The sequence below is a fragment of the Nocardia sp. NPDC004860 genome (assembly GCF_040609015.1).
In the GTDB taxonomy this organism is placed as follows: Bacteria; Actinomycetota; Actinomycetes; order Mycobacteriales; family Mycobacteriaceae; genus Nocardia.
In genome coordinates this window covers 787,784-843,484 of the sequence record NZ_JBEXJI010000001.1, presented here as the reverse complement: position 1 = coordinate 843,484, position 55,701 = coordinate 787,784, and the positions used below count along the sequence as shown (strand labels likewise).

Here is a 55,701-nt window from a genome sequence, read left to right as displayed (position 1 = left end):
GCAGCGGCCCTGTGGCTGGAGTATTGCTGCCGCGCTCCCATTGAGCCGCCCGATGAGGCAGCTACTTCATAGCTAACGGATTGGCACTGATCATCCCCAAGGTGGGGACCGCACTCCCGAGATCAAGCTACGCTGGCGGACATGGTTTCACCCTCCCGTAGCAGTGCTTCCCGTCGCCGCCGGGAGGATGCGGGAAAGTTCTTCACCGGCTTTCTGCTTCTCCTCGGACTGGTTGCCAGCGTTTTCCTGGTCTTCAGTGACAACCTCCATCTGATCCGGGTGGGCCTGGTCGCGGCCCTCTGGGCGGCCGCCATCGGCGCGCTCGCGGCCACCCGTTATCGCAGGGAGGCGGCCGTCGACAAGGCGAAAGTGGGTGACCTCCAGAAGGTCTACCAACTCCAGCTGGAGCGCGAGGTTGCTGCCCGCCGCGAATACGAGCTCGGCGTGGAGACCCGGGTCCGCCACGAGGTCGGCGCCGACGCCGCGGAGATGGCCGCGCTGCGTGCCGAACTCACGGTCCTGCGCGAGAGCCTGCAGCGACTGTTCGACGGCGATCTGCCCTCCGAGCGTCCGGCCCTGCGTGCGGATGCCGTTCGGGTCCAAGAACTTCCGAGCAGCGAGGCCGGTTCGGCCCCCGAGGCGGCGAACGATAACTGGCCGGACGCGGATCCCTGGGACCCGTGGTCGTCCCCCGACCAGGCCGAGGACGACGACGACCCGCGCGCCCGCATGGCCCCGAAGTTCGATCCCGCGCACCCCGAACCGCCGGCCTTCGCCACCCCCTTCGACGACCCGGTCACCGCCGAGACGTCGATCATCACCGACGCCATGCGCCAGGACTACGAGGCCGAACGCGCAGCCGCCGAACCGGATTCGTCCACCCCGCCCCCGAACCCGGAGGCCGCCAACGAATCCGCCGCCGCCCCCGCCGCCCCCGCGGCCAACGGCAATGCCGGCACCAATGGCAATGCCGGCACCAGCGCCAGTGCCGGCGCCAACGGCGGTGCGCCCGCCAATGGCGGTACCGCCACCAATGGCAGCGCCACTGCCAATGGCACCGCCACCAACGGCCCCGCCCCGCGCCTGACCCCCGACCCCACCCCCTCGGCCCCGGTGGGCCGCGCCACCACCCGCCGTCGTCGCCGCTCCGAGGACGACGCCGGCGCCGAAGGCACCCACCGCCTCTCGGTCGCCGAGATCATGGCCAATCTCAAGTCCGAGAACAGCAACTGACCGGAAGTCCACCGGGGGTCGGGGGCAGCGCCCCCGAGAGTCGCGAGAGTTGCCTATCCCACAGTGGGTAGCTCTGGCGAATCGGCGGCGATATCCTCGCTCGAGTAACGTCCGGTACCCGCAAGGCGGGACTGGAACGACTTTCGAGAGGACAAAGTGACCTCGGACAAGGATGTCTGCGGGACCGATCCTGCGCCTGCACGCTTGACGGTGGGAATCGTCTCGGCGGGACGCGTTGGATCCGCGCTGGGTGTGGCACTCGAGCGTGCCGGGCATGTCGTATTCGGGGTTTCCGCGATTTCGGATGCCTCGGTGCGTCGTGCCACCACGCGCCTGCCGGATTCCCGCATCCTGCCCGCCGAGGAGGTCGCCGCCCGCAGTGAGCTGCTGATTCTCGCGGTGCCGGACAGTGAACTGCCGGGTCTGGTCGCGGGTTTGGCGGCCGCGACCGCGGTGCGCGCGGGCACCATCGTGGTGCACACGTCCGGTGCGAACGGGGTCGGCGTGCTCGCGCCGCTGACCGCGCTGGGCACGCTGCCGCTGGCGATTCATCCGGCCATGACCTTCACGGGACACGACGAGGATGTGGCGCGCCTGGCCAATGCCTGCTTCGGTGTGACCGCCGCCGACGACATCGGCTATGCCATCGGGCAGTCGCTGGTGATCGAAATGGGCGGCGAGCCGGTGCGGGTCGCGGAGGAGAACCGCACCCTCTATCACGCGGCTCTCGCGCACGGCAGCAACCATCTGGTGACCTTGATCGTGGATGCGGTCGAGGCGTTGCGCGCGGCGCTGTCCGGTCCGGGTCTGCTGGGCCAGCAGACGGTCGACGATCAGCCGAACGGCCTGGCCGAGCGCATGCTCGCGCCGCTGGCCTCGGCCGCCCTCGACAATGCCCTGCGCCGCGGCCCGGCCGCGTTGACGGGTCCGGTGGCGCGCGGCGATGTGGCCGCGGTGGCCGCGCATCTGGACGCTCTCGAAGCCTTGAATCCCCGGCTGGCCGCGGGCTATCGCGCCCTGTCGTTGCGTTCGGCCGAGCGCGCCAAGACCAATCCCGCCCTGATCGATCTGCTGGAGAAAGGACACTGACGCCCATGGACCCCAAGCTGATTGGCACGTACAAGCGCGGCGAGCTGACCGTGCTGCACGATCCGGCCGTCATGACCAAGGTCGTGAAGGCGCTGCGGTCGGTGGGCCGCCGGGTCGCGCTGGTGCCGACCATGGGCGCGCTGCACGAGGGCCATCTGGAGCTGGTGCGGCTGGCGAAGCTGACCAACACCACGGTCATCGTGTCGATCTTCGTGAACCCGCTGCAGTTCGGCGCGAACGAGGATCTCGACAAGTACCCGCGCACCCTGGACTCGGACGTGGAGCTGCTGCGCGGCGAGGGCGTGGAGTTGGTGTTCGCGCCGAGCGCGAAGGACATGTACCCGTTCGGCACCCGCACCACGGTGCAGGCCGGTCCCTACGGCGACATCCTCGAGGGCGCGACCCGCCCGGGCCACTTCTCCGGTGTGCTGACCGTCGTGTCGAAGCTCTTCAATATCTGCATGCCGCACGAGGCGTTCTTCGGCGAGAAGGACTACCAGCAGCTGGCGCTGATCCGGCAGATGGTCGTCGACCTGAACATGGACGTGAAGATCGTGCCGGCGGCGACCGTCCGCGAGGCGGACGGGCTGGCCAAGTCCTCCCGCAACCGCTACCTGAGCGCGGCGGAGCGCGACCTGGCCACCACCCTGTCGGCGGCGCTGCTGGCCGGCCGGCACGCGGCGGGCCGGGGTCCGGAGGCCGTGCTGGAGACCGCGCAGTCGGTGCTGGATCTCGCGCCGGACATCCAGGTCGACTATCTGGCCCTGCGGGGTGCGGACTTCTCCGAGCAGTGGCCGACCGGCAATGCCCGGCTGCTGGTCGCGGCCCGGGTCGGCACCACCCGCCTGATCGACAACATGCCCGTCTCCATCGGCAAGCCGCTCGATGGCCACCCCACTGCCCCCGATCAGCCTGCCCAGGCAGCTCTCTAGGAAGGCGACGACGATGTTGCGCACCATGATGACGTCGAAGATCCACCGCGCCACGGTGACTCACGCCGATCTGCACTACGTGGGTTCGGTGACCGTGGACCAGGACCTGCTCGATGCCGCCGACCTGCTCGAGGGCGAGAAGGTCAGCATTGTCGACATCACCAACGGGGCCCGCCTCGAGACCTATGTGATCGCCGGCGAGCGCGGGTCCGGCGTGATCGGAATCAATGGTGCCGCAGCGCATCTCGTGCATCCCGGCGACCTGGTCATCCTGATCGCCTACGGCATGATGGACGAGGCCGAGCTGAAGAACTACGCCCCGCACGTGGTCTTCGTCGACGAGCGCAATCGCCCGGTCGAGCTGGGCACCGATCCGGCGCACGCCCCGGAGGGGTCCGACCTGATCTCGCCGCGTTCGCTCTCGCTGGCCTGAGCGGCGGGCCATGCTGCTGACCATCGATGTCCGCAACACCAGCATCGAGCTGGGCCTGTTCTCCGGCAGCGGAGACCACGCGAAGCTGGTGCGGCACTGGCGGATGCACACCAATCCGCTGCTGACCGCGGACGAGTTCGCGCTGCAGGTGCGCGGCCTGATCGGCGCGGACGCCGAACAGGTGGTGGGCGTCGCGGCGCTGTCCACGGTGCCGCCGGTGCTGCGCGAGCTGCGTGAAATGCTGTCCCGCTATTGGGCTCATGTCCCGCACGTGCTGGTGGAACCCGGTGTGCGCACGGGTATTCCGCTGCTGGTGGACAATCCCAAGGAGGTCGGTGCGGACCGCATCGTGAATTGTCTTGCGGCATATCACCGTTTCCATTCGCCGGCCATCGTGGTGGATTTCGGGACGGCCATCTGTGTGGATCTGGTGTCGGCCAAGGGGGAATTCCTCGGCGGCAGTATCGCGCCCGGGGTGGAGATTTCCACCGAGGCGCTGATCGCCCGCAGTGCGCTGCGCCGCGCGGAGCTGACCCGCCCGCGGTCGGTGGTGGGCAAGAACAGCATGGAGTGCCTGCAGTCGGGCGCCATTTTCGGTTTCGCGGGCCTGGTGGACGGCCTGATCGATCGCATTCGCGATATCGACGCCTTCTCCGGCGACGATGTGGCGGTGGTGGCGACGGGCGCGACCGCGCCGCTGATCGTGCCGGAGTCGGAGACCATCGAGCATCATGAGCCGCATCTGACACTGGACGGCCTGCGCTTGGTCTACGAGCGCAATCAGCAGCGCCGGTCCCGGTCCGAGCCGGGCGCCGCCCGGCCCTGAACAGACCGGCTGGAATAAAAGTGACGCAGTCGTCGCCGGGAGCCCTGGTGATTCCCGGCGGACCGCTGTTAGACTCGCCGACGTGTATTTCCGCATGAGCACCCAGGAGTGTTGTCGAGGCTGATTCGCCTCGACGGTCGTCGAGGCTTCGTATAGCCCCCGACCACAAACACACTTCTTGGAGTTTCGCTCATGCGTTCCTCTGTTTTTTCCCTCCCTGTCGATATCCGCGCCGCCGCCTCGCCGCTCCTGCCCGAGGTCACCGAGCGGGCCACCGCCTCCGCCCTGCCGACCCGGCTGCGTCCGGCCGACCTGCTGCGCCTGACCGACGAGGGCGCCCAGGACGTGCTGGAGGGCCGCTACGACCACCTGCTGCCCGACGGCGGCCTGTGGCCCACCGAAAACCGCTGGGCCACAAGGCTTGTCGCCGATGACGAGGTGGACATCTGGCTGATCAGCTGGGTCGAGGGCAAATACACCGAACTGCACGACCACGCCGGCTCGCTGGGAGCGCTGACCGTGCTCTCCGGCGCGCTGTCGGAATACCGCTGGAACGGCCGGGACCTGCGCCGCCGCACCCTCACCGCGGGTGATCAGGCCTCTTTCCCGCTCGGCTGGGTGCACGACGTGGTGCGTGCCCCCGAGGCGGAGGCCGGCATCACCGGCCCGCTGAATCCGACTTTGAGCGTGCACGCCTATTCCCCGCCGCTGACGGCCATGTCCTATTACGAGGTCACCGGCCACGGCACCCTGCGGCGCACCCGTTCCGTCCTCACCGACCAGCCCGAAGGCGAACTCGAATGACCCACATGACGATCGACGGCATGCTCGCCCAGGCCCGCGGGCAGCTGCGTCGCCTGCTTCCGATCGAAATCCCGCAGGCCATCGCCCGCGGCGCGATTCTGGTGGATATTCGCCCGCAGGCGCAGCGGATGCGCGAGGGCACCCTGCCGGGCGCCCTGGTGATCGAGCGAAATGTCCTGGAATGGCGTTTGGATCCGTCGAGTTCCGCGCGTCTGGCCATGGCCGAGCACCACGACATGGAATGGATCATCGTCTGCTCGGAGGGATACACCTCGAGCCTGGCCGCCGCCTCCCTGCAACAGCTGGGCCTGCGCCGCGCCACCGATCTCGAGGGCGGATATCAGGCCTTGAAAGCGGCGGGCCTGCTGACCGCCGCGGTCACTGCCCCGCACTTCGAACGCGAGGTCGCGACCCTCGCCTGGCTGTAGCCGAACCGGCGGGGAGGCGGCGGAAAAAAGAAATTCCGCCGCAGGATAGTCTTGAGACCCGTGAGCACCTCCACTCCTTCTTCTCCCTCGAGCAACCCCGTTCCTGCTGGGCAAAAGCGTGCCGCGGCGGCCCCCGTGGAGCACGACGTTCCCGAGCAGATGCGGATTCGCCGCGAGAAGCGCGAGCGGTTGCTCCAGGAGGGCCGTGAGGCCTATCCGGTGGTGGTGAACCGTACCCACACCCTCGGTGAAATTCGCGAGGCGTACCCGGATCTGGTGGCCGATACCCAGACCGGTCAGACGGTCGGGATTGCGGGGCGCGTCATTTTCGTCCGAAATACCGGCAAACTGTGTTTCGCCACCCTGCAGGAGGGCGACGGCACCAAGCTGCAGGCGATGATCAGCCTCAATGGCGTCGGCGCGGAGTCGCTGGCGGCCTGGAAGTCCGATGTCGACCTGGGTGACTTCGTGTACGTGCACGGCGAGGTGATCGCCTCGCGCACGGGCGAATTGAGTGTGATGGCCGATACGTGGGAGATGGCGGCGAAGTCGCTGCGCCCGCTGCCGGTGGCCCACAAGGAGATGGGCGAGGAGTCGCGCGTCCGCCAGCGCTACGTCGACCTGATCCTGCGCCCGGAGGCCCGCGAGATGGCCCGCACCCGCGTCGCGGCTGTGCGCGCCCTGCGAAATGCGTTGGAGCGCAGAGGTTTCCTCGAGGTCGAGACCCCGATGCTGCAGACCATTCACGGCGGCGCCGCGGCCCGTCCGTTCGCCACGCACTCGAACGCGCTCGATATGGAGCTGTTCCTGCGCATCGCTCCGGAGCTGTTCCTGAAGCGTTGCGTGGTCGGCGGCATCGAGAAGGTCTTCGAGATCAACCGGAACTTCCGCAACGAGGGCGCGGACTCGACCCATTCGCCCGAGTTCGCAATGCTGGAAACCTACGAGGCGTACGGCACCTACGATGATTCCGCCACGATGATGCGGGAATTGATCCAGGAAGTCGCGCAGGAGGTCTACGGCACGCAGGTCGTGACGCTCGCCGACGGCACCGAATACGATCTGTCCGGCGAGTGGGCGACCGTGGAGATGTACCCGTCGCTGTCGGAGTCGATCGGTACCGAGGTCACCCCGGAAACGTCGGTCGAGGAATTGCTGGCACTCGCGGACCGGGTCGGTCTGGAAATTCCGGAGGGCAAGGGCTACGGGCACGGCAAACTGGTCGAGGAACTGTGGGAGCACGTCTACGGTGACAAGCTGTACGCGCCGACTTTCGTACGGGACTTCCCGGTCGAGACATCGCCGCTGACGCGCCAGCATCGGAGCAAGCCCGGGGTTACCGAGAAGTGGGACCTGTACGTGCGCGGCTTCGAACTGGCCACCGGCTATTCCGAACTCGTGGATCCGGTGATCCAGCGGGACCGTTTCATGGATCAGGCGCGTTTGGCCGCGGCCGGTGACGAGGAGGCCATGCGCCTGGACGAGGACTTCCTCACCGCGATGGAGCACGGTATGCCTCCCACAACCGGAACGGGTATGGGTATCGATCGTTTGCTGATGGCCCTGACTGGCCTGGGAATCCGGGAAACGATACTCTTTCCAATTGTGCGTCCGGTAGCCCGATAGTTCTCCGGATTGCATTTCCGGGCCCTGTTCTGGGACTATCGGAATTAGCGGTATTCTGGCGTCGGGTAATCGGCCTGACTATGCGGGTCGCACGATTTCGAGAGGACGTTCATCTCATGGCAAAGAAGGTCACCGTTAGCTTGATCGACGATGTCGACGGTGAGTCCATCGCGGACGAGACCATCGAGTTCGCAATCGATGGCGTCTCGTACGAGATCGACTTGTCGACGGAGAATGCGGCCAAGCTGCGGGAGGGTCTGGACAGTTGGGTTTCGGCTGCTCGGCGTGTGAGTGGCCGGCGTCGTACCAAGGTGGCCGGTGCTCCGGCCGCGGGCCCGAAGAACCGGGTGTCGATCGATCGCGAACAAAGCGCGGCCATTCGCGAATGGGCACGCCGGAATGGTCACAAGGTGTCCGCTCGTGGTCGTATCTCCGCTGACATCACCGAGGCTTACAACAAGGCCGCTGCTAAGAACTAGTTGTCCGACTAGTCGCCGATTCGACTGCCGTCCGGGTGTTTCGTGCGTGCCCGGGCGGCAGTGGTTTTCTTCATACGCTTTGCGTATAACAGGGGGATCGACTGCGATCTTGCTAGTGCCGGGGAGGCCAGGCACCATTGAAACGTGCGGACGATGTCACTGGCTGGAAGTAGAGAAGAGGTATCGGCGCAGTGACCGCTTTCCACGGTTCCTTCCTCCGGGTCAAGGATCAAGAGGGACGTCAGCATGAGCTGATGCTGTCCCCTGACCAGCCGCGAATCACCATCGGGCGATCGCCTCAGGCCGACCTGTCCCTGTTCTGGGACGTCGAGGTGTCGCGGCTGCATGCCACCGCCGAGTACCTGGGCGCGCACTGGACCATCGTCGACGACGGCCTTTCCCGCAACGGCACTTTCGTCAACGGGGATCGCCTGGTCGGCCGCCATCGTCTGCAACCTGGGGACGTCATCCGGATGGGCACCTCGCGGGTCACCTTCCACGACTTCAGCGGCGCCGCAGGCGATGTCACGCAGACCTCCACCGGCGGGCTGCCGACGCTGCGCTCGCTCACCGAAACCCAGCGGTCGGTATTGGTCGCGCTCTGCCGGCCGCTCCGGAGCAATGACGGGTTCGCCTCACCCGCCTCCAACCAGCAGATCGCGGCGGAACTCTTCCTCAGCGTCGACGCCATCAAGACCCACCTCCGCGCGCTGTTCGCGAAGTTCGGTGTCGAGGACCTCCCGCAGAACCAGAAGCGGGTCCGCCTCGCCAACCTGGCCATGCAGTCCGGCGTCATCTCCGAACGCGACCTCTGATTCGCCGATCCTGGTACTGCCCGTGCCTGTTGGACCCCTGCGCATGCGTGCGAGCTTCTGAGCCATGGGTTTCCGTGCCCGCCGGCGATTGACTGGACGTAGTCGATCGCCCGGGAAGAACACGGGTGGCAGATCCAATCAGGAGAGAACCATGTTCGCATTTCGCACCGCTGCGCTGGTGGCGGCGACGCTGACCACCGGACTGATCGCCGGGGTGTTCTACGCCTACGCGACCTCGGTGATGACGGCCCTGGGCCAGTCCGACGACCGCACCTTCATCGATGTCATGCAGAAGATCAACGTGGTCATCATCAATCCGTGGTTCATGCTCGGATTCATGGGCACGGTCGGCTTCACCGTGCTGGCCGCGGCCCTGCACCTGGGCAAGGACAACCGCACCACGCTGATCTGGATCGGGGTCGCGCTGGCCCTCAATGTGATCGCCTTCTGCGTCACCTCGGGCCTGAACGTGCCGCTCAACAATCAGCTGGCCAATGCCGGCGACGTCGGGCAGATCCCGGATCTGGCGGCGGTGCGCTCGCAGTTCGAAAGCTCGTGGGTGACTTGGAATATCGTCCGCGCGGTGCTCCACACGCTGGCGTTCCTGGTGTTGACGGGCGCGCTGTTCGTGGCCGGCGTCCAGCATGCCGAGGCGAGCGCGGCCGCCGCGGTCACCACCGTCGCGCCCACCGCGCAGCCGGGCTTCCCGCCGGCGCCGGGCGCGTACTCGGCTCCGGCCGCGTGGTCCGCTCCGGCTCAGCAGCCTTTCCCGGCCCAGTCCGGATTCGTCTCCGGTCAGCAGTAGTTCGGTCCGATTCCGGCGGTGGCCGGGACCCTGGATGCGGCCTCACAAGCCGCCTGCGGGGCCCGGCCGCCGCCGTTTTCCTATACTGAAACAGGTTTCAGAACTTACCCGCCAGTAACCCATCCCTCGTGCTTGTTTCCTGATTAGGTATGCCGAACGCGTTCTAATTTGGGAGGGAACATGAGAAGGATGCCCAGACGAGGAACGCCGGGATCACTGCTGATCATGGCGGTTCTGGCGGTCTTGTGGATCGGTGCGAGCGGTACCGCCCGAGCGGAATACCCGGTCACTTTCAACTTCTTCGCGGGCATCCCCAACGAGCTCACCAATCCCGGTGGCTCGCTGCCCGGCGCCAATGACTGGTCCTGCAAACCCAGTGCGGCGCACCCGGATCCGGTGGTCCTCGTGCACGGCACCGCGGGCGGTGCGCAGACCAACTGGGGCGCCTACGCGCCACTGCTCGCCAACCAGGGCTACTGCGTCTTCGCCCTGACCTATGGCGCCCTCGACGTGCCGTGGCCGCTGTCCGCGCTGGGCGGTATGAAGCCGATCCCCGAGAGCGCCGCACAGCTGGGCGCCTTTGTGAGCCGCGTGCTGTCCGCGACCGGTGCGGCGCAGGTCGACTTCGTCGCCCACTCGCAGGGCAACACGGTCGGCGAGTACTACATCAAGCGGCTCGGCGGCTCGGGCAAGGTCAACCGTTTCGTGGCCATCGCGCCTCCGTGGCTGGGCATCTTCGGCGACCAGATGAACGTCGTGCGCGCCTTCGGACGGCAGCTCGGCGCGAGCGCCGACCAGGTGGACAACTTGGCCGCCATGGGCGTCGTGTGTCAGGCGTGCCCGGAGATGCTCGGCAACTCCTCGTTCATGAATGCGCTGAACGCCGACGGCGTCTACGACCCGTCGGTCACCTACACCAACCTGGCCTCCAACTTCGACGAGGCGGTATGGCCCGCCATCGCGCTGGTCCCGGCTCCGAACGTCACCAATGATCTGATGCAGGACGGTTGCCCGGTCGACTTCTCCGATCACATGGCCATCGCCGGCAGTCGCCGCGCGGCCATGATGGCCCTCAACGCGCTCGATCCGGAGCATGCCCAGCCGGTGCCGTGCGAGTTCGTCCCGCCCGTCACCGGCGACTGAGGAACCCCGAACGTGACTGTTCGCTGTGGGCGTAGCCGATTCGGAAACGGTCCGCGCAACTGCCCCGTTATGACTGAATGAGTCGTACTGTCGCCGGTTCGCAATAGGGTGGACGGACGACGTGCGTGACCCCCGGCAACTAGAGTGGAGTCGGGGGATGCAACCCCAGGGCTTCATGGCAGGCTGGCGACCAGAAGGGCAGCACAGGGTCTGAAGCGCCGGATGCCAGTGATGGCGGAGCAGGAGAGTGAGGGAGCGATGTTCGAGAGGTTCACCGACCGCGCGCGGCGGGTCGTTGTCCTGGCCCAAGAAGAGGCCCGGATGCTCAACCACAACTACATCGGCACCGAGCACATCCTGCTGGGCCTGATCCACGAGGGCGAGGGCGTCGCGGCGAAGTCGCTGGAATCCCTTGGCATCTCGCTGGAGGGTGTGCGTTCGCAGGTCGAGGAGATCATCGGTCAGGGCCAGCAGGCCCCGTCCGGCCACATTCCGTTCACCCCGCGCGCCAAGAAGGTGCTGGAGCTGTCGCTGCGCGAGGCGCTGCAGCTCGGGCACAACTACATCGGCACCGAGCACATTCTGCTCGGCCTGATCCGCGAGGGTGAGGGCGTCGCGGCGCAGGTGCTGGTCAAGCTGGGCGCGGACCTGAACCGGGTGCGCCAGCAGGTCATCCAGCTGCTGTCGGGTTACCAGGGCAAGGAGCCCGTCGAGGGTTCCGGTTCGCGCGGCGAGCAGGGGACCCCGTCCACCTCGCTGGTGCTGGACCAGTTCGGCCGCAACCTGACCCAGGCCGCCCTCGAGGGCAAGCTCGACCCGGTCATCGGCCGCTCGAAGGAAATCGAGCGCGTGATGCAGGTGCTGAGCCGCCGTACCAAGAACAACCCGGTCCTGATCGGTGAGCCCGGCGTCGGTAAAACCGCCGTCGTGGAGGGTCTCGCCCAGGCCATCGTCAACGGCGAGGTGCCGGAGACGCTCAAGGACAAGCAGCTGTACACCCTCGACCTGGGTTCCCTGGTCGCGGGCAGCCGCTACCGCGGTGATTTCGAGGAGCGCCTGAAGAAGGTGCTCAAGGAGATCAACACCCGCGGCGACATCATCCTGTTCATCGACGAGCTGCACACCCTGGTGGGTGCGGGCGCGGCCGAGGGCGCGATCGACGCGGCCTCGATCCTGAAGCCCAAGCTGGCTCGCGGTGAGCTGCAGACCATCGGCGCCACCACGCTCGACGAGTACCGCAAGTACATCGAGAAGGACGCCGCCCTGGAGCGCCGGTTCCAGCCGGTCCAGGTGGGCGAGCCGACGGTCGAGCACACCATCAACATCCTCAAGGGTCTGCGCGACCGCTACGAGGCGCACCACCGGGTTTCGATCACCGATGGCGCTCTCGTCGCCGCCGCTACCCTCGCGGACCGCTACATCAACGACCGCTTCCTGCCGGACAAGGCGATCGACCTCATCGACGAGGCCGGTGCGCGCATGCGCATCCGCCGGATGACCGCGCCGCCGGACCTGCGCGAGTTCGACGACAAGATCGCCGAGGCGCGCCGGGAGAAGGAGTCCGCGATCGACGCGCAGGACTTCGAGAAGGCCGCGCGTCTGCGCGACAAGGAGAAGCAGCTCGTCGCCAAGCGGGCCGAGCGCGAAAAGCAGTGGCGCTCCGGCGATCTGGACGTCGTGGCCGAGGTCGACGACGAGCAGATCGCAGAGGTGCTGGCCAACTGGACCGGTATCCCGGTGTTCAAGCTCACCGAGGAGGAGACCACCCGTCTGCTCCGCATGGAGGACGAGCTGCACAAGCGGATCATCGGCCAGGAGGACGCGGTCAAGGCCGTGTCCAAGGCCATCCGCCGCACCCGCGCCGGTCTGAAGGACCCGAAGCGTCCGTCGGGCTCGTTCATCTTCGCCGGTCCGTCCGGTGTCGGTAAGACCGAGCTGTCGAAGGCGCTGGCGAACTTCCTGTTCGGCGAGGACGACGCGCTCATCCAGATCGACATGGGCGAGTTCCACGACCGCTTCACCGCCTCGCGGCTGTTCGGTGCCCCTCCGGGCTACGTGGGCTACGAGGAGGGCGGCCAGCTCACCGAGAAGGTGCGTCGCAAGCCGTTCTCGGTGGTGCTGTTCGACGAGATCGAGAAGGCGCACCAGGAGATCTACAACACCCTGCTGCAGGTCCTCGAGGACGGCCGCCTGACCGATGGTCAGGGTCGCACGGTCGACTTCAAGAACACGGTGCTGATCTTCACCTCGAACCTCGGTACCTCGGACATCTCGAAGGCCGTGGGTCTGGGCTTCGCGCAGTCCAACAACGAGGGCTCGAACTACGAGCGGATGAAGCTCAAGGTCAACGACGAGCTGAAGAAGCACTTCCGGCCCGAGTTCCTCAACCGTATCGACGACGTGATCGTGTTCCACCAGCTCACTCAGGACCAGATCATCCAGATGGTCGACCTGATGATCGGCCGCGTCGCCAACCAGCTGAAGAACAAGGACATGGAGATCGAGCTGACCGAACAGGCCAAGAGCCTGCTGGCCAAGCGCGGTTTCGACCCGGTCCTGGGTGCCCGCCCGCTGCGTCGCACCATTCAGCGCGAGATCGAGGACCAGCTGTCGGAGAAGATCCTCTTCGGCGAACTGGGCGCCGGTCAGGTCGTGGTGGTGGACGTCGAGGGCTGGGACGGCGAAGGCCAGGGCGAGAACGCCAAGTTCACGTTCACGCCGAGGGCCAAGCTGACCAAGAAGTCGGACTCCGGCGTCGAGGACAAGCCGGTCGCCGCCCTCGCGGGTGAGGCTCCGGCCTCCGCCTCGGGCGAGTAAGGTCTCAGCGACAACGAAAGCCCCGTTCTCCTTCGGGAGGGCGGGGCTTTTCGTGTGCCCGGGGAGAGAAATTCGGTGGCGGCGCGATCCTGGTATCGCCCATGCTCGGATAGCTGTCCGGAGGGACCGGGCGCGGAAAGGGCGGCAGCATGCTCTCCGAGACACAGATCGAGGACTTCATCACCGAGGGATTCGTGAAGGTCGAGGGAGCCTTCTCCGCCGAGACGGCCGCCGCGGGCCGCGAGATCCTCTGGCGCGCAACCGGTTGCGACCCGGAGGATCCGTCGACCTGGACCCAGCCGGTCATCCGGCTGTGGGACCACGCCCAGGAGCCCTTCGCGCGGGCGGTCACCGCGCCGCCGCTGCTCGCCGCCTTCGATCAACTGGTCGGTCCCGGCCGCTGGTTCCCCCGGAAAACCCTGGGCAGCTGGCCGATTCGATTCCCCAGCCCGGAGCCGCCGGGCGACGACGGCTGGCACGTCGATGTGAGTTTTCCCGGCGATGCCGCCCGCGACGACTACCTGAGCTGGCGCGTGAACATCCACTCCAAGGGCCGCGCCCTGCTGATGTTGTTCCTGTTCTCCGATGTCGGCGTCGATGACGCCCCGACGCGTATCCGGGTCGGCTCGCACCTGCGGCTGGCGCCGGTACTGGAGCCGCTCGGCGAGGCGGGCACCACCATGTTCGACCTCCACGAGTTCTACACCGCCACGGCCGATCTCCCCGAGGCCGTCGCGACCGGCCGGGCCGGCGACGTCTACCTCTGCCATCCCTTCCTGGTGCACGCCGCCCAGCCCAATCGCGTCGGCCGCCCGAAGTTCATGGCCCAGCCGCCGCTGCTGCTGCGCGAGCCGTGCGTACTGGACCGCCCGGACGGCGCGTATTCGCCGGTGGAACGGGCCATCCGGCGCGGGCTGGCGCTCGGGGCCGCGCACTGACTACGCGCCGAGGCGTAGCCGGGATGTGGTCTGCGGACGGATGTTTCGCGCCGCCGCCGGGCGGAGGGTGGAGTCATGGAACTCGGATTGCATCTGACGAACTTCGCCCTGGACACCCCTTCGGAACGGATCGGATCGCGGCTGGCGGAGGTGGTCCGCACGGCCGAGGACGGTGGGTTCTCGGTCATCGCGGTGGGTGACCATCTCTGGCAGAGCCCGTGGCTGGGGCGTGTGGAACAGAATGTGCTGGAGGCGTATTCGACGCTGTCGTTCATCGCGGCCCACACGTCGCGGGTGCAGCTGACCGCACTGGTGTCGGGGGTGCACTACCGGCATCCGGCCATGCTCGGGAAGCTGGTCACCACCCTGGATGTGCTGTCCGGCGGCCGGGCCTGGCTGGGGATCGGTGCGGGGACCTCCACGGGTGATGTGGAGGGCTACGGCCTGCCGTTCCCGCCGCTGCGCGAGCGCTACGAGATGCTGGACGAGGCGCTGCGGATCTGCCTGGCCATGTGGACCGATGCGCGGGGCGCCTCGGAACCCGTGCTCGGCAAGCACTTTCGGGTGGAGCGTCCGCTGAACGCGCCGCAGGCCGTGCGGAATTCGCCGCAGGGCGCGTATCGGCCGCATCCGCCGATACTCATCGGCGGGGACGGCGAGCGCCGCACGCTGCCGCTGGTGGCGCGCTACGCGGATGTGGCGAGCCTGCGCCCGGGCCCGGACCTGCCCGCCAAGATCGCGCTGCTGGACCGGATGTGCGTGGAGATCGGCCGCGATCCGCGCGAGATCCGCAAGAGCTGTGCCTTCGCCTTCGATCCCGGCCCGGGCGGAGGGGGCGTCGGCCAGGTGCTGGGGCAGCTGAAGTGGCTGGCGGACATGGGGATCGACCTCGTCATCGGCCGGGTGGCGGGTGTCGACGACGTCACGGCGCTGGAAGTGCTCGGCCGCGAGGTGATTCCGGCGGCCGCCGAGTTCGGCGCTACTGCCAGCCCGGCCTGACCAGACCGGATTCGTAGGCCATGACGACCAGCTGGGTGCGGTCACGCGCACCCAGCTTCACCAGGATCCGGCTGACGTGGGTGCGGGCGGTGGCGGGGCTCATGTAGAGCCGGTCGGCGATCTCGGCATTGGTGAGGCCCTCGGCGACCAGGGTCATGACCTCGCGTTCGCGGTCGGTGAGCGCCGAGAATTCGGCCGCGGGTGCGGGTTTGGCGTGCGCGGCGAATTCGGCGACCAGGCGCCGGGTGATGCTGGGGGAGAGCAGCGCGTCACCGCCCGCGACCACGCGCACGGCCTTGACCAGGTCGGCGGGTTCGGTGTGTTTGACGAGGAAGCCGGTGGCGCCGGAACGCATGGCCTCGAAGACGTATTCGTCGAGTTCGAAGGTGGTCAGGACGACGACCCGCACCGCGGCGAGGACCGGATCGGCGGCGATGGCGCGGGTGGCGGCGAGGCCGTCCAGCACCGGCATGCGAATGTCCATGAGTACGACATCGGGCACGAGTTCGCGGGCTAGGTCGAGGGCCTGGGCGCCATTGTCGGCCTCGCCCACCACCTCGATGTCCTCCTGCGCGCCGAGCAGCGCCACGAAGCCCGCTCGCACCAGCGCCTGATCATCGGCGATCACCACCCGGATGGGCACGACGCGTCCTCCAATTCCGTGCTCACGCAATCGGTTCGTTCCGCACGAGGTGGGTGGGCAGCCGGGCCTTCACCCGAAATCCGCCGTCGGCCTTCGGTTCTGCGGACAGTTGCCCGCCCAGGGCGTGGGCGCGTTCGGTCATGCCGGTGATGCCGTGGCCGCCTGTCGGCGACTGCGGCGCGGGCTGGCGGGTGGGCCGGGTGTTGTCGATGGTGAGCTGCAGCCGCTCGGCGGCGTAGTGCACGGTGACGAGCACGCTCGCGCCGGGCGCGTGCCGCACCACATTGGTGAGCGACTCCTGCACGATCCGCGCTGCGGCCACGTCGACCACGGCGGGCAGCCGGCGCGGCCCACCGGTCACCATGGTGTGCACTTCCAGCCCGGCGGCGCGGGCCGGTCCGGTGAGCTTGTCGAGGTCGGTGATGCCGATGGTGGGTGCGGTCGGCGCGGTCACGGTGGCGGTGCCGCCGCGAATCGAGCGCAGCAGCGCGTTCACCTCACCGAGCGCGTCCTTGCTGGCCGATTTGATGGCGGCCAGCGCGGTGGCGGCCTGTTCGGGCTTGCGGTCGAGCAGTTCCAGCGCGACCGAGGACTGCACATTGATCAGGGAGAGGCTGTGCGCGAGCACGTCGTGCAGTTCGCGCGCGATGGCCAGGCGCTCCTCGGTGACCCGCTGTTCCCGCTCGGCCGATTCCAGTGCGCGCTGGGCCTGTTCGCGTTCGCGCTCGGCCTGTTCCTCGCGGCGGGCCGCCTCGCCGCGCTGCCGGCGCGCGATGACGGCGGCGCGCCGCTGCCGGATGCCCTCTGCCGCCGCCGCGAGCACGAAAAGCCAGGCGAGCAAACCGAATTCCTGCCAGGCGCCGGTGTGGTACCCGCGCCAGCCGGGCATCGGCCATACCATGAGCAGGTAGCCCGCGGCCACGAACGGATAGGTGTACCAACGGGATCCGAGGACGGCGGCGGTCAGGAAGGCGACGATGAGCGAGACGAAGATCGGCCCGTAGCCGTAACCGAGCAGTAGGTACGCGACCGCCACGGCCAGCGTCGCGTAGAACACTTCCAGCGGGCGGCGCCGACGTAGTACCAGCAGTGCCGGACCGGCGATGAGCAGCGCATATCCGTACATATCGAGCTGGCGCACCACCGTCTGGTGATGATTGGCCAAGGTCCCGAAGCCGAGTTGTATCGCCCCCACCGCCAGCGCCGGGAGCACGTCGCGTCGCCCGAGCCTTCCCCCGCGTGTGTCCATAGCAGCACCGTAGCGCCGTCTGCGGGCAGCGGCACTGTGTCGCGGCCAAATACGTCCAGATACGTACGCCGGATCGCGCGTTGCGACGGATTTTTTCCCGTGCGTCGCGGCGAATCGTTGTGCCCATGAACGAAGCAGTATCCGATGGCGGCCGCCGCGGGCCCTCCATGGTTACGCAGGCTGCCTCCTCCGGGCCTGACGCACCGACCGCGGTCGTCGTCACCGATCGGCTGACCAAGCGCTACGGCTCCCACACCGCCGTGGACGCCGTGAGCATGAGCGTCCGCCGCGGTGAGATCTACGGTTTCCTGGGTCCCAATGGCGCGGGCAAGACCACCACGCTGCGCATGCTGGTCGGTCTCATCCGTCCGTCGTCCGGCGGCGCGACCGTGCTCGGGCGGCAGCCCGGCGAGCCGGAAACCTTGCGCCGCACCGGCGTTCTCATCGAGAGCCCCGGCTTCTACCCCTACCTGTCGGGCCGGGACAACCTGCGCGTCCTGGCCCGTTACCGGGGTGTCGGCGACGACGCGGTCGCCGACGCCCTGGACCGGGTGGCCCTCAGCGCCCGCGGCAAGGACCGGTTCCGCACCTATTCGCTCGGCATGAAGCAGCGCCTCGGTGTCGCGGCCGCCCTGCTCGGCCGCCCCGACCTGCTGATACTCGACGAACCCACCAATGGCCTGGATCCGGCGGGCATGGCCGAGATGCGCGAGCTCATCACCGGACTCGCCGCCGACGGGCACACCGTGGTGCTGTCCAGCCACCTGCTCAGCGAGGTGCAGGAGATCTGTGATCGCGTCGGCGTCATCTCCGCCGGGCGACTGCAGGTCGAGTCGACGGTGCGCGAATTGCGCGGCACGGCCGCGCTTCTGGTGCGCGCGGAGCCACTGGAGGTCGCCTTCCCGGCGGTGCGCGCAGTGGTGGGGGAGCGGTCGGCGCTGGTGACCGCCAACGGTATTCGTGTCGAGGCCGGAGCCGCGAACGCACCCGAGGTGGCGCGCGCGGTCATCGAGGCGGGCGCGGAGCTGCTCGAGCTGCGCGCCGACGAAAAGTCCTTGGAAGAAGTCTTTTTCGAGATGACGGAGACGGCGAAATGACCGACCTACTGGCCAGCACCCGGGCCGAACTGCTGCGGCTGCGCAGGTGGCCCGCCTTCTGGATCGTGCTCGGCACCTGGATCCTGTTGAATCTCACCTTCGCCTACCTGTTCAACTACCTGGCCTACACCACCGGCAGCACCACCCGCATGTCCAACGGCTTGCCGCGTGAGCTGCTCCTGCAGCAGATGCTGCCCGCGGCCGTGCCGGAGGTGTTCACGCAGGGCATGGCCATGTTCGGCGGGGCGCTCATGCTGGTGCTGGGCGCGCTCGCGGTGGGCAGTGGCTACGGCTGGGGCAGTTGGAAAACCGCACTCACACAGGGGCCTTCGCGGGTGCAGGTGATCGGCGCGGTGGTGCTGAGCCTGGCGGTGACGGTGGTCGCGCTGGTGCTGGCCGCCTTCGTGATCGACACCGGCGTGGCCGCGCTCATCGCCGGCTCCCAGGGTCGGTCCCTGGCGCTGCCCTCGGCGGGCCGGATGCTGCTCGGAATCGGTTCCGGCGCCGCCATTCTGGGCATGTGGACGCTGGCGGGCGCGCTGATCGGGGCGGTCGCCCGGGGTCCCGCGCTGGCGGTGGGTCTGGGGCTGGTGTGGGTGCTGGTGGTGGAGAACCTGTTGGGCGGCGTCGCGGCGATCTTCGCGCCCATCCGGGCCGTCACCGACCACTTGCCCGGCACGGCCGCCGGCTCCCTGGCGGGTTCCCTGCGCACGGTGGGCGGCCCGGCCACCCCCGGTGTCCTGGACGTCCTCGGCCGCGGCGCGTCCCTGCTGGTGCTAGCCGCGTACGTCGTCGTCTTCGCGGCCGGAACGATCTGGCTGATTCGACGCCGTGACATGGTGTGAGACAGGCGAATACCGCGCGATGCGGCCGTTCACCCGCCCGGTGAGCGGTCGTGTCGCCGGGTCAGCCCGCCGGTCCCAGCACGCCGTGTGCGAGTTTCGCCAGGCCCGCGGCGATCTGCCCGGACCCGAGCCCGCGTTCGCGCTGATGCCGGTACACCTCGGCGGCGAGCGGTGCGAGCAGCGGGTCCACGAGTGAATCTGGCTCGGCCACACCGGCTTCGGTGACCAGGGCGCGTACGTGCACCGCCCAGAACTGATAGGCCCCGGTGCGGAAACGCGCACCGCCGGTCTCCGCGCCGAGCACCAGATGGGCGTGGGCGTCCAGCAATTCGACCATGGCGGCGTAGAACGCGGCCAGTCGTTCGGCGGGCGGCGCGCCCGGTCCCAGGGGTGGCTCGCCGCGCAGCAGCTGCTCCTGGAGTGCCCGCTCGTGCTCGTCGAGCAGGGCGACGGCGATGGATCCCACGTCCGGATAGCGCCGGTACAGCGTCCCCCGCCCGACCCCGGCCGCCTTGGCGATGTCGTCCATGGTGACGGTGCGCGGGTCACTCCCGGCGAACAGTTCCGCGGCTGCGGCCAGCACCTTGGCCCGATTGCGGGCGGCGTCGGCGCGCTCGGCGGGCGCGGACCGGTCGTTGAGCAGTGGCAGGCCGGGGGTGTTCATGCAGCTCACTGTAGCCCTCCGGGAATAAGTGGACAATCTGTCCGGTTGTGGCCTACTGTTCGAAAGGGTAAACGGACACAACGTCCAGTTGATGGGAGCTTCGACCATGACCGCCCTGCTGCACCTCGACGCCAGCGCCCGCCGCACCTCGGTCAGCCGTGAGCTGAGCGCCGCTTTCGCCACCGCCTGGCGCGCCGAATACCCCGGCGGCGCCTACGTTCACCGCGACCTGGCCGCCGAGCCGATCCCGTTCATCGGCGAGGGCTGGACCGAACTGTGCGACCGGGTACTGGCCCACGGTCGCACCGATCTCGACCGTCTGGCCGAATTGGTGGATTCTCCTGCGCAGCAGCGGGCCTGGGAGATCGTCGCGCCACTGCTGGCCGAGATCCGCGCCGCCGATGTCGTGCTGATCGGCACGCCGATGTACAACTACTCGATCCCGGCGAGCCTCAAGGCGTGGCTGGATCAGATCACCTTTCCGCGAATGTCGCTGGCCCCCACCCGATTCGTGGTCGTCACCGCGCGTGGCGGCGCGTACTCGCCGGGCGCGCCGAAGGCGATCTACGACTATCAGGAGCGCTACCTCCGCGACTTCTTCGCAGGCCACTTCGCCGTCGACGACACGGTTTTCGTCCATGCCGAACTGGTGAACTCGCGCCAGGATCCGGCGCTGGCCCACCTGCGCGACGAGCACGACGCCTGCTATGCCGCCGCGCTCGCCACCGCTCGCACCCTGGGAAAGGAGTACTGAAATGAACTGGCTCGTCCTGGGTTTGGCCGGCGTGGTCGAGATCGCGTGGTCGCAATCCATCAAGCCGACCCAGAATTTCACCAAGCCGCTGCCCACCCTGCTGTGCTTCGTGCTCGCGGCGGTCGCGGTGTACCTGCTGTCCCATGCCATGCAGTCGCTGCCGGTGGGCACCGCGTACGCCATCTTCACCGGCATCGGCGCGGTGGGCGCGATCGGGCTGGGCATCGTGGTGCAGAAAGACCCGGTGAGCGCGGGCCGGGTGCTGGCGCTGTCCATGATCATCGGCGGCATCGTGCTGGCTCGGGTCACCAATCCCGGGTGAGCACGGGCCGGGGCGGTATCGTCGCGGCCCATGGACGTTGCGCCCCTGCGGCCACCCGACCTCGCCGCGCGACCGTTCTTCCTGGTCGCGGAACGCATCATGGCGGCCTCGCCCGCCGAGCTCTACCACCAGTGCACCCAGCAGTTCGGACTCTGGTTCGCCGACCCGGGTTCGATCCTCATGCGCCCGGTGGTGAACCAGCCGTTCTTCTTCACCGCGGGCGGCGGCCACCCGCACTACGGCCGATTCCTGCGGCTGGAACCCGACCGCCTGGTCGAGCTGACCTGGGTCACCGGCAGGACCGAGGGCACGGAAACCGTGCTCACCCTGGAACTTTCGGCGCACGGCGCGGGCACCGCCCTACTCCTCACCCACGCCGGCTTCCCGAACGACGTGACCCGGGACCGGCACGAGAAGTCGTGGCCGCGGGTGCTCGAGGACTGGGACCACCGCACGGCCGTGGCCGTCTGAGGGATGAACACCGAATGATCGTGAGCCCGCCCCGCTTTCGAGCGGAGTAGGTTCGACCCGTACCGATTTCCCGGGGGTTCGGGGGCGTAGTCCCTGAGAGCCTCGGGAGTTGAGTTCCCCCTCTCACGAAAGGACAGTGATGCCTACACGTAGCGCGCGTACCGCCTGGTCCGGCGGCCTGCAGGACGGTTCCGGTCAGGTCGAGCTGGTCAGCTCGGGCGTCGGCAAGTACGACGTCTCGTTCCCGAAGCGCACTGCCGACGAGGCCGACGGCACCACCAGCCCCGAAGAGCTCATCGCGGCCGCGCACTCCTCCTGCTACGCGATGGCGCTGTCGGCTCAGATCGGCAATGCCGGCGGCACCGTGCAGGGCCTGGACATCACCGCCGACGTGACCCTGGGCCCGGACCCGGCCGGCGGCTTCCGCATCTCCAAGATCAAGCTGACGGTGGCCGGCAAGGCGTCGGGCATCGACGAGGCGGGCTTCCTGGCCGCCGCCGAGGCCGCCAAGGCGGGCTGCCCGGTGTCCAAGGCGCTGGCCGGCGTCGAGACCATCGAGCTGGATGCCACCTTCGAGGCGTGAATCGCGAGTTCCCGGCTGACGCTGTCGTCAGCCGGGAACCACCGCGGGCCGGGGTTGTGGACGATGGCGTTGATCAGGCGTTCTTGGCCGGTACATCGAGGACGACCTCGAACTCCAGCAGCGACGCGCCGGTGGAGACCGGCTTGCGTGCCTCGCCCGCGTGCGCCTCGCGCGCCGGGCCGTCCCGCCACGCCGCGAAGGACTCCTCCGAATCCCACTGCGTGACAACGAAATACCGGTTGTCACCGGAGACCGGGCGGAGCAGCTGGAAACCCAGGAAACCCGGCGAGTTCTCCACCGCGTGCGCACGGTGCGCGAAGCGCTTCTCCAGTTCGGGGCCCGCGCCCTCGGGAACCTCGATTGCGTTGATCTTGACGACTGCCATGGGTGCGAATGTACTCCGCGCCCGCGACGTATCGTTCGAGGCAATAACCAACTCGGAACACATGGTCGGGGCGATGTTGTACGACGAAGGCGGCGCGGGTGCGCCGATCCTGCTGCTGCACGGATTGATGGGCAGCGCCCGGACCTGGCGGGCCCAGCTGCCCTGGCTGCGCGAATTCGGGCACGTATACACGTTCGATGCCGCCGGGCACGGACGCCCCGCGCCCGCCGAGCTCACCACCGAGGCGTTCGTGGCCGATCTGGCCGCGGCGACCTCGGACATCACCGAACCCATGGTGGTGATCGGGCATTCGATGGGCGGACTGCACGGATGGATGTTCACCGCGGCGTATCCGGAGCGGGTGCGCGCACTGGTGGTCGAGGATATGGCGCCGGACTTCCAGGGCCGTACCGCGGAGAATTGGGCGGCCGTGATTTCGGCTTGGCCGCAACCGTTTCCGGACGAGCGAGCCGTGCTGGAATTCTTCGGCCCGGTCGCGGGACGCTATTTCCTCGACTCGTTCCGGCCGGGCCCCGACGGCTACCGCCTGCACGGTGAGGTCCCGACCTTCCGTGACATCTCGGAGGAATGGGGTACGCGCGATTTCTGGGCGCAGTGGAAATCCGTCACCGTCCCGGCCCTGCTGATCGAGGGCGAGCACACCATCACTCCGCCGGGGCAGATGCGCGAGATGGCCGAGCTCCACCCGGATGCCCGCCACGTCGTCATCCCCGACGCCGGCCACCTCGTTCACGACGATCAACCCGGCGCCTACCGGGCCGAAGTCGAGGATTTCCTGCGCCGCGTCCTCGTTTGATGGCGGGTGCCTTCAGTCGGGTGGGGTGGTCGTCGTATGCTCGGCTCGACCGCGACTCCTGACGGATGGTGACAAACGATGATCGACTTCTCGATTCCCGCCGACCTTGCTGCCGAACGTGATCGGGTTCGCCGGTTCGTCATCGACAAGATCGTGCCCTTCGAGCGTGATCCGCGCCTGACCACACACGGCCCCGACGACGAGCTGCGGCAGGAACTGGTCGAGCTGGCCCGCGCCGAGAAGCTGCTCACCATCCAGGCCCCGGTCGAGCTGGGCGGGCGCGGCCTGACCCACCTCGAGCAGGCCGTGTTGTACGAGGCGGCCGGCTGGTCCACCCTCGGCCCCGTCGCCATGAACTGCGCCGCGCCCGACGAGGGCAATATGTTCCTGCTCTCCAAGATCGCGAATCCGGACCAGACGCAACGCTTCCTGCAGCCGGTGATCGACGGCCACCAGCGCAGCGTCTTCGCCATGACCGAGCCGGGCGGCGCCGGCTCCGACCCCAACCAGCTCGCCACCGAGGCCACCTTCGACGGCGAGAACTTCACCATCAACGGTCGCAAGTGGCTGATCACCGGCGCCGACGGTGCCAAGACCTGGATCATCATGGCGCGTGTGGCCGCCAACCCGCACCTGCCCGAGGGTCCCACCCTGTTCCTCTGCGAGGGCGACGCGCCCGGGATCGTGATCGAACGCGTCATGAACACCATGGACCGCAACTACGTCGGCGGCCACGCGGTGGTGCGCTTCGACAACCTGGTGCTGCCCAGGGAATCCGTGCTCGGCGAGACCGGCCAGGCGCTGCGCTACGCCCAGCTGCGGCTGGCCCCGGCCCGTCTCACCCACTGCATGCGCTGGCTGGGCGCGGCCGAGCGGGCGCAGGCCATCGCGGTCGACTACGCCAAGACCCGCACCGCCTTCGGCAAGCCCATCGGCGAGCATCAGGGCGTGTCGTTCATGTTGGCGGACAACGAGATTGCGCTGCACCAGTGCCGCCTGACCATCTGGCACGCGTGCTGGCTGATGGATCAGGGCCACAAGGCCCGCCACGAATCCTCCATCGCCAAGTCCTACGTCTCCGAGGAGCTGTTCAAGGTCACCGACCGCTGCGTCCAGGTGCTCGGCGGCATCGGCATCTCCGACGAGACCGTGGTCGAGATGATCTTCCGCGACATGCGCGCCTTCCGGCTCTACGATGGCCCGACCGAGGTGCACAAGTACGCCATCGGGCGGCAGATCCTGCGCGGCTGAAAGCCCGGTCTGCGCAGTCGGACCGGCTTTCGTTGGGCGAAACCCAAAGGTTCGCGGAGCGTCTCGATGCTGGACTGAGCGGAGCGGGGGAGCGCAGCGGAGGCGCGGAGGGAGGGAAGAATCGAGACCTCCAGCCCAGCGAACCTGCCCGGAGCGGAGCGGAGGGCAAATCAAACACAGAGGGCATAATCTTCCAGCATGAGTTCGGAATTGCACGTGGACGTCTCCGGCGGCGTCGCCGTGCTCACGCTCAATCGGCCCGCCCAGCAGAACGCACTGACCCCGGCCATGGCGTCGGAACTCGGTGCGTCGCTGCGCCGCTGCGACGAAGACGACGCCATCGGCGCGGTCGTCATCACCGGGACCCCGCCCGCGTTCTGCGCGGGCGCGGACCTGTCGCTGAAGGTCGGCGAGGTCAACGGCCTGATCGATCCGCCGCCGTTCCGGATCCGGAAACCGGTCATCGCGGCGGTGAACGGGCACGCGGTGGGTATCGGCCTGGAGATCGCGCTGCAGTGCGACCTGCGCTATGTCGCCCGCGACGCGGTGTACGCGCTCAACCAGGTTCGCCGCGGCGCGCTCGCCGACGGGTTCGCGCACTGGACCCTGCCCCGCCTGATCGGTAGCGCCCGCGCCGCCGACCTGCTGCTCACCGGCCGCACCTTCGACGGCGCCGAGGCGTACTCGCTGGGCATCGCCAATTCCTGCCTGCACGCCGCCGAGGTGCTGCCGACCGCCCTCGAGGTGGCCCACGACATCGCGCACGGTTCGGCCCCGCTCCCGGTGGCCCTGTCCAAGCGCCTGCTGTGGGAGGCCCCCACCATGGCCCCGGAAACCGTGGGCCGCTTGGAAGCCGAGCTCAACGACTACGTCGCCAAGAGCACCGACGGCGGCGAGGGCGTCGCGGCCCTCAAGGACCGCCGCCCGCCCAAGTGGACCGGCAGCGTCAGTGGCGAATGGCCCGCCTGGGATGCCGTGACGGGTGGCGAGCGCCGGCCCGGTCTGGACTGACCGGGCCTCTCGGCCGGGCCTGATCGGGCCGTTCGGCTAGGCGCGCCCGCTGAGGACCATCAGCAGGAAGATGCAGGCGAAGACCACCATCAGACAGGTCCCGATGACGCCGAGGACATAGCCCACCAGGACCTGCACCCGGCCGCCGAAGCGGCCCCCGCCCTCCTCGATCTCGTTCAGCGCGCGCCGTCCGAGCGCCCAGGCGATGGGACCCAGCGCGCCGCAACAGAACACGCTGAGCACACCCAGCAGCAGGACGGCCGTCGCATGCTCGTGCTCGACAGGGGATCCGAGGGGCGGCTGATCGAAGACCACCGCCCGAGTTTACGGGCGGAAGCCCCGTGGCGGCAGGCTGACGCGCGGTGTTCGCTTGCGCCACTTGGATATCGAGGCTCACCAGCCCGGCAAAGTGATGGTCGAGCGACCGAATCAGGCCCGGCGCTGCCGCGCCACCTCGGCCAGCACTACGCCCGCCGCCACCGAGGCATTGAGCGACTCGACCGGACCCGCCATCGGAATGCTCAGGATCGAATCGCAGGTCTCGCGCACCAGGCGCGACAAGCCCTTGCCCTCCGAGCCGACCACGATGACAGTCGGTGCGCTGCCGTCGAATTCGTCGAGAGTAGTGTCGCCGCCCGCGTCGAGGCCGACGATCTGGTAGCCCTTGTTCGCCCAATCCTTCAGCGTGCGAGTCAGATTCGTGGCCCGCGCGACCGGAAGCCGCGCTGCCGCACCCGCACTGGTGCGCCACGCCACCGCGGTGACACTGGCGCTGCGCCGCTGCGGGATCACCACACCCTGCCCGCCGAAGGCCGCCACCGAGCGGATGACCGCACCCAGATTGCGCGGATCGGAGATATTGTCCAGCGCCACCAGCAGCGCCGGGGCGCCCGAGTTGTGCACCCGGTCGACCAGATCGTCCGGGTGGGCGTACCGGTACGGCGGCACCTGCAGCGCCATGCCCTGATGCATGCCGTTGTGGCTCATCTTGTCCAGGTCGGTGCGCGGCACCTCCAGGATCGAGATACCGATCTCCGCGGCCGTCTTCACCGCCTCGCTGAGCCGGTCGTCGTTCTCGGTGCCATTGGCGACATAGAGCGCGGTGGCGGGCACACCCGCGCGCAGGCACTCCACCACGGGGTTGCGGCCGAGCACCAGCTCCGGACCCTCGTTGTCCTTGCGGCCCGCGATGGGCCGGGCCGCATTGCGCGACCGGGTGGTGACGGCCGCCGCCTGCGCCTTGGCCTTCGCCTTGGCGCGCTTCGCGGCCGGGTGATAGGTGCGGTCCTCGGCCTTGGGCGTCGCGCCCTTGCCCTCGAGCCCGCGGCGGCGCTGCCCGCCCGACCCGACGGTCTGCCCCTTCTTGGTGCCGGACTTGCGCGTCGCCCCGCGTCGCTGGGAATTGCCTGCCATCACTTCGCCTTCCGTATTTCGCGGGTATCCCGCCTCGGCCCGGCCGCGGGACGAACCCGCTCACGGTCGATCATGCGGGAAACCTGCCTCCGGTCGGCGCAGCGAACGGCTGCGCCCCTGTCTGAACTTTCGCGCTGCCCCAGAGCAGCGCCTCCGGCCGGCCACGAGCCGCGCGGCATTGCCGGAGGGACGCTACGAATTGTGCCCCACGCTGGCTCGCCACCCCGAATTCGGTGCGCTCCGCCACACCGCGCGAGCTAGCCCACGCGGTATCCGGGCGACCCGACGCGGTATTCGAGCTATCCGGGTTCCGCCGGTGCGGAACCGCTTACTTCTTCTCCTTGGCCAGGGACCATTCCGCGCCCTGCGGCGTGTCGGTGACCTCGACGCCCGCGGCCGAGAGCCGGTCGCGGACCGCGTCGGCGGTGGCCCAGTCCTTGTCGGCGCGCGCCTGCTGCCGCCGCTGCAGTTCCGCGCCGATGAGCACATCGAGCGCGGCGATGGCGGCGGAATTGTCGGCCGGCGCGGCCCAGTGCCCGTCGAGCGGATCCACACCGAGAATGCCCAGCATGGCCCGGACCTGCCCGGCCAGCATCCGCGCGCCCGAGAGGTCACCCGCGTCGAGCGCCTTGTTGCCCTCGGTCACCACGCCGTGAATCGCGGCCAGCGCCTGCGGAACTCCGAGGTCGTCGTTCAGCGCATCCCCGAAGGCCGGAGTCCAGGTCCCGACCGGAACCTCGCCCGTGCGCTCGGCCACCCGCAGCACGAAGGCCTCCAGCCGCTGGTATCCGGCGGCCGCCTCGGTCAGCGCCTGATCGGAATACTCGATCATGGACCGGTAGCTCACGCTGCCCAGGTAGTAGCGCAGTTCGACCGCGCGCACCCCGACCCGTTCCAGCACGTTCGGAATGGACAGCACATTGCCCAGCGACTTGGACATCTTCTCGCCGCCCATGGTCACCCAGCCGTTGTGCAGCCAGTAGCGGGCGAATCCGTCCCCGGCCGCGCGCGACTGCGCGATTTCGTTCTCGTGGTGCGGGAAAACCAGATCCATTCCGCCGCAATGAATATCGAATTCCGGTCCGAGATAGAACTCGGCCATGGCGGAGCATTCCAGATGCCAGCCCGGGCGACCCGGCCCCCACGGCGACGGCCAGCTGGGCTCACCCGGCTTGGCGGCCTTCCACAGCGTGAAGTCGCGCGGATCCTTCTTGCCCTGGCCCGCGCTCTCGCCCTGGTGCACGTCATCGAGCTTGTGCCCGGACAACTTTCCGTAGTCCGGGAAGCTCAGCACGTCGAAATAGACATTGCCCTCGGAGGCGTAGGCGTGGCCGCGTTCGATGAGCCGCTCCATCATCCGCACCATCTGGGTGATGTGCCCGGTGGCGCGCGGCTCGCCGGACGGCGGCAGCACGCCCAGCGTCTCGTAGGCGCGGTCGAAGGCGCGCTCATGGGTCGCGGCCCACTCCCACCACGGGCGGCCGTGCTCGGCGGCCTTGTTCAGAATCTTGTCGTCGATATCGGTGACATTGCGAATGAAGGCGACGTCGAAATCATTGGCGGCCAGCCACCGTCGGAGCACATCGAAGGCGACGCCGCTGCGCACGTGCCCGATGTGGGGTTCCCCCTGAACGGTCGCGCCGCACAGGTACACCGAGGCTTTGCCAGGGACCAGCGGCGTGAATTCACGCAGGGTCCGCGTCTCGGTGTCGAAAAGGCGCAGAGTCACGACAGAGCATCCTAGCTGTTGGGAAATGGGCGGATGACGGGTGCGTCAGGCGCGACAACACAGCAGCGCGGTGGCGATCGCCGCCACACCCTCGCCGCGGCCGGTGAGGCCCAATCCGTCGGTCGTGGTGCCGGACACCGAGACCGGCGCACCCAGAATCTCGCCCAGCACCTGCTGCGCCTCGGCCCGTCGCGGGCCGATTTTCGGGCGATTCCCAATTACCTGTACAGCCGCATTGACAATTGTGAATCCGGCTTCGTCGAGCAGCCGCCGGACTTCTTTCAACATGGCCGCGCCGGACACGCCCGCCCATTCCGGGCGGCCCGTGCCGAAAACCGCGCCCACATCGCCCAGCCCGGCGGCCGACAGCAGCGCGTCGCACAGGGCGTGCGCCGCGACATCACCGTCGGAATGTCCCGCGCAGCCGCTGTCACCGTCGAACAGCAGGCCCGCCATCCAGCAGGGCCGGCCGGATTCGACGGGGTGCACATCGCTGCCGATGCCGGTGCGCAGCGCCATGGGATCCATCACGGGGTGATCACCGCTTCGCGTGTCGTGTCCAGCCCACCTGCGGCGTCGGCCGTATCACGGCGCGCGGCAAGGGTATTGGCGAGGACCAGGTCCAACGGCGTAGTGATCTTGAAAGCCAGGGCGTCGCCGAGCACCGTGTGAACGGTCGCACCGAGCATTTCCACCAACCCCGCGTCATCTGTCGCCTGTGTACCCACAGCGTAGGCGGCGCGCAGCAGCGCGGCATCGAAGCCCTGCGGAGTCTGGATGGCGCGCAGCCCGGATCGTTCCGGGGTACCCGTCACGGCGCCGGTCGCGTCCACGGACTTGATGGTGTCGGTCACCGGCACCGCGGGCACCACGGCCCGCGCGCCCGCGCGCAGCGCCTCCACCACGCGGGTGACGAGCGCCGGGGGAGTCAGGGCCCGGGCGGCGTCGTGCACCAGTACCAGGGTGGCGTCGGGCGCGGCGGCGAGACCGGCCCGCACCGAATCGGTGCGCTCGGCCCCGCCCGCGACGACCTGCACGGGCACGTCGGAAGCGGGCAGCAGGGCGCGGGTCTCGGCGACGAGTTCGGCGGGCACCATAACCACAACGTCGTCGACCGATCCGGAATCGATCAGTCCCTGGACCGCCCGAGTGAGCATGGGACTGCCGCCGACGTGGACGAACGCCTTCGGCTTGTTCTCACCGAGACGCACGCCCATGCCGGCGGCAGGAACCAGAGCGACGACACGACTGCCGTCACCGGGTGTAGTTTTCACGGTCAGGAAGCCGCTGCGAGAACCTCGTCGAGCAGGGTCTCGGCCTTGACGTCGTCGGTACCTTCCGCGAGCGCGAGCTCACCGACGAGAATCTGCCGGGCCTTGGCCAGCATCCGCTTCTCACCAGCGGACAGGCCGCGGTCCTGCTCACGACGCCACAGGTCGCGGACGACCTCGGCCACCTTGTTCACATCGCCGGAGGCGAGCTTCTCGAGGTTGGCCTTGTAGCGGCGGGACCAGTTGGTCGGCTCCTCGGTGTGCGGAGCTCGCAGTACCTGGAAGACCTTGTCGAGGCCCTCCTGGCCGACGACGTCGCGGACGCCGACATACTCTGCGTTCTCTGCGGGAACCCGAACGGTCAGGTCGCCCTGTGCGACCTTCAGGACCAGATACTCCTTTTGTACACCCTTGATGGTGCGGGTTTCGATAGCTTCGATCAGCGCCGCTCCGTGGTGGGGGTAAACGACGGTGTCTCCGACCTTAAAAATCATGTGTCCCGTGCCCCTTTCGATGTTCACAGTTTAACATGCGACTCGGTAACGGCGCGATCAACGGCGCAGGTCAGGGCCACAACGGAGCGGCGGCGGGGGTTGACAGAACGCGAATCGTGTGCATCCCGTTGTGGCATAAGGGGATAGCGCATCGCATCGTTCGCGTGCATATGCGAGTGCGTACTTCGCATACGCGACCCAGCGCCCTCTTATAAACATCAATGCATCACTCCAGAAGTCGTCTCCGAATCGTTGTCAGGGCCCCTGACACATCCCGCCCGGTCGTTCTGTGAGATGCCCGTGCCCGCGTCGGGTCGCCGCGGCGGGCGCGGACGCCACGCGCACGCGACACCGCCCGCGTGTAGAGCGGGGGGAGGGACGCATTACTCTCTTTGACTACTACTCTCCATAGTGGAGTTAGCCCGGTCGACATGGAGGACCCCGTGACTGCCCTGAAAGCCACCACTGCGTCGAAGTCGCGGCGGCGTGCCGTGACAGTTGCTGCACTCGCTGCGGGTGCGGTGCTCGCGCTGTCGGGTTGCGGCGCCGGTCAGGTCTCGCAGACCGCCACCCAGGTCGCCGCCGTCAACGGCAACACCGCCAATGTCGGCTCCATCGCGCTGCGCGACGTGCGCTTCCTGCTCCCGCAGACCGAGGAGTACAACAACGCCAAGGGCGGCAAGGCCGTGCTGGCCTTCAGCGCCGTCAACCTCAGCGACAGCAAGACCGACGAACTGGTCAGCATCAGCACCGACCTGGGCCAGGTCAAGATCGCCGACAAGATCGAGATCAAGCCGTCCAGCACCGTCGTCGCCGACAAGCCGACCGCCAAGGACACGGCCGCCGCACACGAGCAGAACGCCGGCGAGGCCGCCTCCGACAAGGTCACCGACCCGAACGCCAAGCCCGTCCTGATCGAGGTCACCGGCCTCACCAAGGACGTCACCCCGGGCCTGACCTACCCGCTGACCTTCGTCTTCAAGGAGGGCGGCACCGTCGTCGTCAACACTCCCGTCGACGCCGGCGCGAACAACCCGCGCCAGGAGCCCCCGAAGCAGGAGAAGGGCGGCGAGCACTGAGCTCCCGCTAGAGCACCCGACAGCGCCCGCCCCGACAGATCGGGGCGGGCGCTGTCGTGTGCGATCAGCCGTCAGGTTCGCGGCCGTCTCGATTCTGGACTGACGGAGTGGGGGAGCGAAGCGGAGGAGCGGAGGAGGGAGGAATCGAGACCTCGGGGCCGCGAACCCCGCCCGGAGCGAAGCGGAGGGCAAATACGGCCCAGTGTCGGGGGCGCTGGCTAGGCTGCCCGGCGTGGCCAAGGTGAAATCGCTGTACCGGTGCGCGGACTGCTCGCACGAGGTCGCCAAATGGGTTGGGCGCTGCCCGGATTGCAACGCGTGGGGGACCATCGAGGAGATGGCGGCGTCCGCGTCGGCGGTCGCGGTGGGGCGGCGGGCGATGCTGCCCAGCACGGCGGCCGCGCCGATCTCGAGCATCGACTCCAACAAGACCCAGGCCCGGTCGACGGGGGTGTCAGAGTTGGATCGGGTGCTGGGCGGCGGGATCATTCCCGGGTCGGTGGTGCTGCTGTCGGGGGAGCCCGGGGTGGGCAAGTCGACGCTGTTGCTCGAGGTGGCGCACCGGTGGGCGCGGGCGCGCGACGAGATCGCGCTGTACGTGACCGCGGAGGAGTCGGCGGGGCAGGTGCGGCTGCGGGCGGACCGCACGGGCGCGGTGCACGACAAGGTGTACCTGGCCGCGGAATCGGATCTGGCGACCATCCTGGGGCACGTGGAGCAGGTGAAACCCTCACTGCTGGTGGTGGACTCGGTGCAGACCATGCTGGCCGCCGACGCGGACGGGGTGATCGGCGGTGTCACCCAGGTGCGGTCGGTGACGGCGGCGCTCACCTCGCTGGCCAAGGCGAGCGGGATCGCGGTGCTGCTGGTCGGGCACGTCACCAAGGACGGCGCGGTGGCCGGTCCGCGCACGCTCGAGCACCTGGTCGACGTGGTGCTGCAGTTCGAGGGCGACAAGCACTCCGCGCTGCGCATGGTGCGCGGCATCAAGAACCGCTTCGGCAGCACCGACGAGGTCGGCTGCTTCGAGATGCGGGAGGCCGGAATCCATTGCGTGGACGACCCTTCGGGGCTGTTCCTGCACCATCGGGGCGACGCGGTGCCCGGGACCGCGGTGACGGTCGCCATGGACGGCAAGCGGCCCATGCTGGGTGAGGTGCAGGGGCTGACGGTGGACACCCAGGCGCCCGCGCCCCGGCGCGCGGTGAGCGGGCTGGACTACAACCGCGTTTCCATGGTCCTGGCTGTCCTGCAGAGCCGCGGGGGCGTCTTCGTGGGCAAGCAGGACGTCTACGCGGCCACCGTGGGCGGTATGCGGCTCACCGAGCCCGCCGCGGATCTGGCTGTCGCGCTTGCCATTGCGAGCGCCAGCCAGGATCTGGCGCTGCCCAGCGGCCTGGTGGTGCTGGGCGAGGTGGGGCTGGCGGGCGAGGTGCGCCAGGTGACCGGGCTGACCCGCCGGCTGGCGGAGGCGGAGCGGCTGGGCTTCACCGAGGCCCTGGTGCCGCCGGGCGCGGATCGCGCCGGCCGCAGTATGACCGTGCGCGAGGTCGCCGATATCCGTGCCGCCCTTGCCGTTACCGGGTTGCGCCGACGGCGCGGTGCGCAGGCCCCGGCGGAAATGGCTGAATGACAGCCGAAATCGAATGAGGTCGCGGCATCGAATTCGATCCGGACCGGAATTCGGTTCGCAATTGACGGAATTCTCGAAAACGGCGGAGGCCGGGATCCGATCGATCGGATCCCGGCCTCCGCCGTCGTGTGCTGAATTCAGACGAGATTGAAGGGCTCGGGGGCGCTGCGGACCGAACCGAGTTGCGCCACAACGGTGTAGGGGCCCGCCGGGACCTGAACCCGGTCGCCCGCGCAGTTGGGCTGGGAGGTGGCGCCGGACCAGGCGACGGTGAAGGCGGCCTGCTGGCCGGGGGCCAGGGTGTGTACGTCGGGGGTGCCGTCCGGGTAGCAGTCGGTGCTGGACCACAGCCTGCGCTGGCCGTCCAGGGACTGGACCTGGACCAGCTGCAGGCCCGACCCCATGTCGCGTGCGCAGGCGACGCTGGAGATATTGGTGATGACGATGCCGAACTGCGGCGGCTCGCCGACCTTGTAGGTGGGCTGCCCGACGGTCACCTTCACGGCGAGCGACTGGTCGGGGCACATACTCAGCGCGGCCGGCGGGATGACGGTCGGGGCGGCGACGGACGGCTTGGCCGCGGTCGGCTCCGGGGCGCTCGCGGAACTGCTCGCGGCCTTGGTGGTGGCCGCGGCGCTCGAGGTGGTGGCCTTGGCGTCCGTCTTGTGGTCGCCGCCGCCCTTCAACAGCGCGAAGGCCACCCAGATCACCAGCGCGAGGCCGAGCACCATCGCGCCGATCGCGACCGCGCGACGGCGCCAGTAGATTTCGGGTGGCAGTGGTCCGTTCGGTTCCAGCACGGTGTCAACGGTAAGGGCACCGTCCGGGTCATCCCGAGCAGGGTGTCGGCGTGTCGGACGTGAAAGCGCCTACGGGGGCGGTAAATTCCGCCGCCCGCGGGAGGGAAACGCGCATCCCCGGCAGAACCGACGCCACCCCGGTTCGAGCCGGGCTAGACCACTTCGCCGATGTTGCCGATGACGCGGTGCAGCTTGATCTCGCCGTCGCCGAGGTTGTAGGTGACACAGGCGATGGCGCACTCGCCGGTGGCCACCCGCTGGGAGATGATCATCGACCGCTGCATGAGCAGACGGGCGGTCTCCTCGACGTGGCGGGCCTCGAGCTCGTCGACCGATGCCAGGCCCTCGCGGCGGCCGATGAGGATGGACGGAGTGACGCGCTCGACGACCGAGCGGATGAACCCGCCGGGGACGTTGCCGTGGTCGAGGGCGTCGATGGTGGCGCGGACCGCGCCGCAGCTGTCGTGGCCGAGCACGATGATCAGCGGCACCGACAGCACCTGGACGCCGTATTCGATGGAGCCCAGCACCGAGGCGTCGATGACGTGGCCGGCGGTGCGGACCACGAACATGTCGCCGAGACCCTGATCGAAGATGATCTCGGCGGCGACGCGAGAGTCGCCGCAGCCGAACAGCACTGCCGAGGGCTGCTGGCCGGCGACGAGCTTGGCCCGGTCGGCCGCGCCCTGGCTAGGGTGCTGCAACGTGCCGTTGACGAAGCGCTCGTTGCCTTCGCGCAGGGCTTTCCAGGCACTGATCGGGTTGTTGTGCGGCATGCGTCCCATTTTCCATAGCCCTCTGGTTACCGGCGAGTCCTCAGCGTTACGGTCGGGCAAAGACGCGCTGACCGGATCGCCGCGCGCCCGGTGAGCCGCTGGGTGGGCGGAAACCGGCCTCGCCGAAATGGATACCATCGCGCGTGGCGGCGTGCGGGATTTCCCGGCTCCGAAACGGCCGGGAGGAGGCGAAGATGGACAGCGACGCGCTCATCGACTGGTATCACGAGACCGCGCGGGACCTGCCGTGGCGACGGCCCGGAGTCACGGCGTGGCAGATCCTCATGAGCGAGATCATGCTCCAGCAGACGCCGGTGGTGCGGGTCGAACCCATCTGGCGGGAGTGGGTGGCCCGCTGGCCGGTGCCCTCCGCCATGGCCGCCGCACCGCAGGGCGACGTCCTGCGCGCCTGGGGCAAACTCGGCTATCCGCGGCGCGCGCTGCGGCTGCACGAGTGCGCGCGGGTGCTGGCCGAGGAGCACGGCGACGAGGTGCCGGCCGACGTGGACGTGCTGCTGAGCCTGCCCGGGATCGGGGCCTACACCGCCCGTGCCGTGGCCTGTTTCGCGTACGGCCAGCGAGTTCCGGTGGTGGACACCAATGTTCGCCGCGTGGTGGCCCGCGCCGTGCACGGCCGCGCCGAGGCGGGCAATCCGGCGAACCGCGATCTCGCGGAAACCGAGGCACTGCTGCCCGCGCGGGTCGACCGGGCCGCCGTCATGTCGGCGGCCCTGATGGAACTGGGCGCGCTGATCTGCACCGCGCGGACCCCGGATTGTGCGCGCTGCCCACTTCCCCTGTGCGCCTGGGTCACCGCGGGCCGCCCGGCCTCCGAGGTGGTGCGGCGCGTGCAGAAGTACGAGGGCACCGACCGGCAGGCGCGGGGCCGGTTGCTCGACGTCCTGCGCGGGGCGTCGGGTCCGGTGGAGCGGGTTCGCCTGGACCTGGCCTGGACTCGCGATCCGGGCCAGCGGGATCGGGCCCTGGATTCGCTGCTGGTCGACGGTCTCATCGAGCAGACCCCCGACGGCCTGTTCGCGCTGGCGGGCGAGGGCAGCTGATCCGCGGACGCCCCTCCCGGACCGAGGGGTTGTTGTCCGGGAGGGGCGTGCGGGGGCGATCTGCCGCCCCTCATGCGGTAGATCGCGGTGTCGCAGCCGGTTTCGCGGGATCCGGCCCGAAACTCAGGCGGCGACGAGGACTCGGCGGCGATTGCGGGTGCGGCTGCCCACCACCCGGCAGATCAGGTAGATCGTGAACGAGATGGTGGTGACGAAGGTCGAGATCGGGACGCCGGGGGCCAGCGACAGCAGAATGCCTCCGACGGCGGCGATCTCGGCGAACACGATCGACAGGATCGCCACCCGGGCCGGGCTGGCGGTGAGCTGGGCGGCCGCGGCGGCGGGAGTGATCAGCAGCGAGAGCACCAGCAGCGCGCCGACGATCTGGACGCCGAAGGCCGCCGTCACGCCGAGCAGCACGGCGAACACGATGGACAGCGCCCGCACCGGAACACCGCGCGCCACCGCCACTTCCGGATCCGCGCTGGCGAACAGCAGCGGGCGGTAGACGGCGGCCAGCACCACCAGCACGGCGGCGGTGCAGGTGGCCAGCAGGCCCAGCCCGGAATTCCCGACGCTGACCACCTGACCGGTCAGCAGCGAGAACTTGGAGCCCGCGCGTTCCGGGCCGAGCCACAGGAACAGCACCGACAGGCCGAGGCCGAAGGACAGCACCACGGCGATCACCGAATCACGTTCGCGGGCACGGGAACCCAGCACGCCGAACAGCACGGCCGCCACCACCGAACCGATGATGGCGCCCAGGCCGACGCCGATGCCGGCCAGCAGCGCGGCCGCCGCGCCGGTCAGCGAGAGCTCGCTGGTGCCGTGCACGGCGAAGGACATCTGGCGGCTGATGATGAGCGGGCCGATGGCCCCGGCCAGCAGGCCGAGCAGGGCGGCGGCGAGCACCGCCTGCTGCACGAAGTCGTAGGACAGCAGATGGGCGGTGGTGGAGACGTCGAACATCTGTGAGAACAACTTGGACAGTTTGTCGATCATGCCCGCGCCTCCGGTGCCAGCTCGCTGCCGCTGTGCCTGTTCTCGCCATGGCTGTGCCTGTTTTCGCCGTGGCAGTGGGCCGCACCGGATTCGCCGAGGGCGTCCATGGCGTCGCCGGTGCCGACGACCACCAGGCGGCCGCGCACGCGCAGCACGTCCACCTCGGTGCCGTAGAGCTCGGAGAGGGTCTCGGAGGTCATGACCTCGTCGGGCGTGCCGATCCGGAACTGCCCGTCGACCAGGTACAGCACCCGATCCACCAGCGGCAGAATGGGATTGATCTCGTGCGTCACGAACAGCACCGCGGTGTCGTGGGTGCGCCGCCGCCGGTCGATGAGCTCGGAGACCAGCCGCTGATTCGCCAGATCCAGCGACAGCAGCGGTTCGTCGCACAGCAGTACCCGGGGATCACCGGCCAGCGCCTGCGCCACCCGCAGCCGCTGCTGTTCGCCGCCGGAGAGCGCGTCCAGCGGCGCGTAGGCGAACCGCTCCGCCCCCACGGCCGAGATCGCCGCCGCCACTTTGCGTTTGCGTTCCCTGCGCCCGCGCAGCCCGAGCCCCCACCGATGCCCGTCCACCCCGAGCCCGACGAGATCGACCCCGCGCAGCTGCGCCCCGCCCTCGATGGTCTTCTGCTGCGGCACATACCCGATATCCGGATTCCCCACCCGCACCGGCGATCCCGCGACCTCCGCGGTTCCCGCGGTCAGCCCCAGCTGCCCCAGCAGCATCCGCATCAACGACGTCTTCCCGGACCCATTGGGCCCCAGCACCGCAATGAATTCCCCCGGCGCCACCTCGAGATCCAGCCCCTGCCACAACGTCCGCTCCCCGAACGACAACCGCGCATTCGACAGCCGCACGGCCGGCATGCCCCGGCCGCCGTGTGCGCTGCCTGCGCCCGTGGCGGGCGCGCCGGCGCCGGCGTTCGCCGTCGTTTCGACCTGCGCCGCAAGGGCGTTCGCATCGGCGGCGGGGGTCGAGTCGGTCGACGGAGGAGGAGTCTCGGCGCAGGCCGAGCGGCCGGAAGGGGTGCGCGGGCGCGCCCCGGTGAGGGCGCAACCGGCTTTGGGCGTCGTCACGCCGGTGTCGGGCGCCTGCGCGGCCTGCGCGGGGTTCGCGGTCATGGTGGTACTCCCGGATGCGGCGGTCGGTCAGGACAGGGCCTTGGCGAGGGACTGGGCGTTGTTCGTCATCCAGGTGACGTAGTCCAGGCCCTTGGGGAGGGTTTCGGTGACCTCGACGACGGTGACGCCTGACTTGTCGGCGGTGGCGCGCAGGTCCTTGGTGAGTTTGTCCTCGGTCTGGATGTTGTAGACGAGGGCGCGGACCTGCTTGGCGCTCAACAGGTCTCGCACGGTGGCCACGTCCTGGGGCGCGGGGTCGGTGCCCTGTTCGACGGCCTCCTGGAAGGCGTGCGGAGTCCTGTCGTCGGCCTTGGCGGCGGTGAGCAGGTAGGCGGCCAGCGGCTCGGTCTGCAGGACCGGCTGGTTCGGGTGCTCGGCGGCGATCTTGGCGGTCACGGCCTCGATGGGGGCCAGCTGCGCGGCGAAGGCGGCGGCGCGGTCGGCGAAGGCCTGCCTGTGGCCGGGGTCGATCTCGCCGAGGGCGTCGGCGATGTGCTGGGCGATGTGGCCGACCTGGTGCAGGTCGTACCAGACGTGCTCATTGGCCTCGTGGTCGTGACCGGCGGCCTCGGTCCGCGCGGAAGTCGGTGCGGCCGAACCGCTCTCGTGCGCGTGATCGCCCCCGGTGGCGATGTCGAAGGCGTTGACGGTCTTCGTGTTCCGGCCCGCGATGGCCTTGTCGATGAATTCGTCGTAGTGGCCGCCGTTGTAGACGACCAGCTTGGCGTCGGTGATCTTGGCGGCGTCGACGGGGGAGACCTCGAACGAGTGCGGGTCCACCGTGGGGTCGTCGATGATCGATTCGACGGTCACGTCCGGCCCGGCGACGGCCCGGGTGATATCGCCCCAGACATTGGTGGAGGTGACGACGGTCGGCTGATCGGAGCTCTTGGCACTGCCGCAGGCGGTCACGGTGGCGACCGTCGCAAGTCCGGCGGCGAACACGGCGAATCCTCGGGCGAAGCTGGTGGTCACGCTGAGTACTCCTGGCACTGCGGCTTACTAGTAACGAAAACGATTGCCATTTGAATGTAGCGCAAACGACCGTTAGGTCCCTAGTCCCAGATCGGGAGATGTGGCCTGCGACACCTGCGGCCTACCTCGGCCCCACACGGAAAACGGCCCCCGCGAACGGATGTTCGCGGGGGCCGCTTCGGTCGTCCGGTGCGGTCCGGCCTAGGTCATCGCCGCGACCGGCAGGCTCAGCAGCTGCGCGCAGCGGAGCAGGCCGAGGTGCGAGTACGCCTGCGGGTGGTTGCCGAGCGAGCGTTCGGCGACCGGGTCGTACTCCTCGGAGAGCAGACCGGTCGGTCCCGCCACATCCACCAGCTGAGCGAACAACGCCTCGGCGTCCTCCCGCTTGCCGATGAGCAGGTACGCCTCCACCAGCCAGGCGGCACACAGGTGGAACCCGCCCTCACCGCCGGGCAGCCCGTCGTCGTGGTGGTACCGGTACACCGTCGATCCGCTGCGCAGCTCGGCTTCGGTGGCCACCACGGTGGCCGCGAACCGCGGATCCGAGGGATCGATCAGCCCGCTGAGCCCGATGTGCAGCGTGGCCGCGTCGAGGTCGGTGCCGTCGTAAGCCGCTGTGTAGGACTGGACTTCGTCGTTCCAGCCCTCGGTGCGGACCTCGTCGGCAATGGTGTCGCGCAGCGGCTCCCACTCGGGATCCGCCGGCCGCCCGAACTGCCGGGACAGGGTGAGCGCCCGGTCCACGGTGAGCCAGCCCATGACCTTGGAGTAGACGTGGTGGCGCGGATTGCCGCGGATCTCCCAGATGCCGTGGTCGGCCTCGCGCCAGCGGCGCTGCACCGCGGAGACCATGGCGTGCACCAGCTCCCAGTCCGCATCCGGCAGCGCCTTCGCGGGATCGTTGACGCCCTTGCGTTCCCGCGCGTGCGCGAGCTGGGAGATGAGATCCACGATGGGCCCGAACACGTCCAGCTGCACCTGCATGTTCGCCGCGTTGCCGACGCGCACCGGCCGCGAGCCGGCGTAGCCGGGCAGCTGGTCGATGACGGCCTCGGGGGGCAGCGTCTCGCCGTAGAGCGTGTACAGCGGGTGCAGTCGCTCGGGTCCGGGCAGGGTCTCGAGCACCCGGTGCACCCAGGCCAGCAGATCCTCGGCCTCGCTGAGCGAGCCCAGCGAGACCAGCGCGGACGCGGTGAGCGAGGCGTCGCGCAGCCAGCAGTAGCGGTAGTCCCAGTTGCGCACGCCGCCGATGTCCTCGGGCAGCGAGGTGGTGGCCGCGGCCAGGATGGATCCGGACGGCGAGTGCACCAGCCCGCGCAGGGTGAGCGCCGAGCGCTTCATCAGATCCGGCTTGAGCGGCGGCAGTTCGAGTGTGCCCACCCATTCGGCCCAGTACCGCTCGGCCTCCCGGCGGCGGTCCGACTCGGCCCGCATGGCGGGCGCGAGATCGGAGGTGCCGCAGCGCATTTCGAGCACGATCGGGCCCTGGCGCGGGTCGACCACGGCGCGGGCGGTGTGGTGGTTGCCGTCGTCGATGATCTCCCATTCCACGCCGGGGGAGCGCAGCACGATCGGATCGTTGGGGCCCTCCACCTTGAGCCCGCCGGTGGCGGGCAGCAGCCGCACCGGCACCTGCCCGAATTCGGGGCGCGGCGCGAAGGTGATGACCGCTTTGGCGTCACCGGTGATGACGCGGGTCAGGTCGGTGCGCTCGGGTACCACGTCGTGCGGCAGGTAGTCGACGACCTGCAAACTGGACCAACGGGTTTCGACGGTCATGGTGCCGTCGACATAGCGCTGCGACAGCGGCAGGCTGGCGCGCTCGGGCTGAATGGTGAAGTGGCCCGCGCCCGGTCCGCCCAGCAGATGGGCGAAGACGGCGGCGGAGTCGGGTTCGGGGTGGCACAGCCAGGTGACGGTGCCGTCCGGTGTGACAAGGGCTTTGGAGCGCGGGCTGGCCAGCATGGTCAGCCGCTCGATTCGAGGGGCGGAGGCACCTGCCAACCATGTCCGGCGTTCCTCGAGGAGGAACGCCAGCGCCTTCGACACCTCCTCGGTGCTGGCGACCCGGTATTCGGCCAGCGATTCGCCGTCGCCGACCTTGATGCCGACGTCCGGTCCGGAGAGGCGTTTGAAGGCCTTCTCGTCGGTGACGTCGTCGCCGATGAACAGTGCCGCCGAGGCGCCCTGCTGATGCCGGACGATATCGAGTGCCGCGCCCTTGTCGGTCTCGACCACCGCGAGTTCGATGACCTCCTTGCCCTCGGTGGTCTGCACGCCGACCCAGCTGGCCGGGCCCTGGCGCACCGCAAAGACTGCGCGACGGCCGATTTCGGGGCTGGCATTGCGGACGTGCAGGGCCACGCTGGCCGGTTTGATCTCGACAGAAGCGCCCGGATTGTCCTGAGCGATCTGCGTCAGGGTCGTGGTGACCTCCTGCAGCAGCTGTTTCGCGTCGTTGTCGATGGCGTGCACGAAGCCGACATCGAATTCCGAACCGTGACTACCGATCAGCTGCACCTCGACGGGTAGCCGGGACAGGGCCGCGAGATCGCGCAGCGCGCGACCGGAGATCACGGCGGCGGTGGTTCCGGTGAGTCCGGCGAGAGCGCGTAAGGCGCTCACCGACTCCCGATGGGGATAGGCCTTGGTCGGGTCGGAGACGATGGGCGCGATCGTCCCGTCGTAGTCCGAAGCGACCAGCAGCCGTGGCACGCGGGCGATGGCCGACAGGGCACGGCGAAGTTCCAGTGACAAATCCTGTGCGCTCACGCATCCAACCTAGTGATCGGAGGAGATTTTTCAGGGCGCGAGTGATGCTACTGGGTCTTGATTGCTCACTCGTGTGTGCGGTGATACATAGCGTTTACGAGACACTTCCGGGTCGTTCACGCTTTTGTGAGACACGCGCGGGTTGCTCTGCGTTCACCCTGGCTGACCAGCGGGGTTCCAGCAAACGCGCAACGGGCTGCCCGGTTCTCCGGACCGGGCAGCCCGTTGCGCATCGAGCGAACGCAAGTGTGCGTTCGTGCTACTCGCTATTCGTTGCCGCCGCCGATGAGCAGGTCGACGGTGAGCTCCAGGCGCTCGGTCACATCGGTGGCCGAGGCGCGGCGGGTCAGCCACGCAACCAGATTCGACAGCCACACATCGGAGATGACGCGGGCGATGGCGAGCTGGCGGTCGCTGGGAACCTCGTCGGAGAGGGCACGCGCGAAGAACCGGTCCATCACCTTGCCGACCCGATCGACCTCGGCGGCCGCGGAGGCGTCGGCGAACATGAAGGCGCGGGTCATGGCCTCGGTGAGCAGCGGGTCGCGCTGCATGGCCCGGGTGACCTGGGTGAGCAGTAGGTGCATGCGCTCCTGTGGGGTGGCCCCGGCGAGCGGCTTGCGCCGGCCCTCGAACTGCTCGAATTCCCGGGCCAGGGCGGACACCAGCAGGTGCACCTTGGACGGGAAGTACCGGTAGAGCGTGCCGACGGCGACATCCGCGCGTTCGGCGACCGCTCGCATCTGGACCGCGTCGTAGCCACCCTTGGATGCCAGTGCGAGCGTGGCGTCGAGGATGCGCTTGCGTCGGTCGCGCTGCGCCGCCGAGCTCAGATCCTCCTCGCTGAGGGTGGTGACGGGCGCGGTGCGTCCACCGGGCACCCCGTCGGCGGCCTGCGATCGGGAGGGACTGGCCATCGGTTGAGAGTCCTTTCCTGCACGAATCGTTCGGTTCATCTCACCCAGCGTCGACTGGGCACGAGTTCGTACCGCGACCGGGACGGCGCTTGACTTCCGCCCGGCTCGAACATTAGAACATGTTCTAGGAGCTGAAGTCACGCCGGAAAGGCGGTATGGAGTGTGACCATAGCCACCACTGACGAGCATAAAGCCGTCCAGGAGTCCATGCGCGGGTGGGCAGCAGCGGTGCGCCCAATTGCAACAATGCGTTCCAAAGAGCATGCGGAACTGCGTTCCGGCGCGTCCGATTTCTGGCGCGAATACTGGCCGCGCCTGGCCGATCTCGGAATTTTCCGGGTCGCGGTGCCGGAGGAGGCCGGGGGCGCGGGTGGGACCGTCGGGGATCTGGCCGTGCTGGTGGAGCAGGCGGCACATGACCTGGTCGGCGGACCGGTGCTCTCGACGGCGTTGGCGGGACTCGTCGCCGGCGAGGCGCTCGACGAGATTACGCCATGCGGCGTCGCGCTCGCGGGCGAAATCGCAATATCCGTGGGCGAATCGGGCGCCTCGGTGTCCGGTGAGTGGGACTCGGTTCCGGGCGCCGCACCGGGTACGGCGGTGCTGGTCCCGGTGCGCGACGGTGACCGTCGCCTGTGGGCGCTGATCGACGCCGGCGCCGCCGGGCTGACCGTGGAGCCGCTGGCCGGCATCGACAAGACCGTGCCGGTGGCGCGGGTGGTGTGCGCGAACGTCGCCGTGGCCGCGGATCGCCTGTTCGAGCCCGGCTTCTCCGTGCCGGACCTGGCCGCCACACTGGTCGCCGCCGAGGCCGCGGGCATCGCGGGCTGGTGCCTGGAGACCGCCACCGAATACGCGAAGGTGCGCGAACAATTCGGGCGCAAGATCGGCGAATTCCAAGCGGTCAAACACATTTGCGCGTGGATGCTGTGCCGGGCCGAACAGATTCGCGCCGTCGCCGCCGATGCGGCCGCCGCGGTGGACAGCGGTGGTGCGGAACTGCAGCTGGCCGCCGCCGTCGCCCTGTCCATGTCGCTGGATGCCGCGGTGGAGAATGCCAAGGATTGCATTCAGGTGCTGGGCGGAATCGGTTTCACCTGGGAGCACGACGCGCACCTGTATCTGCGCCGGGCCACCGCGCTGCGGCAGCTGCTGGGCGGTACCGCGCGCTGGCGGGCCCGGGTCGCCGAGCTGACCCTGGCCGGCATACGCCGCACGGTCGGCGTCGACCTGGGCGCCGACGGCGAGCCCGGATCCGACTGGGAGACAGCCGGTCTGGATGCCGCCGAGGCGGCCGTGCTGGCGGCGGACCTGGCCAAGATCGCGGCGCTGCCGGAGCCGCAGCAGCGGCCGGCGCTGGCCGAGGCCGGACTGCTGGCCTCGCACTGGCCCGCGCCCTACGGCCGTGGCGCCGGACCCCTGTTGCGTACACGCCTCGACGACCAGATCCGCCAGGCGGGTATCGCGCTGCCGGACATCGCGATTGCCAACTGGGCGATCCCGACGCTGCTGCAGTGGGGCACCCCCGAGCAGATCGAGCGCTACGCCATGCCGACGCTGACCGGTGAGGTCATCTGGTGCCAGCTGTTCTCCGAGCCCGGCGCCGGGTCGGATCTGGCGGCGCTGCGCACGGTGGCCGAGCGGGTCGAGGGCGGCTGGAAGCTGCGCGGCCAGAAGGTGTGGACCTCGCTGGCCGATCGCGCCACCTGGGGCATCTGCCTGGCCCGCACCGACGCCTCCGCGCCGAAGCACAAGGGCATCAGCTACTTCCTGGTCGATATGAAGAGCGCGGGGCTGGACATCCGGCCGCTGGTGGAGATCACCGGTGAGGCGCGCTTCAACGAGGTGTTCCTCGACGACGTCTTCGTGCCGGACGACTGCCTGGTCGGCGAACTCGGCAATGGCTGGAAGATCGCCCGCTCCACCCTGTCGGCCGAGCGGGTCGCCATGGGCGGCAAGGGAATCGGCGACGAGCTGGAGGCGTTGATCGCCGCCGCGCCGGCCTCGGGTCCGGGCGCGGAGCTGGTCGCGGACCGGCTCGGCGGGCTCATCGCGGAATCGGTTGCCGGAACGTTGTTGGAAGCTCGCGCGGCGCAGAAGCTGCTGTCCGGCGGGGATCCTGCCGCGCAGAGCAGCGTGCGCAAACTGGTCGGTGTGAGACACCGGCAGGCGGTAGCGGAATTCGCCGTCGAACTGTCTGGTGCGGCGGGCGCTCTGGAAACCGACGCGGTGAAAGAATTCCTGCTCACACGCTGTTTGTCGATTGCCGGCGGTACCGAGCAGATCCTGTTGACCGTCGCCGGTGAGCGGATCCTCGGGTTGCCCCGCGAGTCGCACGGCTAGTCCACACCTGAATCGGGAGCATTGCATTGGACTTCACCAGGGACGAGAGCCAGGACGCTGTCGCCGAGGTTGTCGTAAGTTTGCTGGAACGCGACAGCGCGCGTGATGCCGCGCTGTGGCCGATCATCGCGGACAGCGGCCTGCTGGCCGTGCCGCTGCCCGAACGCTTCGGCGGTGACGATATGGGCCTGCTCGAGGTCGGGGCCATGCTCACCGAGCTGGCCCGCGCCGCCGCGCAGGCGCCCGCACTGGTCACCCTGGGCTTCGGCGTGCTGCCGCTGAAGGCGGTCGGCCTGCCGGATGCCCTGGCGGAAAAGGTGTTTCCGGCCGTGGCCGAGGGCGCGGTGCTGACCGCCGCCCTGCACGAGCCCGGCTCGCCGTTCACGGTGAAGCCGGAGACCACCGCGGTGACCGACGGCGCCACCGTGCGCGTCACCGGCCGCAAGGTGGCGGTGCCCTACGCCGACACCGCGCGCTGGATGCTGGTGCCCACCGACAGCGGCATCGCCGTGGTGGACGGTGACGCCGTGGGCATCACCCGCACCGCGAGCCCGACTTCCGATGGCGTGCCGGAGTTTTCGCTCCAGCTCGACCAGGTCGTGATCCCGGCCGAGCAGCTGCTGCCCGGCGGGCTGACCGAACTGCACCGGTTCGCGCTGGCGAGCCTCGGCGCGGTGGCCGACGGCCTGCTCGCCGGCGTCGTCTCTTTGACCGCTGAGCACGTGCGCACCCGTCAGCAGTTCGGCCGCCCGCTGGCCGAATTCCAGGCTGTCGCACAGCAGATCGCGGATGTCTACGTGGCCTCCCGGACGCTGCACGCGGCCGCCTGCTCGGCCACCTGGGCGCTGGCTCAGGACGAACAGGGCGCCGAGCACCTGGAACGCATCGACGACGATCTCGACGTGCTGGCGTACACGGTGGCGGCGGAACTGCCCGCGGCCATGCAGAAGTGTCACCACCTGCACGGTGGTCTCGGGGTGGATATCACCCATCCGCTGCACCGCTACTACTCACAGGCCAAGGACATCGCCCGCTGGCTCGGCGGCGAATCGTTCCGGCTGGACCGTTTGGGAGCCAGATGTTCATCGAACTGACCGCGGAGCAGCGCAAGCTGCGCGACGAACTGCGCACGTACTTCACCGGTCTCGTGACTCCCGAAGAGGAGGCCGAGATGCTGGTGAACCGGCACGGTGACGCCTACCGCGCGGTGGTCAAGCGCATGGGCCGCGACGGCAAGCTCGGCGTCGGCTGGCCCAAGGAGTACGGCGGGCAGGGCTTCGGGCCGCTGGAACAGCAGATCTTCTACAACGAGGCGGTCCGCGCCGACGTGCCGGTGCCGCTGGTCACGCTGCTGACCGTCGGCCCGGCGCTGCAGTCGTTCGGCACCGAGGAGCAGAAGCAGAAGTTCCTGCCCGGAATCCTCACCGGCGACGTGCATTTCGCCATCGGCTACTCCGAACCGGACGCCGGCACCGACCTGGCCGCGCTGCGGACCTCCGCGGTGCGCGACGCCAACGGCGACTGGATCGTCAACGGGCAGAAGATCTTCACCACCGGTGCGCACGAGGCCGACTACGTCTGGCTGGCCTGCCGCACCGGTTCCGCGGAGTCCCGGCACAAGGGCATCACGATCCTGATCGTGGACACCAGGGATCCGGGCTACTCGTGGACGCCGATCATCACCGCCGACGGCGCGCACCACACCAACGCCACCTACTTCGACAATGTCCGCGTCCCCGCGAACATGATGGTCGGCGAGGAGAACGGCGGCTGGAAGCTGATCACCACCCAGCTCAATCACGAGCGGGTGAGCCTCGGACCGTCCGGCAAGATCGAGCAGCTCTACCACCGGGTGCACGACTGGGCGCAGGCCCAGGGCGTGCTCGGCGAGGCCGACGTGCGGCGCTCGCTGGGCCGCCTGCACGCCATGACGCGGCTGAACGAGCTGCTGAACTGGCAGGTGGCCTCCAATATGGAACGCCCCGACGCCGACCAGCGCGATGTCATCGCCGACGCCTCGGCGACCAAGGTGTTCTCCACCGAGGCGCTGCAGCAGGCGGGCCGCCTGGCCGAGGAGATCGTGGGCCGCTTCGGCGATCCCGCCGACCCGGCCACCGCGGAACTGCTGGTCTGGCTGGACAAGCGGACCAAGCAGAACCTGGTGGTGACCTTCGGCGGCGGCGTCAACGAGATCATGCGTGAGCTGATCGCTCAGATGGGCCTGCGCCTGCCGCGGGTTCCGCGCTAGATCGCAGAGGAGAGAGCGTGACGAAGAGTTTCACGGCCGACGAGATCCGCGAGGGCCTGGAGAAGATCAAGGCGGACGGTGAGTCCGCGGCGCGCGCGGGGCGCGATCCGATCAACCAGCCCATGATCAACAACTGGGTCGAGGCCCTCGGCGACGCCAACCCGATCTACGTGGACGAGGCCGCCGCCAAGGCGGCCGGGCACCCCGGCATCGTGGCCCCGCCCGCCATGGCGCAGGTGTGGACCATGCTGGGACTGGGCGGCGTCCGCGCCGACGACGACCCGATGACCCGCACCAACGACCTGTTCGACGCGGCCGGCTTCACCTCGGTGGTCGCCACCAACTGCGAGCAGGTCTACCACCGCTACCTGCGGCTCGGCGAGCAGGTGACGGTGCGGTCCAGCATCGGCGACATCGTGGGCCCCAAGCGGACCGGGCTCGGTGAGGGCTGGTTCACCACCTACCTCACCAACTGGTACGTGGGTGACGAGCTGGTCACCGAGATGAAGTTCCGCATGCTGAAGTTCGCGCCCGGTACCGGAAAGACGGCCGCTCCCGAGGAATCCGGCGAGGTGTCCGCGGAAGATCTGGCCAAGCGCGTGCGGCCGACCGTGTCCAAGGACACCGAGTTCTTCTGGGACGGAATCAAACTCGGGGAGCTGCGGATCCAGCAACGGCCCGGCGGCTCGCTGCAGCACCCGCCGGTTCCGGCGCTGTGGAAGGACCACTCGGAGCAGACCGACTATGTGGTCGCCTCCGGTCGCGGCACCGTCTTCAGCTTCGTGGTGCACCACGCGCCCAAGGTGCCGGGACGGCAGCTGCCGTACGTGATCGCCCTGGTCGAGCTGGAGGAGGGCGTGCGCATGCTCGGCGAGCTGCGCGGCATCGAGCCGGGCGAGGTCGAGGTCGGCCTGCCGGTCGAGGTGGGCTTCCTGAAGCTCGACGACGACAACACCGTGCCCTACTGGGAGGCCGTGAAATGACCACCGTCGAGCTCTCGGCCGTGCAGGTCGGAACCGTGTTGCCGGAGTTGGTGATTCACGCCGACACCACGTTCATCGTCTCGACGGCGCTGGCCACCCGGGACTTCCAGGACGTGCACCACGACCGCGACAAGGCGGTCGAGCGCGGGTCCAAGGACATCTTCGTCAACATCCTCACCGACACCGGCCTGGTGCAGCGCTTCGTGACGGACTGGGCGGGGCCGCGCGCCATCGTCAGGTCGATCGCGCTGCGGCTGGGTGTGCCGCTGTACGCGGGTGACACCCTCACCCTGAGCGGCACCGTGGCGGCGGTGGACGGCGCGCACATCACCATCGACGTGGTCGGCAAGGACTCGCTCGGCGACCACATCACGGCGAAAGCCGTCATCTCCCTGCAGGAGGCACAGTGAGCGGGCTGAGCCGTAGCGCCGCCATCGTCGGCATCGGCGCGACCGACTTCTCCAAGGACTCCGGCCGCAGCGAACTGCGCCTGGCCGCCGAGGCCGTCACCGCCGCCCTGGCCGACGCGGGACTCACGCCCGCCGATGTGGACGGTCTGACGACCTTCACCATGGACACCAATACCCAGGCCGCCGTGGCGCGCGCCGCCGGTATCCCGTCCCTGAAGTTCTTCAGCAACATCCCCTTCGGCGGTGGCGCGGCGGCCGCGACCGTGCAGCAGGCGGCCATGGCGGTCGCGACCGGTGTCGCGGATGTCGTGGTGGCCTACCGGGCTTTCAACGAGCGCTCCGGAAACCGCTTCGGGCAGTTCGCGACTCATCTCGCGACCGGCAACCCGAGCTCCTCCGGCGTGGACAACGCGTTCTCCTACACCCACGGCCTGGGCACGCCGGCCGCGCAGGTGGCCATGGTGGCGCGCCGCTACATGCACGTATACGGCGCGCGCAGTGAGGATTTCGGCCGGGTGGCCGTCGCCGATCGCAAGCACGCGGCCGTGAATCCGGCGGCGCACTTCTACGGCAAGCCCATCACCCTGGAGGAGCACCAGGCCTCGCGCTGGATCGCGGAGCCGCTGCACCTGCTGGACTGCTGCCAGGAGACCGACGGCGGCGTGGCCATCGTGGTCACCAGTGCCGAACGGGCCAGGGATCTGCCCAACAAGCCCGCGCTGATCGCCGGTGCCGCACAGGGTTCCGGTGCGGATCAGTACGTCATGACCAGCTACTACCGCGACGCCATGACCGGGCTGCCGGAAATGGGCCTGGTCGGCGACCAGCTGTGGGCGCAGAGCGGGCTGCGGCCGGAGGACATGCAGGCCGGCATCCTCTACGACCACTTCACCCCCTTCGTTCTCATGCAGCTGGAGGAGCTCGGCTTCTGCGGCCGCGGCGAGGCCAGGGACTTCATCGCCGACGGCGCCATCGAGATCGGCGGCCGCCTGCCGCTGAACACCCACGGCGGCCAGCTCGGCGAGGCCTACATCCACGGCATGAACGGCATCGCCGAGGGCGTCCGCCAGATCCGCGGCACCTCCGTGAATCAGGTCCAGGGCCTGGAGAACATCGTGGTCACCGCCGGCACCGGCGTACCGACCTCGGGTCTGGTGCTCACCGCCAATTGAGCGAGTCGCGAAGGCCCGGATGATCGTCGAGATCGTCCGGGCCTTTCACATGGAACCGCTTGGTATCCATAGAATCGGCCTGGTGTCCGACAAGTCTGAAATGGGCGAGTTTCTTCGGTCGCGCCGGGCGCGATTGCGGCCCGAGGACATCGGCTTGCCGGTGTGGGGGCGGCGGCGGGTGCCCGGGTTGCGGCGCGAGGAGGTCGCGCATCTGGCCGGGGTGAGTGTCGAGTACTACGTGCGGCTGGAACAGGGGCGGGCCGAGGCGGTTTCGGAGGGGATCGTCGACGCCATCGCCACCGCGCTGCTGCTGAGCGAGGACGAGCGACGGCACCTGCGCAATCTGGCACGCCCACCGCGTTCGCTCTCCCGGGCGGGCGAACCGCTGCGCCCCGGACTGCAGCAATTGCTCGATTCCATGACCCGCGCACCCGCGTATATCGTCGGGCATCGGACCGACATCCTGGGGTGGAACGCCGCCGCGGTGGCGGTATTCGGCATCGATTTCGCGGAACTGCCCGAATCCGAACGCACGTGGATGCATCTGGTCTTCTTCGACCCGCACATCCGGGCCATCATGGCCGATGTGGCGCTGGTCGCGGGCCACATCGCCGCGGATATGCGGCTGCAGGCCGGCCATCGGCCCGACGACCCGGAACTGCGGGCCATGTTGCGCCACATGAACGAACGCAGTCCCGAGTTCCGGGAGTACTGGGACACGCACGAGGTCAGCGACTTTCAGTACGGCCGCTACGTCGTTCACCACCCCCTCGTCGGCGACCTGCACCTGGATTACGAACTGCTCGAGATTCCGGCCGATCCCGGGGTACGGGCCCTCGTCGCCTACACCCCGGCGCCGGGCACCGATACCGCGCGGGCACTGGACTCATTGCTGAACGAGAGCACCTCCGAGGCCAAACGGTGCGGCTGATCCGCGAGCCGAGCGCGCGGAAACAGCGACAGACCGACCGTATTCGCGCCCGCGTAAGGTTCGGTGGTTGTTACCGGTGGCGGCGTAGATTGGGGCGCAATTCATCTGTGGGGAAAGGGATCGCGATGACCTTGCGAGAACGGCTGAACGAGCTGCCGGCGATGGGGAGCACGCCGGTGTACGGGGAACCGTACGAGACCTCCGATGGGACCACGATCATTACGGTCGCGGCCGTGAGTGGCTGGCGCGGGTCGAGGCCGATCGGCATATTCGTCATCCGCAACGGTGAGGTCAAGTGGGAGGCGGCCGAGGACGACTCCCGGATCGCGACCCTCGGTGTCCTCACCGGCCTGATCGCCGCGACCCTCGGCACCTTGGCCCTGGTCAAGCAGCCGCCGTGGCCGAATATGCGCATCTGGGATATCCGCTACCGCGCTAGCTGATGGCCCTGAACTGGGCGGACAATACGGCGGCCAGCTGATTCACGCTTTTCGCGGTGCCCGGCGCGAGACCGGTGCGAGCGCCGGCGAAGCGGTCGAAGACCAGGCCCTCGAGGACGGCGATGAAATCGGCTGCGGCAGTGGCCGGGTCGGATGCGCCGAGGGTTTCGAACAGGGTGGTGGCATGCCGGTGCGAGAAGAGCGAGCTCGCGAGTTTGTCGTGCATGTCGGCATCGCCGAGCAGTTCGATGATGAGGGCGTGCCGGGCGATCAGATGGTTGCGGCGTTGCGCGAGTAGGCGATCCAGCCAACCCGCGATGCCTGCCGCGAGCCGGTCCAGGGCGCTGTGCGCGAGGGTTCCGGGTACTCCCGTCGGCGCCGCCAGGTCCGCTTGCCCGGCCGCGAAGTCGGTGCGGGAGCGGGTGGTGATGCGGTCCACGATGCCCTCCAGGAGGGCTCGTTTGGTGCGGAAGTAGTAGGACGTCGATCCTGCGGGGAGTTCCAGCGCGGTGTCCAGGGCGCGGTGGGTGAGTGCCCGGAGTCCTTGGGTGGCAATGAGATCGATGGCGCTGTCCACGATGAGGGTGCGCCGGTCGGGTGTGGAGGTGGTCACCTTTGCTCCTCTGCGGCTCCGTGATCCTCTACAACTATAGAGGAAGCTCTACGGAAGTAGAGGATACAGGGAGGTGTCATGGAAGCGCCGGAGATCGTGCTCGATGCCGATCAACGTCAGGCCGCCGAGCAACTGGCCGCGATTGCCGCGCGGGTGGGCCGGAGGTGGCGGCGGCCGCGCGGGCTGTACCTGTACGGCGGTCCGGGGCGCGGCAAGACCATGCTCATGAACCGCTTCTTCGCATCCGTGCCCTCGAATCGCAAGCGGCGCTACCACTTTCACGCATTCTTCGCGCAGTTGAATGCCGGAATCCACGAGTACGGGAATATCGACGCCTCGGTGGACGCGCTGCTCGGCGACGCGGATCTGATCTGCTTCGACGAATTCCATGTGCACGACTCGGGCGATGCCCGGCTCGTGACACGACTGCTGGACACGCTGTTCGCCCGGCGCATCACCCTCGTGGTGACTTCGAACTATCCGCCGCAGGACCTGCTGCCCAACCCCCTCATGCACGGCATGTTCGTGCCGACCATCGAGCGGATCCTCGAGCACCTGGACGTGGTGGCGGTGGACGGGCCGCAGGACTACCGCATGCTCGGGGGTCGGCGCACCGGCTTCGCCGCCGGGCACTACGTGGTCGGGGCCTGCCCGGCGATCGGCGCGGTCGATCTGCCCGTCGCGCATCGGCGGCTGCACGCCCGCGCGCTGGAAAACGGGGAGCTCACCGTCGATTTCGCGGAGCTGTGCGGTATCCCGGTGTCGGCGGCCGATTTCCTGGAGCTCACCCGTGAGGTCCGCCGCTGGGTGGTGTGCGCGGTGCCGCCCGTGGGCACGGTCCCGCCGGACTGGGTGATGCGCTTCGTGAATCTGGTCGACGTGCTCTACGACGCCGACCTGGAACTGTCGATCTTCGCCGACGTGCCGCTGGCGGAGCTGGGCGGTGCCGGCAATGGGGTGAGGGTGGCGATCGAGCGCGTCCCCGATCTCTACCGCACCCTGAGCCGGCTCGCGGAGCTGCGCGAACCGGCAAACCTCGAGTCTCGATAGCCGTTCGGCGAAGCCCCGGTGAACTGGCCGACTTGATCGACGTGCACGGTTCACGTGCCGTCAACGCGGAGGGGGTCTGGCGTTGCGGGCCGCTTCCTACCGTGGCGTCAGGAGCAGCACCGAACCGGAGGGGAACGATGCGAATCCGCGAGCAGGCAAGGGATTCCGCGCCGCGGAACCCGAGCATACCGAGTAGTCCCCATATCCGGAAAAGCGCCCGCCTGCGGGTGCTGGTCGTCGCCGAGTCCTTTCTTCCCCAGGTCAACGGCGTCACCAACTCCGTGCGCCGGGTGCTGGATCACCTGGCCGCCAAGGGTCACGAGGCCACGCTGGTGGCCCCGACCGGCCCCGGCAAGTACGCCGGGTTCCGCGTGCACGTGGTGCGCGGGGCCCGGCTGCCCTTCTACCGGGATTTCCGGATCGGGCTGGAGACCCGCCGCCGGCTGCGCAAGATCATGCGCGAATTCCGGCCCGATGTCGTGCATATCGCCTCGCCGGCGACGCTCGGCTATCAGGCGGCCAAGGTCGCGAACGAGCTCGGGATTCCGACCGTCGCCATCTATCAGACCGATCTGGTGGGTTTCGCGCTGCGCTACGACCTGCCCGGCGGCGTCCGCGCCATGACCGCGCTGACCCGGCGCATCCACCTGCGGGTGGACCGCACCCTCGCGCCCTCCACCGCCAGCCTGCGCCAGCTGGAGCTGATGGGCATTCCGGGACTGGGCCGCTGGCCGCGCGGGGTCGACCTGCAGCAGTTCGGCCCGTTCCGGCGGTCGGCGGAACTGCGAAAGCGCCTGGCCCCCAAAGGCGAAGCGCTGGTCGGCTATATCGGGCGCCTCGCGCCGGAGAAGGAGCTCGAACTGCTCGCCGCACTGCGGCCGCTGCCGGGCGTCCGGCTGGTCGTGGTGGGCGGCGGCCCCGAGGAGAAGCGGCTGCGGAAGCTGTTGCCGGACGCGGAGTTCCTCGGCGTGCTGCACGGTGAGGAACTCGCGGCGGCCTACGCGTCGCTGGATGTGTTCGTGCACACCGGCCGCCACGAAACCTATTGCCAGGCAGCGCAGGAGGCGCTGGCCTCCGGTGTGCCGGTGGTCGCGCCCAAGTCGGGCGGCCCGATCGACGTGGTCACGCCCGGCGCGGGTTTCCTCTATCCACCCGGCGACGCCGAGGCGATGACCGAACTGGTGCGCCGCCTGGTCGAGGACCCGCGGCTGCGCGAGCAGACCGCGCAGACCGCGGTGCGCAGTGTGCGCGACCGGTCCTGGACGGCCGTCAACGATCTGCTCATCCGTCACTACCGCGAGGTGATCGCGGAACGCCTGCAGGCGGATTCGACTCTGCAGTCCGATTCCACGCGGGGCGAGTTCCCGGCCACCAAGGAGGCATCCTGATGCTCCGCATCTCCGTTATCGGCACCGGATACCTGGGCGCCACCCATGCCGCGGGCATGGCCGAACTCGGCTTCGACGTGCTCGGGGTGGACAACAACCCGGCCAAGGCCGCGGCGCTGTCCGCCGGGCGCGTGCCCTTCCACGAACCCGGGCTGCCGGAACTGCTGGCCGGGCACGTGGCGGGCGGGCGGCTGCGTTTCGGCACCTCGCTGGTCGAGGCCGCCGAGTTCGCCGACGTCCACTTCCTCTGTGTCGGAACGCCGCCCGGGGTGAACGGGGCCGCCGACCTGTCGCAGCTCTACGGCGCGCTGGACGGGCTGGTGCCGCACCTGACCCGCAATTGCCTGATCGTCGGCAAGTCCACCGTGCCGGTGGGCACCGCCGAGGCGCTCACCGCCCGCATCGCCGAACTTGCGCCGGAAGGGATTTCGGTCGATCTGGCGTGGAACCCGGAGTTCCTGCGCGAGGGGCACGCGGTCTACGACACGCTGCACCCGAACCGGTTGGTCTTCGGTGTCACCACGCCGGACGCGGAATGGGCGCTGCGGCAGGTGTACGCCACGCCCATCGCCGCGGGCTCGCCGGTGGTGATCACCAACCTGCCGACCGCCGAGCTGATCAAGGTCTCCGCGAATGCCTTTCTGGCGACCAAGATCTCGTTCATCAATGCCATGGCCGAGCTGTGCGACCTCACCGGCGCGGACGTGACCCTGCTGGCCGATGCGCTGGGCCATGACGACCGGATCGGCCGCAAGTTCCTGGGCGCGGGCCTCGGCTACGGCGGCGGCTGCCTGCCGAAGGACGTGCGCGCCCTGATCGCCCGCGCCACCGAACTCGGTGCGGGGGAGTCGGTCGACTTCCTGCGCGACATCGACGCGGTCAACCTGCGCCGCCGCGAGCGCGTGGTGCGGGAGACCTTGGAGCTGCTGGGCGGTCACCGCTCGCGCGGCCGGGTCGGTGTGCTGGGTGCGGCGTTCAAGCCGCTCTCCGACGACGTCCGCGATTCACCCGCCCTCGATGTCGCGCAGCAGCTGCACGCGGCCGGGGTCGAGGTGACCGTATTCGACCCCGCCGCAACGGGTCCGGCGCGCGCCGTCGCCCCGCAGCTGGTGTTCGCCGCCACCCCGGCGGCCGCCCTGCACGAGGCGGATGTGGTCCTGCACCTGACCGAGTGGCGTGAATTCGGGGAACTGGATCCTGGTTTCCTGCGCACGGTCGCCCGCGGCCGGGTCATCATCGACGCCCGCAATACCCTCGACCCCGAGCCCTGGCTGGCAGCGGGCTGGGACTTCCGCGCCCTCGGCCGCCTGGTCGAGCCGCGCACCGTGGCCGGCCGGGTCGGCGCGCCCGCCGGCACCGCCTATCCGGCACCGGCTGTCCGGGAGCCGGTCGCCGAACCGGCCCGCGCTCTGGCTCAGCCCTCGCCGCTGACCCGCTTGCGCGCCCGCGTCCGCCGCACCGCCTGATCGCTACGGTCGCAGACCCTCGACCCCGTGCCCGGCGACGCGGCCTCCCCGCGTCGCCGGGCTGCTGTGTCGCCGGGCTGCTGTGTCGCCGGGCTGCTGTGTCGCCGGGCTGCTGTGTCGCCGGGCTGCTGTGTCGCCGGGCTGCTGTG

At 69.0% G+C, this 55,701-nt stretch carries 57 protein-coding genes (1 of these 57 running past the window's edge); 39 read left to right on the top strand and 18 right to left on the bottom strand.

Annotated elements, in window-relative coordinates; translation table 11 throughout:
- The 16 genes from ABZV44_RS03630 to ABZV44_RS03555 all read left to right on the top strand — a co-directional run.
- Positions 1 to 72: the 3' portion of a DUF3180 domain-containing protein gene (locus ABZV44_RS03630; protein ID WP_354831436.1), read on the top strand. The gene continues 399 nt to the left of window position 1, outside the view; only the last 72 of its 471 coding nucleotides appear in the window; its start codon lies off the left edge, out of view; its stop codon occupies positions 70 to 72.
- A 69-nt stretch (positions 73 to 141) separates the two neighbouring features.
- Entirely contained in the window at positions 142 to 1,233 is a 1,092-nt protein-coding gene (locus tag ABZV44_RS03625; protein WP_354831434.1) for a DUF6779 domain-containing protein, read from the top strand.
- Between the two features lie 156 nt (positions 1,234 to 1,389).
- Positions 1,390 to 2,322 (top strand): DUF2520 domain-containing protein, encoded by a 933-nt coding sequence (locus tag ABZV44_RS03620; protein WP_354831433.1) that lies wholly within the window; start codon positions 1,390 to 1,392, stop codon positions 2,320 to 2,322.
- A gap of 5 nt (positions 2,323 to 2,327) precedes the next feature.
- Positions 2,328 to 3,254: a pantoate--beta-alanine ligase gene (panC, locus tag ABZV44_RS03615; RefSeq protein WP_354831430.1), complete on the top strand. Its 927-nt coding sequence runs from the start codon at positions 2,328 to 2,330 to the stop codon at positions 3,252 to 3,254.
- Positions 3,255 to 3,267: 13 nt separating this feature from the next.
- Complete coding sequence (panD, locus tag ABZV44_RS03610) at positions 3,268 to 3,687, top strand: aspartate 1-decarboxylase (protein ID WP_354831429.1); 420 nt, start codon at positions 3,268 to 3,270, stop codon at positions 3,685 to 3,687.
- Positions 3,688 to 3,697: 10 nt separating this feature from the next.
- Complete coding sequence (locus tag ABZV44_RS03605) at positions 3,698 to 4,513, top strand: type III pantothenate kinase (protein ID WP_354831427.1); 816 nt, start codon at positions 3,698 to 3,700, stop codon at positions 4,511 to 4,513.
- Between the two features lie 192 nt (positions 4,514 to 4,705).
- Positions 4,706 to 5,317, top strand: coding sequence for a cysteine dioxygenase family protein (locus ABZV44_RS03600; RefSeq protein WP_354831425.1), 612 nt, complete (start codon positions 4,706 to 4,708; stop codon positions 5,315 to 5,317).
- Between the two features lie 5 nt (positions 5,318 to 5,322).
- On the top strand, positions 5,323 to 5,745 hold the full coding sequence (locus tag ABZV44_RS03595) for a rhodanese-like domain-containing protein (protein ID WP_354831679.1): 423 nt from the start codon (positions 5,323 to 5,325) through the stop codon (positions 5,743 to 5,745).
- A gap of 159 nt (positions 5,746 to 5,904) precedes the next feature.
- Positions 5,905 to 7,371, top strand: a complete 1,467-nt coding sequence (gene lysS, locus ABZV44_RS03590; protein ID WP_354831677.1) for a lysine--tRNA ligase — start codon at positions 5,905 to 5,907, stop codon at positions 7,369 to 7,371.
- A 116-nt stretch (positions 7,372 to 7,487) separates the two neighbouring features.
- A complete protein-coding gene (locus ABZV44_RS03585; RefSeq protein ID WP_354831422.1) occupies positions 7,488 to 7,850 on the top strand; it encodes an Lsr2 family protein in 363 nt (120 codons plus the stop codon).
- Positions 7,851 to 8,104: 254 nt separating this feature from the next.
- Positions 8,105 to 8,665: an FHA domain-containing protein gene (locus ABZV44_RS03580; protein ID WP_354831419.1), complete on the top strand. Its 561-nt coding sequence runs from the start codon at positions 8,105 to 8,107 to the stop codon at positions 8,663 to 8,665.
- Between the two features lie 151 nt (positions 8,666 to 8,816).
- On the top strand, positions 8,817 to 9,470 hold the full coding sequence (locus ABZV44_RS03575; protein WP_354831416.1) for an anthrone oxygenase family protein: 654 nt from the start codon (positions 8,817 to 8,819) through the stop codon (positions 9,468 to 9,470).
- Between the two features lie 189 nt (positions 9,471 to 9,659).
- Positions 9,660 to 10,613, top strand: coding sequence for a lipase (locus tag ABZV44_RS03570; protein WP_354831413.1), 954 nt, complete (start codon positions 9,660 to 9,662; stop codon positions 10,611 to 10,613).
- A gap of 258 nt (positions 10,614 to 10,871) precedes the next feature.
- A complete protein-coding gene (locus tag ABZV44_RS03565; RefSeq protein WP_354831410.1) occupies positions 10,872 to 13,430 on the top strand; it encodes an ATP-dependent Clp protease ATP-binding subunit in 2,559 nt (852 codons plus the stop codon).
- 149 nt (positions 13,431 to 13,579) lie between these two features.
- The gene (locus ABZV44_RS03560) at positions 13,580 to 14,368 is read left to right on the top strand and encodes a phytanoyl-CoA dioxygenase family protein (protein WP_354831407.1); all 789 of its coding nucleotides are present in this window, start codon (positions 13,580 to 13,582) and stop codon (positions 14,366 to 14,368) included.
- Positions 14,369 to 14,443: 75 nt separating this feature from the next.
- A complete protein-coding gene (locus tag ABZV44_RS03555) occupies positions 14,444 to 15,367 on the top strand; it encodes an LLM class flavin-dependent oxidoreductase (RefSeq protein WP_354831404.1) in 924 nt (307 codons plus the stop codon).
- On the opposite strand, the gene ABZV44_RS03550 is transcribed toward ABZV44_RS03555, so the two are convergent.
- Positions 15,348 to 16,010, bottom strand: coding sequence for a response regulator transcription factor (locus tag ABZV44_RS03550; RefSeq protein ID WP_354831402.1), 663 nt, complete (start codon positions 16,008 to 16,010; stop codon positions 15,348 to 15,350). The genes ABZV44_RS03555 and ABZV44_RS03550 overlap by 20 nt on opposite strands.
- 22 nt (positions 16,011 to 16,032) lie before the next feature.
- Positions 16,033 to 17,259 carry a histidine kinase gene (locus tag ABZV44_RS03545; protein ID WP_354831399.1) on the bottom strand — a complete coding sequence of 409 codons (1,227 nt, stop codon included), beginning with the start codon at positions 17,257 to 17,259 and terminating at the stop codon, positions 16,033 to 16,035.
- Between the two features lie 167 nt (positions 17,260 to 17,426).
- Between ABZV44_RS03545 and ABZV44_RS03540 the strand changes: the two genes are divergently transcribed.
- Entirely contained in the window at positions 17,427 to 18,356 is a 930-nt protein-coding gene (locus tag ABZV44_RS03540) for an ABC transporter ATP-binding protein (protein ID WP_354831674.1), read from the top strand.
- Entirely contained in the window at positions 18,353 to 19,201 is an 849-nt protein-coding gene (locus tag ABZV44_RS03535) for an ABC transporter permease (protein WP_354831396.1), read from the top strand. The genes ABZV44_RS03540 and ABZV44_RS03535 overlap by 4 nt, the downstream gene beginning before the upstream one ends.
- Before the next feature lie 61 nt (positions 19,202 to 19,262).
- On the opposite strand, the gene ABZV44_RS03530 is transcribed toward ABZV44_RS03535, so the two are convergent.
- Positions 19,263 to 19,865, bottom strand: coding sequence for a helix-turn-helix domain-containing protein (locus tag ABZV44_RS03530; RefSeq protein WP_354831394.1), 603 nt, complete (start codon positions 19,863 to 19,865; stop codon positions 19,263 to 19,265).
- Positions 19,866 to 19,956: 91 nt separating this feature from the next.
- Here ABZV44_RS03530 and ABZV44_RS03525 point away from each other — a divergent pair, with 91 nt between their 5' ends.
- From ABZV44_RS03525 to ABZV44_RS03510, 4 genes are all read left to right on the top strand, one after another.
- Complete coding sequence (locus ABZV44_RS03525; protein ID WP_354831391.1) at positions 19,957 to 20,619, top strand: NAD(P)H-dependent oxidoreductase; 663 nt, start codon at positions 19,957 to 19,959, stop codon at positions 20,617 to 20,619.
- A gap of 1 nt (position 20,620) precedes the next feature.
- Entirely contained in the window at positions 20,621 to 20,941 is a 321-nt protein-coding gene (locus ABZV44_RS03520) for a multidrug efflux SMR transporter (RefSeq protein WP_354831388.1), read from the top strand.
- 30 nt (positions 20,942 to 20,971) lie between these two features.
- Positions 20,972 to 21,412 carry an SRPBCC domain-containing protein gene (locus ABZV44_RS03515; protein ID WP_354831386.1) on the top strand — a complete coding sequence of 147 codons (441 nt, stop codon included), beginning with the start codon at positions 20,972 to 20,974 and terminating at the stop codon, positions 21,410 to 21,412.
- A 139-nt stretch (positions 21,413 to 21,551) separates the two neighbouring features.
- On the top strand, positions 21,552 to 21,995 hold the full coding sequence (locus tag ABZV44_RS03510) for an OsmC family peroxiredoxin (protein ID WP_354831385.1): 444 nt from the start codon (positions 21,552 to 21,554) through the stop codon (positions 21,993 to 21,995).
- Between the two features lie 73 nt (positions 21,996 to 22,068).
- Here ABZV44_RS03510 and mhuD read toward each other — a convergent pair whose 3' ends face one another.
- Positions 22,069 to 22,380, bottom strand: coding sequence for a mycobilin-forming heme oxygenase MhuD (gene mhuD / locus ABZV44_RS03505; RefSeq protein ID WP_354831383.1), 312 nt, complete (start codon positions 22,378 to 22,380; stop codon positions 22,069 to 22,071).
- A gap of 73 nt (positions 22,381 to 22,453) precedes the next feature.
- Between mhuD and ABZV44_RS03500 the strand changes: the two genes are divergently transcribed.
- The 3 genes from ABZV44_RS03500 (at position 22,454) to ABZV44_RS03490 (ending at position 25,459) form a co-directional block, all read left to right on the top strand.
- Complete coding sequence (locus ABZV44_RS03500; protein ID WP_354831380.1) at positions 22,454 to 23,197, top strand: alpha/beta hydrolase; 744 nt, start codon at positions 22,454 to 22,456, stop codon at positions 23,195 to 23,197.
- 78 nt (positions 23,198 to 23,275) lie between these two features.
- The gene (locus ABZV44_RS03495) at positions 23,276 to 24,448 is read left to right on the top strand and encodes an acyl-CoA dehydrogenase family protein (protein WP_354831378.1); all 1,173 of its coding nucleotides are present in this window, start codon (positions 23,276 to 23,278) and stop codon (positions 24,446 to 24,448) included.
- A 198-nt stretch (positions 24,449 to 24,646) separates the two neighbouring features.
- Entirely contained in the window at positions 24,647 to 25,459 is an 813-nt protein-coding gene (locus ABZV44_RS03490; RefSeq protein ID WP_354831375.1) for an enoyl-CoA hydratase/isomerase family protein, read from the top strand.
- Positions 25,460 to 25,495: 36 nt separating this feature from the next.
- Here ABZV44_RS03490 and ABZV44_RS03485 read toward each other — a convergent pair whose 3' ends face one another.
- The 6 genes from ABZV44_RS03485 to carD form a co-directional block, all read right to left on the bottom strand.
- On the bottom strand, positions 25,496 to 25,774 hold the full coding sequence (locus ABZV44_RS03485; RefSeq protein ID WP_354831373.1) for a DUF4190 domain-containing protein: 279 nt from the start codon (positions 25,772 to 25,774) through the stop codon (positions 25,496 to 25,498).
- A 114-nt stretch (positions 25,775 to 25,888) separates the two neighbouring features.
- Positions 25,889 to 26,872: a 23S rRNA (guanosine(2251)-2'-O)-methyltransferase RlmB gene (rlmB, locus tag ABZV44_RS03480; protein ID WP_354831370.1), complete on the bottom strand. Its 984-nt coding sequence runs from the start codon at positions 26,870 to 26,872 to the stop codon at positions 25,889 to 25,891.
- Positions 26,873 to 27,200: 328 nt separating this feature from the next.
- On the bottom strand, positions 27,201 to 28,601 hold the full coding sequence (gene cysS / locus ABZV44_RS03475; protein WP_354831368.1) for a cysteine--tRNA ligase: 1,401 nt from the start codon (positions 28,599 to 28,601) through the stop codon (positions 27,201 to 27,203).
- Between the two features lie 45 nt (positions 28,602 to 28,646).
- Positions 28,647 to 29,114: a 2-C-methyl-D-erythritol 2,4-cyclodiphosphate synthase gene (ispF, locus tag ABZV44_RS03470; RefSeq protein ID WP_354831671.1), complete on the bottom strand. Its 468-nt coding sequence runs from the start codon at positions 29,112 to 29,114 to the stop codon at positions 28,647 to 28,649.
- Between the two features lie 14 nt (positions 29,115 to 29,128).
- Positions 29,129 to 29,875 carry a 2-C-methyl-D-erythritol 4-phosphate cytidylyltransferase gene (gene ispD / locus ABZV44_RS03465; RefSeq protein ID WP_354831365.1) on the bottom strand — a complete coding sequence of 249 codons (747 nt, stop codon included), beginning with the start codon at positions 29,873 to 29,875 and terminating at the stop codon, positions 29,129 to 29,131.
- A gap of 2 nt (positions 29,876 to 29,877) precedes the next feature.
- Positions 29,878 to 30,366, bottom strand: a complete 489-nt coding sequence (gene carD, locus ABZV44_RS03460) for an RNA polymerase-binding transcription factor CarD (RefSeq protein ID WP_025346809.1) — start codon at positions 30,364 to 30,366, stop codon at positions 29,878 to 29,880.
- A 443-nt stretch (positions 30,367 to 30,809) separates the two neighbouring features.
- Between carD and ABZV44_RS03455 the strand changes: the two genes are divergently transcribed.
- Positions 30,810 to 31,445 (top strand): hypothetical protein, encoded by a 636-nt coding sequence (locus tag ABZV44_RS03455; protein WP_354831362.1) that lies wholly within the window; start codon positions 30,810 to 30,812, stop codon positions 31,443 to 31,445.
- Between the two features lie 232 nt (positions 31,446 to 31,677).
- Positions 31,678 to 33,078, top strand: a complete 1,401-nt coding sequence (radA, locus tag ABZV44_RS03450) for a DNA repair protein RadA (protein WP_354831359.1) — start codon at positions 31,678 to 31,680, stop codon at positions 33,076 to 33,078.
- A 137-nt stretch (positions 33,079 to 33,215) separates the two neighbouring features.
- Here the strand turns inward: radA and ABZV44_RS03445 are convergent, their stop codons facing one another.
- Both ABZV44_RS03445 and ABZV44_RS03440 read right to left on the bottom strand, forming a co-directional pair.
- A complete protein-coding gene (locus ABZV44_RS03445; RefSeq protein WP_354831357.1) occupies positions 33,216 to 33,878 on the bottom strand; it encodes a hypothetical protein in 663 nt (220 codons plus the stop codon).
- Between the two features lie 152 nt (positions 33,879 to 34,030).
- On the bottom strand, positions 34,031 to 34,654 hold the full coding sequence (locus ABZV44_RS03440; protein WP_354831355.1) for a carbonic anhydrase: 624 nt from the start codon (positions 34,652 to 34,654) through the stop codon (positions 34,031 to 34,033).
- 194 nt (positions 34,655 to 34,848) lie between these two features.
- On the opposite strand from ABZV44_RS03440, the gene ABZV44_RS03435 reads away from it, so the two are divergent.
- Entirely contained in the window at positions 34,849 to 35,715 is an 867-nt protein-coding gene (locus ABZV44_RS03435; protein WP_354831352.1) for an A/G-specific adenine glycosylase, read from the top strand.
- A gap of 123 nt (positions 35,716 to 35,838) precedes the next feature.
- Here the strand turns inward: ABZV44_RS03435 and ABZV44_RS03430 are convergent, their stop codons facing one another.
- The 5 genes from ABZV44_RS03430 to kstR all read right to left on the bottom strand — a co-directional run bounded on the left by ABZV44_RS03430 (position 35,839) and on the right by kstR (position 42,508).
- Positions 35,839 to 36,717 carry a metal ABC transporter permease gene (locus ABZV44_RS03430; RefSeq protein WP_354831350.1) on the bottom strand — a complete coding sequence of 293 codons (879 nt, stop codon included), beginning with the start codon at positions 36,715 to 36,717 and terminating at the stop codon, positions 35,839 to 35,841.
- The gene (locus ABZV44_RS03425; protein WP_354831669.1) at positions 36,714 to 37,589 is read right to left on the bottom strand and encodes an ATP-binding cassette domain-containing protein; all 876 of its coding nucleotides are present in this window, start codon (positions 37,587 to 37,589) and stop codon (positions 36,714 to 36,716) included. The genes ABZV44_RS03430 and ABZV44_RS03425 overlap by 4 nt, the downstream gene beginning before the upstream one ends.
- 282 nt (positions 37,590 to 37,871) lie before the next feature.
- Positions 37,872 to 38,819, bottom strand: coding sequence for a zinc ABC transporter substrate-binding protein (locus ABZV44_RS03420; RefSeq protein ID WP_354831347.1), 948 nt, complete (start codon positions 38,817 to 38,819; stop codon positions 37,872 to 37,874).
- 201 nt (positions 38,820 to 39,020) lie between these two features.
- Positions 39,021 to 41,591: a trehalose-phosphatase gene (gene otsB / locus ABZV44_RS03415; RefSeq protein WP_354831344.1), complete on the bottom strand. Its 2,571-nt coding sequence runs from the start codon at positions 41,589 to 41,591 to the stop codon at positions 39,021 to 39,023.
- Positions 41,592 to 41,857: 266 nt separating this feature from the next.
- On the bottom strand, positions 41,858 to 42,508 hold the full coding sequence (gene kstR / locus ABZV44_RS03410; protein WP_354831343.1) for a cholesterol catabolism transcriptional regulator KstR: 651 nt from the start codon (positions 42,506 to 42,508) through the stop codon (positions 41,858 to 41,860).
- A 162-nt stretch (positions 42,509 to 42,670) separates the two neighbouring features.
- On the opposite strand from kstR, the gene ABZV44_RS03405 reads away from it, so the two are divergent.
- The 8 genes from ABZV44_RS03405 to ABZV44_RS03370 all read left to right on the top strand — a co-directional run bounded on the left by ABZV44_RS03405 (position 42,671) and on the right by ABZV44_RS03370 (position 51,038).
- Positions 42,671 to 44,851 (top strand): acyl-CoA dehydrogenase, encoded by a 2,181-nt coding sequence (locus tag ABZV44_RS03405; RefSeq protein ID WP_354831341.1) that lies wholly within the window; start codon positions 42,671 to 42,673, stop codon positions 44,849 to 44,851.
- A gap of 26 nt (positions 44,852 to 44,877) precedes the next feature.
- A complete protein-coding gene (locus ABZV44_RS03400) occupies positions 44,878 to 45,945 on the top strand; it encodes an acyl-CoA dehydrogenase family protein (protein WP_354831339.1) in 1,068 nt (355 codons plus the stop codon).
- Complete coding sequence (locus tag ABZV44_RS03395; protein WP_354831337.1) at positions 45,930 to 47,099, top strand: acyl-CoA dehydrogenase family protein; 1,170 nt, start codon at positions 45,930 to 45,932, stop codon at positions 47,097 to 47,099. Before ABZV44_RS03400 ends, ABZV44_RS03395 begins: the two co-directional genes overlap by 16 nt.
- Before the next feature lie 17 nt (positions 47,100 to 47,116).
- Positions 47,117 to 48,082 carry a bifunctional MaoC family dehydratase N-terminal/OB-fold nucleic acid binding domain-containing protein gene (locus ABZV44_RS03390; RefSeq protein WP_354831335.1) on the top strand — a complete coding sequence of 322 codons (966 nt, stop codon included), beginning with the start codon at positions 47,117 to 47,119 and terminating at the stop codon, positions 48,080 to 48,082.
- Positions 48,079 to 48,492, top strand: a complete 414-nt coding sequence (locus tag ABZV44_RS03385; protein WP_354831332.1) for a MaoC family dehydratase — start codon at positions 48,079 to 48,081, stop codon at positions 48,490 to 48,492. Before ABZV44_RS03390 ends, ABZV44_RS03385 begins: the two co-directional genes overlap by 4 nt.
- Entirely contained in the window at positions 48,489 to 49,664 is a 1,176-nt protein-coding gene (locus tag ABZV44_RS03380; protein ID WP_354831330.1) for a lipid-transfer protein, read from the top strand. The genes ABZV44_RS03385 and ABZV44_RS03380 overlap by 4 nt, the downstream gene beginning before the upstream one ends.
- 19 nt (positions 49,665 to 49,683) lie before the next feature.
- On the top strand, positions 49,684 to 50,595 hold the full coding sequence (locus ABZV44_RS03375) for a helix-turn-helix transcriptional regulator (protein WP_354831328.1): 912 nt from the start codon (positions 49,684 to 49,686) through the stop codon (positions 50,593 to 50,595).
- Positions 50,596 to 50,720: 125 nt separating this feature from the next.
- A complete protein-coding gene (locus ABZV44_RS03370; protein ID WP_354831326.1) occupies positions 50,721 to 51,038 on the top strand; it encodes a hypothetical protein in 318 nt (105 codons plus the stop codon).
- Here the strand turns inward: ABZV44_RS03370 and ABZV44_RS03365 are convergent.
- Positions 51,031 to 51,648, bottom strand: coding sequence for a TetR family transcriptional regulator (locus tag ABZV44_RS03365; protein ID WP_354831323.1), 618 nt, complete (start codon positions 51,646 to 51,648; stop codon positions 51,031 to 51,033). The genes ABZV44_RS03370 and ABZV44_RS03365 overlap by 8 nt on opposite strands.
- Before the next feature lie 78 nt (positions 51,649 to 51,726).
- Between ABZV44_RS03365 and zapE the strand changes: the two genes are divergently transcribed.
- From zapE to ABZV44_RS03350, 3 genes are all read left to right on the top strand, one after another.
- Positions 51,727 to 52,698, top strand: a complete 972-nt coding sequence (gene zapE, locus ABZV44_RS03360; RefSeq protein ID WP_354831321.1) for a cell division protein ZapE — start codon at positions 51,727 to 51,729, stop codon at positions 52,696 to 52,698.
- A 221-nt stretch (positions 52,699 to 52,919) separates the two neighbouring features.
- Positions 52,920 to 54,086: a glycosyltransferase family 1 protein gene (locus tag ABZV44_RS03355; RefSeq protein WP_354831666.1), complete on the top strand. Its 1,167-nt coding sequence runs from the start codon at positions 52,920 to 52,922 to the stop codon at positions 54,084 to 54,086.
- A complete protein-coding gene (locus tag ABZV44_RS03350; RefSeq protein ID WP_354831318.1) occupies positions 54,086 to 55,552 on the top strand; it encodes a UDP-glucose/GDP-mannose dehydrogenase family protein in 1,467 nt (488 codons plus the stop codon). The genes ABZV44_RS03355 and ABZV44_RS03350 overlap by 1 nt, the downstream gene beginning before the upstream one ends.
- Positions 55,553 to 55,701 lie beyond the last annotated feature (149 nt).

What these genes read in the sequence shown, in the direction of transcription:
- ABZV44_RS03625 (WP_354831434.1), top strand. Translation starts at nt 142, where the DNA reads ATGGTTTCACCCTCCCGTAGCAGTGCTTCCCGTCGCCGCCGGGAGGAT.
- panC (WP_354831430.1), top strand. Translation starts at nt 2,328, where the DNA reads ATGGACCCCAAGCTGATTGGCACGTACAAGCGCGGCGAGCTGACCGTG.
- panD (WP_354831429.1), top strand. Translation starts at nt 3,268, where the DNA reads ATGTTGCGCACCATGATGACGTCGAAGATCCACCGCGCCACGGTGACT.
- ABZV44_RS03605 (WP_354831427.1), top strand. Translation starts at nt 3,698, where the DNA reads ATGCTGCTGACCATCGATGTCCGCAACACCAGCATCGAGCTGGGCCTG.
- ABZV44_RS03600 (WP_354831425.1), top strand. Translation starts at nt 4,706, where the DNA reads ATGCGTTCCTCTGTTTTTTCCCTCCCTGTCGATATCCGCGCCGCCGCC.
- ABZV44_RS03595 (WP_354831679.1), top strand. Translation starts at nt 5,323, where the DNA reads ATGACGATCGACGGCATGCTCGCCCAGGCCCGCGGGCAGCTGCGTCGC.
- lysS (WP_354831677.1), top strand. Translation starts at nt 5,905, where the DNA reads ATGCGGATTCGCCGCGAGAAGCGCGAGCGGTTGCTCCAGGAGGGCCGT.
- ABZV44_RS03585 (WP_354831422.1), top strand. Translation starts at nt 7,488, where the DNA reads ATGGCAAAGAAGGTCACCGTTAGCTTGATCGACGATGTCGACGGTGAG.
- ABZV44_RS03580 (WP_354831419.1), top strand. Translation starts at nt 8,105, where the DNA reads ATGCTGTCCCCTGACCAGCCGCGAATCACCATCGGGCGATCGCCTCAG.
- ABZV44_RS03575 (WP_354831416.1), top strand. Translation starts at nt 8,817, where the DNA reads ATGTTCGCATTTCGCACCGCTGCGCTGGTGGCGGCGACGCTGACCACC.
- ABZV44_RS03570 (WP_354831413.1), top strand. Translation starts at nt 9,660, where the DNA reads ATGCCCAGACGAGGAACGCCGGGATCACTGCTGATCATGGCGGTTCTG.
- ABZV44_RS03565 (WP_354831410.1), top strand. Translation starts at nt 10,872, where the DNA reads ATGTTCGAGAGGTTCACCGACCGCGCGCGGCGGGTCGTTGTCCTGGCC.
- ABZV44_RS03560 (WP_354831407.1), top strand. Translation starts at nt 13,580, where the DNA reads ATGCTCTCCGAGACACAGATCGAGGACTTCATCACCGAGGGATTCGTG.
- ABZV44_RS03555 (WP_354831404.1), top strand. Translation starts at nt 14,444, where the DNA reads ATGGAACTCGGATTGCATCTGACGAACTTCGCCCTGGACACCCCTTCG.
- ABZV44_RS03545 (WP_354831399.1), bottom strand. Translation starts at nt 17,259, where the DNA reads ATGGACACACGCGGGGGAAGGCTCGGGCGACGCGACGTGCTCCCGGCG.
- ABZV44_RS03540 (WP_354831674.1), top strand. Translation starts at nt 17,427, where the DNA reads ATGGTTACGCAGGCTGCCTCCTCCGGGCCTGACGCACCGACCGCGGTC.
- ABZV44_RS03535 (WP_354831396.1), top strand. Translation starts at nt 18,353, where the DNA reads ATGACCGACCTACTGGCCAGCACCCGGGCCGAACTGCTGCGGCTGCGC.
- ABZV44_RS03530 (WP_354831394.1), bottom strand. Translation starts at nt 19,865, where the DNA reads ATGAACACCCCCGGCCTGCCACTGCTCAACGACCGGTCCGCGCCCGCC.
- ABZV44_RS03525 (WP_354831391.1), top strand. Translation starts at nt 19,957, where the DNA reads ATGGGAGCTTCGACCATGACCGCCCTGCTGCACCTCGACGCCAGCGCC.
- ABZV44_RS03520 (WP_354831388.1), top strand. Translation starts at nt 20,621, where the DNA reads ATGAACTGGCTCGTCCTGGGTTTGGCCGGCGTGGTCGAGATCGCGTGG.
- ABZV44_RS03515 (WP_354831386.1), top strand. Translation starts at nt 20,972, where the DNA reads ATGGACGTTGCGCCCCTGCGGCCACCCGACCTCGCCGCGCGACCGTTC.
- ABZV44_RS03510 (WP_354831385.1), top strand. Translation starts at nt 21,552, where the DNA reads ATGCCTACACGTAGCGCGCGTACCGCCTGGTCCGGCGGCCTGCAGGAC.
- mhuD (WP_354831383.1), bottom strand. Translation starts at nt 22,380, where the DNA reads ATGGCAGTCGTCAAGATCAACGCAATCGAGGTTCCCGAGGGCGCGGGC.
- ABZV44_RS03500 (WP_354831380.1), top strand. Translation starts at nt 22,454, where the DNA reads ATGTTGTACGACGAAGGCGGCGCGGGTGCGCCGATCCTGCTGCTGCAC.
- ABZV44_RS03495 (WP_354831378.1), top strand. Translation starts at nt 23,276, where the DNA reads ATGATCGACTTCTCGATTCCCGCCGACCTTGCTGCCGAACGTGATCGG.
- ABZV44_RS03490 (WP_354831375.1), top strand. Translation starts at nt 24,647, where the DNA reads ATGAGTTCGGAATTGCACGTGGACGTCTCCGGCGGCGTCGCCGTGCTC.
- rlmB (WP_354831370.1), bottom strand. Translation starts at nt 26,872, where the DNA reads ATGGCAGGCAATTCCCAGCGACGCGGGGCGACGCGCAAGTCCGGCACC.
- carD (WP_025346809.1), bottom strand. Translation starts at nt 30,366, where the DNA reads ATGATTTTTAAGGTCGGAGACACCGTCGTTTACCCCCACCACGGAGCG.
- ABZV44_RS03440 (WP_354831355.1), bottom strand. Translation starts at nt 34,654, where the DNA reads ATGCCGCACAACAACCCGATCAGTGCCTGGAAAGCCCTGCGCGAAGGC.
- ABZV44_RS03435 (WP_354831352.1), top strand. Translation starts at nt 34,849, where the DNA reads ATGGACAGCGACGCGCTCATCGACTGGTATCACGAGACCGCGCGGGAC.
- ABZV44_RS03430 (WP_354831350.1), bottom strand. Translation starts at nt 36,717, where the DNA reads ATGATCGACAAACTGTCCAAGTTGTTCTCACAGATGTTCGACGTCTCC.
- ABZV44_RS03425 (WP_354831669.1), bottom strand. Translation starts at nt 37,589, where the DNA reads ATGCCGGCCGTGCGGCTGTCGAATGCGCGGTTGTCGTTCGGGGAGCGG.
- kstR (WP_354831343.1), bottom strand. Translation starts at nt 42,508, where the DNA reads ATGGCCAGTCCCTCCCGATCGCAGGCCGCCGACGGGGTGCCCGGTGGA.
- ABZV44_RS03395 (WP_354831337.1), top strand. Translation starts at nt 45,930, where the DNA reads ATGTTCATCGAACTGACCGCGGAGCAGCGCAAGCTGCGCGACGAACTG.
- ABZV44_RS03385 (WP_354831332.1), top strand. Translation starts at nt 48,079, where the DNA reads ATGACCACCGTCGAGCTCTCGGCCGTGCAGGTCGGAACCGTGTTGCCG.
- ABZV44_RS03375 (WP_354831328.1), top strand. Translation starts at nt 49,684, where the DNA reads ATGATCGTCGAGATCGTCCGGGCCTTTCACATGGAACCGCTTGGTATC.
- ABZV44_RS03370 (WP_354831326.1), top strand. Translation starts at nt 50,721, where the DNA reads ATGACCTTGCGAGAACGGCTGAACGAGCTGCCGGCGATGGGGAGCACG.
- zapE (WP_354831321.1), top strand. Translation starts at nt 51,727, where the DNA reads ATGGAAGCGCCGGAGATCGTGCTCGATGCCGATCAACGTCAGGCCGCC.
- ABZV44_RS03350 (WP_354831318.1), top strand. Translation starts at nt 54,086, where the DNA reads ATGCTCCGCATCTCCGTTATCGGCACCGGATACCTGGGCGCCACCCAT.